Origin of the sequence: Natronomonas aquatica (assembly GCF_024449025.1) — an archaeon.
Classification (GTDB): domain Archaea; phylum Halobacteriota; class Halobacteria; order Halobacteriales; family Haloarculaceae; genus Natronomonas; species Natronomonas aquatica.
The window spans coordinates 49605-105708 of the sequence record NZ_JAHLKM010000005.1; the positions used below are offsets into that span (position 1 = coordinate 49605).

54 protein-coding genes, 4 tRNA genes and 2 pseudogenes (1 of these 60 running past the window's edge) are annotated in these 56104 nt (G+C 63.2%); 26 read left to right on the forward strand and 34 right to left on the reverse strand.

All coding sequences use genetic code 11. The features are described 5' to 3' along the window. The first annotated feature begins 150 nt into the window (after positions 1-150). The gene (gene rimI / locus KM295_RS06050; RefSeq protein ID WP_256029068.1) at positions 151-612 is read left to right on the forward strand and encodes a ribosomal protein S18-alanine N-acetyltransferase; all 462 of its coding nucleotides are present in this window, start codon (positions 151-153) and stop codon (positions 610-612) included. Between the two features lie 7 nt (positions 613-619). On the opposite strand, the gene KM295_RS06055 is transcribed toward rimI, so the two are convergent. Then, positions 620-1204 carry a DUF309 domain-containing protein gene (locus KM295_RS06055; RefSeq protein WP_256029069.1) on the reverse strand — a complete coding sequence of 195 codons (585 nt, stop codon included), beginning with the start codon at positions 1202-1204 and terminating at the stop codon, positions 620-622. Between the two features lie 191 nt (positions 1205-1395). On the opposite strand from KM295_RS06055, the gene KM295_RS06060 reads away from it, so the two are divergent. Together KM295_RS06060 and KM295_RS06065 are read left to right on the forward strand one after the other, a co-directional pair. Further along, positions 1396-2976, forward strand: coding sequence for a hypothetical protein (locus KM295_RS06060; RefSeq protein ID WP_256029070.1), 1581 nt, complete (start codon positions 1396-1398; stop codon positions 2974-2976). Positions 2977-3065: 89 nt separating this feature from the next. Then, positions 3066-3476: an acyl-CoA thioesterase gene (locus tag KM295_RS06065; protein WP_256029071.1), complete on the forward strand. Its 411-nt coding sequence runs from the start codon at positions 3066-3068 to the stop codon at positions 3474-3476. 498 nt (positions 3477-3974) lie between these two features. On the opposite strand, the gene KM295_RS06070 is transcribed toward KM295_RS06065, so the two are convergent. Continuing rightward, positions 3975-4047: transfer RNA gene (locus tag KM295_RS06070), tRNA-Arg, on the reverse strand. A gap of 163 nt (positions 4048-4210) precedes the next feature. Here KM295_RS06070 and KM295_RS06075 point away from each other — a divergent pair. From KM295_RS06075 to KM295_RS06085, 3 genes are read left to right on the forward strand one after another with little or no spacing between them, the layout of a single operon-like run. Next, a complete protein-coding gene (locus KM295_RS06075; protein WP_256029072.1) occupies positions 4211-5614 on the forward strand; it encodes a single-stranded DNA binding protein in 1404 nt (467 codons plus the stop codon). Positions 5615-5664: 50 nt separating this feature from the next. Beyond that, positions 5665-6102 carry a histone gene (locus KM295_RS06080; RefSeq protein WP_256029073.1) on the forward strand — a complete coding sequence of 146 codons (438 nt, stop codon included), beginning with the start codon at positions 5665-5667 and terminating at the stop codon, positions 6100-6102. Then, entirely contained in the window at positions 6099-7109 is a 1011-nt protein-coding gene (locus KM295_RS06085; protein WP_256029074.1) for a histone deacetylase family protein, read from the forward strand. The genes KM295_RS06080 and KM295_RS06085 overlap by 4 nt, the downstream gene beginning before the upstream one ends. A gap of 13 nt (positions 7110-7122) precedes the next feature. On the opposite strand, the gene cca is transcribed toward KM295_RS06085, so the two are convergent. After that, positions 7123-8466, reverse strand: coding sequence for a CCA tRNA nucleotidyltransferase (cca, locus tag KM295_RS06090; protein WP_256029075.1), 1344 nt, complete (start codon positions 8464-8466; stop codon positions 7123-7125). Between the two features lie 136 nt (positions 8467-8602). Here cca and KM295_RS06095 point away from each other — a divergent pair. Then, positions 8603-8675: transfer RNA gene (locus tag KM295_RS06095), tRNA-Asn, on the forward strand. 43 nt (positions 8676-8718) lie between these two features. On the opposite strand, the gene KM295_RS06100 is transcribed toward KM295_RS06095, so the two are convergent. Then, complete coding sequence (locus tag KM295_RS06100; RefSeq protein WP_256029076.1) at positions 8719-9756, reverse strand: matrixin family metalloprotease; 1038 nt, start codon at positions 9754-9756, stop codon at positions 8719-8721. 193 nt (positions 9757-9949) lie between these two features. On the opposite strand from KM295_RS06100, the gene KM295_RS06105 reads away from it, so the two are divergent. Continuing rightward, positions 9950-10053 (forward strand) — tRNA-Ile (locus KM295_RS06105). A 423-nt stretch (positions 10054-10476) separates the two neighbouring features. Here the strand turns inward: KM295_RS06105 and KM295_RS06110 are convergent. Together KM295_RS06110 and KM295_RS06115 are read right to left on the reverse strand one after the other, a co-directional pair. Next, positions 10477-12207 carry a methyl-accepting chemotaxis protein gene (locus KM295_RS06110; protein ID WP_256029077.1) on the reverse strand — a complete coding sequence of 577 codons (1731 nt, stop codon included), beginning with the start codon at positions 12205-12207 and terminating at the stop codon, positions 10477-10479. 270 nt (positions 12208-12477) lie between these two features. Continuing rightward, positions 12478-13230, reverse strand: a complete 753-nt coding sequence (locus tag KM295_RS06115; RefSeq protein WP_256029078.1) for a DICT sensory domain-containing protein — start codon at positions 13228-13230, stop codon at positions 12478-12480. A gap of 230 nt (positions 13231-13460) precedes the next feature. Between KM295_RS06115 and KM295_RS06120 the strand changes: the two genes are divergently transcribed. Further along, positions 13461-15599: a PAS domain S-box protein gene (locus KM295_RS06120; protein ID WP_256029079.1), complete on the forward strand. Its 2139-nt coding sequence runs from the start codon at positions 13461-13463 to the stop codon at positions 15597-15599. 239 nt (positions 15600-15838) lie between these two features. Here the strand turns inward: KM295_RS06120 and KM295_RS06125 are convergent, their stop codons facing one another. Then, the gene (locus KM295_RS06125; protein ID WP_256029171.1) at positions 15839-16078 is read right to left on the reverse strand and encodes a PAS domain-containing protein; all 240 of its coding nucleotides are present in this window, start codon (positions 16076-16078) and stop codon (positions 15839-15841) included. Positions 16079-16168: 90 nt separating this feature from the next. On the opposite strand from KM295_RS06125, the gene KM295_RS06130 reads away from it, so the two are divergent. Then, positions 16169-19333, forward strand: coding sequence for a PAS domain S-box protein (locus KM295_RS06130; RefSeq protein ID WP_256029080.1), 3165 nt, complete (start codon positions 16169-16171; stop codon positions 19331-19333). A 403-nt stretch (positions 19334-19736) separates the two neighbouring features. Here KM295_RS06130 and KM295_RS06135 read toward each other — a convergent pair whose 3' ends face one another. Further along, on the reverse strand, positions 19737-21065 hold the full coding sequence (locus KM295_RS06135; RefSeq protein ID WP_256029081.1) for an RNA-guided endonuclease InsQ/TnpB family protein: 1329 nt from the start codon (positions 21063-21065) through the stop codon (positions 19737-19739). A gap of 301 nt (positions 21066-21366) precedes the next feature. Between KM295_RS06135 and KM295_RS06140 the strand changes: the two genes are divergently transcribed. Further along, a complete protein-coding gene (locus tag KM295_RS06140) occupies positions 21367-22698 on the forward strand; it encodes a nickel pincer cofactor-dependent isomerase, group 22 (protein WP_256029082.1) in 1332 nt (443 codons plus the stop codon). Positions 22699-22758: 60 nt separating this feature from the next. Here KM295_RS06140 and KM295_RS06145 read toward each other — a convergent pair whose 3' ends face one another. Continuing rightward, entirely contained in the window at positions 22759-23916 is a 1158-nt protein-coding gene (locus tag KM295_RS06145) for an MFS transporter (protein WP_256029083.1), read from the reverse strand. A gap of 369 nt (positions 23917-24285) precedes the next feature. Between KM295_RS06145 and thsB the strand changes: the two genes are divergently transcribed. Together thsB and KM295_RS06155 are read left to right on the forward strand one after the other, a co-directional pair. Next, entirely contained in the window at positions 24286-25923 is a 1638-nt protein-coding gene (gene thsB / locus KM295_RS06150; protein WP_418904759.1) for a thermosome subunit beta, read from the forward strand. A gap of 117 nt (positions 25924-26040) precedes the next feature. Next, positions 26041-26526 carry a DUF5797 family protein gene (locus KM295_RS06155; protein ID WP_256029085.1) on the forward strand — a complete coding sequence of 162 codons (486 nt, stop codon included), beginning with the start codon at positions 26041-26043 and terminating at the stop codon, positions 26524-26526. On the opposite strand, the gene KM295_RS06160 is transcribed toward KM295_RS06155, so the two are convergent. The 4 genes from KM295_RS06160 to KM295_RS06175 all read right to left on the reverse strand — a co-directional run bounded on the left by KM295_RS06160 (position 26523) and on the right by KM295_RS06175 (position 28835). Beyond that, positions 26523-27539, reverse strand: a complete 1017-nt coding sequence (locus KM295_RS06160) for a DUF5787 family protein (RefSeq protein ID WP_256029086.1) — start codon at positions 27537-27539, stop codon at positions 26523-26525. The genes KM295_RS06155 and KM295_RS06160 overlap by 4 nt on opposite strands. A gap of 367 nt (positions 27540-27906) precedes the next feature. Next, entirely contained in the window at positions 27907-28329 is a 423-nt protein-coding gene (locus KM295_RS06165; RefSeq protein WP_256029087.1) for an SRPBCC family protein, read from the reverse strand. A gap of 54 nt (positions 28330-28383) precedes the next feature. After that, a complete protein-coding gene (locus KM295_RS06170) occupies positions 28384-28608 on the reverse strand; it encodes a DUF7123 family protein (RefSeq protein WP_256029088.1) in 225 nt (74 codons plus the stop codon). Positions 28609-28646: 38 nt separating this feature from the next. Continuing rightward, positions 28647-28835, reverse strand: coding sequence for a DUF7525 family protein (locus tag KM295_RS06175; protein ID WP_256029089.1), 189 nt, complete (start codon positions 28833-28835; stop codon positions 28647-28649). Positions 28836-28943: 108 nt separating this feature from the next. Here KM295_RS06175 and KM295_RS06180 point away from each other — a divergent pair, with 108 nt between their 5' ends. The 5 genes from KM295_RS06180 (at position 28944) to yciH (ending at position 33166) form a co-directional block, all read left to right on the forward strand. Further along, complete coding sequence (locus KM295_RS06180) at positions 28944-30071, forward strand: DUF373 family protein (RefSeq protein ID WP_256029090.1); 1128 nt, start codon at positions 28944-28946, stop codon at positions 30069-30071. Between the two features lie 429 nt (positions 30072-30500). Then, positions 30501-31229 (forward strand): diphthine--ammonia ligase, encoded by a 729-nt coding sequence (locus tag KM295_RS06185; RefSeq protein WP_256029091.1) that lies wholly within the window; start codon positions 30501-30503, stop codon positions 31227-31229. A gap of 220 nt (positions 31230-31449) precedes the next feature. Continuing rightward, complete coding sequence (locus KM295_RS06190) at positions 31450-32418, forward strand: nucleotidyltransferase family protein (protein ID WP_256029092.1); 969 nt, start codon at positions 31450-31452, stop codon at positions 32416-32418. A gap of 44 nt (positions 32419-32462) precedes the next feature. Beyond that, positions 32463-32753, forward strand: a complete 291-nt coding sequence (locus KM295_RS06195) for a transcriptional regulator (RefSeq protein WP_256029093.1) — start codon at positions 32463-32465, stop codon at positions 32751-32753. 119 nt (positions 32754-32872) lie between these two features. After that, positions 32873-33166 carry a stress response translation initiation inhibitor YciH gene (gene yciH / locus KM295_RS06200; RefSeq protein ID WP_256029094.1) on the forward strand — a complete coding sequence of 98 codons (294 nt, stop codon included), beginning with the start codon at positions 32873-32875 and terminating at the stop codon, positions 33164-33166. A 151-nt stretch (positions 33167-33317) separates the two neighbouring features. On the opposite strand, the gene KM295_RS06205 is transcribed toward yciH, so the two are convergent. The 4 genes from KM295_RS06205 to KM295_RS06220 form a co-directional block, all read right to left on the reverse strand. Beyond that, positions 33318-33677, reverse strand: coding sequence for a rhodanese-like domain-containing protein (locus KM295_RS06205; RefSeq protein ID WP_256029095.1), 360 nt, complete (start codon positions 33675-33677; stop codon positions 33318-33320). 104 nt (positions 33678-33781) lie between these two features. Then, complete coding sequence (locus KM295_RS06210; protein ID WP_256029096.1) at positions 33782-34384, reverse strand: NUDIX hydrolase; 603 nt, start codon at positions 34382-34384, stop codon at positions 33782-33784. Further along, positions 34381-34830 carry a DUF5809 family protein gene (locus tag KM295_RS06215; protein WP_256029097.1) on the reverse strand — a complete coding sequence of 150 codons (450 nt, stop codon included), beginning with the start codon at positions 34828-34830 and terminating at the stop codon, positions 34381-34383. Before KM295_RS06215 ends, KM295_RS06210 begins: the two co-directional genes overlap by 4 nt. Further along, the gene (locus KM295_RS06220; RefSeq protein WP_256029098.1) at positions 34830-35312 is read right to left on the reverse strand and encodes a DUF5810 domain-containing protein; all 483 of its coding nucleotides are present in this window, start codon (positions 35310-35312) and stop codon (positions 34830-34832) included. Before KM295_RS06220 ends, KM295_RS06215 begins: the two co-directional genes overlap by 1 nt. A 209-nt stretch (positions 35313-35521) precedes the next feature. Here KM295_RS06220 and KM295_RS06225 point away from each other — a divergent pair, with 209 nt between their 5' ends. Then, positions 35522-36343, forward strand: coding sequence for an esterase/lipase family protein (locus KM295_RS06225; RefSeq protein ID WP_256029099.1), 822 nt, complete (start codon positions 35522-35524; stop codon positions 36341-36343). A 56-nt stretch (positions 36344-36399) separates the two neighbouring features. Beyond that, positions 36400-36678 carry a DUF6360 family protein gene (locus KM295_RS06230; protein ID WP_256029100.1) on the forward strand — a complete coding sequence of 93 codons (279 nt, stop codon included), beginning with the start codon at positions 36400-36402 and terminating at the stop codon, positions 36676-36678. A 10-nt stretch (positions 36679-36688) separates the two neighbouring features. Here the strand turns inward: KM295_RS06230 and KM295_RS06235 are convergent, their stop codons facing one another. From KM295_RS06235 to KM295_RS06275, 9 genes are all read right to left on the reverse strand, one after another. Beyond that, positions 36689-37012, reverse strand: a complete 324-nt coding sequence (locus KM295_RS06235) for an ASCH domain-containing protein (protein ID WP_256029101.1) — start codon at positions 37010-37012, stop codon at positions 36689-36691. Between the two features lie 25 nt (positions 37013-37037). Then, on the reverse strand, positions 37038-37400 hold the full coding sequence (locus KM295_RS06240) for a DUF5518 domain-containing protein (protein WP_256029102.1): 363 nt from the start codon (positions 37398-37400) through the stop codon (positions 37038-37040). 76 nt (positions 37401-37476) lie between these two features. Continuing rightward, on the reverse strand, positions 37477-38013 hold the full coding sequence (locus KM295_RS06245) for an SWIM zinc finger family protein (RefSeq protein ID WP_256029103.1): 537 nt from the start codon (positions 38011-38013) through the stop codon (positions 37477-37479). Between the two features lie 189 nt (positions 38014-38202). Next, the gene (locus KM295_RS06250) at positions 38203-39276 is read right to left on the reverse strand and encodes a sensor histidine kinase (RefSeq protein WP_256029104.1); all 1074 of its coding nucleotides are present in this window, start codon (positions 39274-39276) and stop codon (positions 38203-38205) included. A 309-nt stretch (positions 39277-39585) separates the two neighbouring features. After that, a tRNA-Ser gene (locus tag KM295_RS06255) sits at positions 39586-39666 on the reverse strand. A gap of 56 nt (positions 39667-39722) precedes the next feature. Then, the gene (locus KM295_RS06260; protein ID WP_256029105.1) at positions 39723-39941 is read right to left on the reverse strand and encodes a DUF7981 family protein; all 219 of its coding nucleotides are present in this window, start codon (positions 39939-39941) and stop codon (positions 39723-39725) included. After that, positions 39938-40321, reverse strand: a complete 384-nt coding sequence (locus KM295_RS06265; protein WP_256029106.1) for a Rid family detoxifying hydrolase — start codon at positions 40319-40321, stop codon at positions 39938-39940. Before KM295_RS06265 ends, KM295_RS06260 begins: the two co-directional genes overlap by 4 nt. A 344-nt stretch (positions 40322-40665) precedes the next feature. Beyond that, positions 40666-41208: a redoxin domain-containing protein gene (locus KM295_RS06270; protein WP_418904755.1), complete on the reverse strand. Its 543-nt coding sequence runs from the start codon at positions 41206-41208 to the stop codon at positions 40666-40668. Continuing rightward, positions 41180-41458: a glutaredoxin family protein gene (locus KM295_RS06275; RefSeq protein ID WP_256029107.1), complete on the reverse strand. Its 279-nt coding sequence runs from the start codon at positions 41456-41458 to the stop codon at positions 41180-41182. Before KM295_RS06275 ends, KM295_RS06270 begins: the two co-directional genes overlap by 29 nt. Before the next feature lie 157 nt (positions 41459-41615). Between KM295_RS06275 and KM295_RS06280 the strand changes: the two genes are divergently transcribed. Beyond that, positions 41616-41813, forward strand: a complete 198-nt coding sequence (locus KM295_RS06280; protein WP_256029108.1) for a DUF7472 family protein — start codon at positions 41616-41618, stop codon at positions 41811-41813. Here KM295_RS06280 and priL read toward each other — a convergent pair. Beyond that, entirely contained in the window at positions 41807-42862 is a 1056-nt protein-coding gene (gene priL, locus KM295_RS06285) for a DNA primase regulatory subunit PriL (protein ID WP_256029109.1), read from the reverse strand. The two genes, KM295_RS06280 and priL, sit on opposite strands and share 7 nt — an antisense overlap. A gap of 97 nt (positions 42863-42959) precedes the next feature. Here priL and KM295_RS06290 point away from each other — a divergent pair, with 97 nt between their 5' ends. Continuing rightward, on the forward strand, positions 42960-43547 hold the full coding sequence (locus tag KM295_RS06290; protein WP_256029110.1) for a DUF7474 family protein: 588 nt from the start codon (positions 42960-42962) through the stop codon (positions 43545-43547). A 50-nt stretch (positions 43548-43597) separates the two neighbouring features. Here KM295_RS06290 and KM295_RS06295 read toward each other — a convergent pair whose 3' ends face one another. The 6 genes and pseudogenes from KM295_RS06295 to KM295_RS06320 form a co-directional block, all read right to left on the reverse strand. After that, positions 43598-45100, reverse strand: a complete 1503-nt coding sequence (locus tag KM295_RS06295) for an amidase (protein WP_256029111.1) — start codon at positions 45098-45100, stop codon at positions 43598-43600. A 104-nt stretch (positions 45101-45204) separates the two neighbouring features. Then, the gene (locus KM295_RS06300) at positions 45205-45594 is read right to left on the reverse strand and encodes a hypothetical protein (protein ID WP_256029112.1); all 390 of its coding nucleotides are present in this window, start codon (positions 45592-45594) and stop codon (positions 45205-45207) included. Between the two features lie 163 nt (positions 45595-45757). Then, positions 45758-46213 (reverse strand): type II toxin-antitoxin system VapC family toxin, encoded by a 456-nt coding sequence (locus KM295_RS06305; RefSeq protein ID WP_256029113.1) that lies wholly within the window; start codon positions 46211-46213, stop codon positions 45758-45760. Beyond that, complete coding sequence (locus KM295_RS06310) at positions 46210-46560, reverse strand: FaeA/PapI family transcriptional regulator (protein WP_256029114.1); 351 nt, start codon at positions 46558-46560, stop codon at positions 46210-46212. The genes KM295_RS06305 and KM295_RS06310 overlap by 4 nt, the downstream gene beginning before the upstream one ends. A gap of 171 nt (positions 46561-46731) precedes the next feature. Continuing rightward, positions 46732-49614 (reverse strand): HVO_2072 family ArtA-dependent S-layer glycoprotein, encoded by a 2883-nt coding sequence (gene csg, locus KM295_RS06315; protein ID WP_256029115.1) that lies wholly within the window; start codon positions 49612-49614, stop codon positions 46732-46734. A 366-nt stretch (positions 49615-49980) separates the two neighbouring features. Then, positions 49981-50118, reverse strand: a pseudogene (locus KM295_RS06320) (YegP family protein); the annotation flags it as partial. A gap of 175 nt (positions 50119-50293) precedes the next feature. On the opposite strand from KM295_RS06320, the gene KM295_RS06325 reads away from it, so the two are divergent. The 3 genes and pseudogenes from KM295_RS06325 to KM295_RS17000 form a co-directional block, all read left to right on the forward strand. After that, positions 50294-51667, forward strand: coding sequence for a hypothetical protein (locus KM295_RS06325; protein WP_256029116.1), 1374 nt, complete (start codon positions 50294-50296; stop codon positions 51665-51667). A gap of 167 nt (positions 51668-51834) precedes the next feature. Next, complete coding sequence (locus KM295_RS06330; protein ID WP_256029117.1) at positions 51835-53469, forward strand: COG1361 S-layer family protein; 1635 nt, start codon at positions 51835-51837, stop codon at positions 53467-53469. 3 nt (positions 53470-53472) lie between these two features. Further along, positions 53473-53754 (forward strand): annotated as a pseudogene (locus KM295_RS17000) (efflux RND transporter permease subunit); the annotation flags it as partial. A gap of 538 nt (positions 53755-54292) precedes the next feature. Here KM295_RS17000 and KM295_RS06340 read toward each other — a convergent pair. After that, positions 54293-55114 carry an undecaprenyl-diphosphate phosphatase gene (locus KM295_RS06340; protein ID WP_256029119.1) on the reverse strand — a complete coding sequence of 274 codons (822 nt, stop codon included), beginning with the start codon at positions 55112-55114 and terminating at the stop codon, positions 54293-54295. A 182-nt stretch (positions 55115-55296) separates the two neighbouring features. Between KM295_RS06340 and KM295_RS06345 the strand changes: the two genes are divergently transcribed. Further along, positions 55297-56104 carry the start of a hypothetical protein gene (locus tag KM295_RS06345; RefSeq protein WP_256029120.1) on the forward strand. It continues 1571 nt past the right edge of the window, so the window shows 808 of its 2379 coding nt (coding positions 1-808); it begins with the start codon at positions 55297-55299; its stop codon lies off the right edge, out of view.

Sequence of the window (56104 nt, forward strand, 5' to 3'; positions counted from 1 at the left end):
GGATGCACCCAAAACAGGGTGCAGTCGACGGTTTGCCCCGATATAATATCAATCTTCCGGCCGAGGGCGTCGGGGGTCCTATCCCGTCGCTGTCACCGAGAGCGTTCCTCGCCGGTAAGCCTATATAAGCGACAGCACAACGGTCGGGTCGTGACGGCCGCCGAACCGCGGACGGACCTCGAGATCAGGGCGGTCACCCGGGCTGACCTCCTCGAAGTCTTCCGCATCGAGAGGCGATCCTTCGACCAGCCGTGGCCCTACGCGGCGTTCGAGCGGTTTCTCGGTTCGACTGGGTTTCTGGTCGCCGAGGACGACGCCGTCGTCGGCTACGTCGTCGCCGACACGGTCGACCGCGACGGTGCCCGGATCGGCCACATAAAGGATCTCGCCGTGGCGCCGTCCCGACGGCGCGAGGGGATCGGTCGGCAGCTCCTCTCGGAGGCGATCGTGGCCCTGGCGACGGTCGGCGTCGCCCGGGCCAGACTCGAGGTCCGGGCGAGCAACCGGGCGGCACAGTCGCTGTACGAAGCGTTCGGGTTCGAGTCCCACCACGTCCGGCCGGGCTATTACGACGACGGCGAGGACGCCTACGTGATGGTCCGGAAGCCGTGAATCCGGGTCAGAACAGTCCCTCGACGTCCGCGTCCCGCATCCGTCGGCGTTCGACGTGTTCGTTCAGGCGCTGTCGGACGATCGGATCGTCCCGTCGGAGGTAATCCAGCGTCAGCGTCACCAGAGGGCTCGTCCCGTTGTCCGCCTCGAGATCGGCGTTGGCGTACTCGACGGCCGCCAGCACGGTCTCGTCGTCCCGCGTCTCCGCGAGCGCCCGGGCGGCCGTCCCGGCGGCGGGAAACCGGAGGTCCCCGACGGTGACGACTTCGCCGTCGATCCGGAGCTCCGGCGGCTCTTCGTGTGTCCCGAGGTCCGGGTCGGCAGCCAGCCGATCGAGCCACGCCGAGAGCGCCCCGGTGTCGACTTCCCCACAGCTGTTCAGATATCCGACGGCGCTCTCGGCCAACCCGGCCGCACCGGACCGGTTTCCGGCCTTCGATTTATAAACGGCGGCGGTCGCCTGGATCAACCCCTGTAGACAGTCCTCGCGCTCGCCGGCCGGGTCCTCGAGCCACCGCTCCTCGAGCGGTTCGTGGGCCGCGAGGTAATGGCCCGCGTTGTAGAGGGCGATCCCGGCACGGATCCGCTCCATACGGACAGATTGGACTCGGACCCGCATAACTCCCCGGCCTCGTGTTCGTATCGGCGACTGTGTCCCGATGTCGGCACAGCGGTGAACAACTATACGTATCCGGACAGTTTACACGAGCGAATGGTACTATCTCGTCTCGCCGCCGGCCGGGACGGTAGAACCGGACCCCGGCGGCGCGAGGGGTGGTGACCGTGGGCCCCGTCAGAGGCTCGAAGCGGATCGTCCATCCCGGCGGGCTCGCGGTCGCACTCGTCGGGTTCGGCATCACCCGGTTCGTAGTCGCCGGGACCGTCCAGAGTCGGGCGATGCTTCCCTTCGTGGTCGCCGTCGTGCCGCTCGTCGTCGGACTCGCGTTTACCATCTACGGGGTGATCCTGGCGATCGGCGATCTCTCGGCGGCGTACATAAACACCGTCGTCCGCTGGACGTTTCTCGGCGTATCGGCGATGGCCGCCGTGCTCGGGCTGACGGCGCTCGGCGCGCCGGGCGACGTCGCCAGCGGGCTGGCGATGCTCCAGGGGTCCCAGCTTCTGGTATCGAACACGCTCCTCGGAGGGGCGGTCGGCGGCGCGCTCACCGGCGACCGCGCGGGACGGAACCGCCGACACCGAAACGAGATCGAACTCCAGGCGGAGCTGGCGCTCATCGCCAACGGCCTCCTCCGGCACGAGGTGCTCAACGCGACGGCGATCATCGACGGCTACGCCTCGCTGTTCGACGAGGACGCGCCGCGGGACTCCGACGTGGCGGCGATCCGGACGGCGACGGACCGGATCGAAACGACGGTCGCCGACGTCGGCGAGGTCGGCCGCCCCCGTGACGAGGACTCGTTCAGAGCGGTCGCGCTCGGACCCCTCCTCGAGGAGGAAACCGACGCGCTCGAAGCGCACTACCCGGCGGCGACGTTCAGCTACACGGCGCCGGAGACGGACGCACAGGTACTCGCCGATCAGCGGCTACGATTGTTAGTCCGCAAGCTCCTCGAGACCGTCGCCGCCCGGAACGAGGAGACGTCGGTCACGGTGGAGGTGACCGTGGAGCCGTACAGCGTTTCGCTCTCGGTCACGGCCGACACCGGGACGGCAGCCGATATCGACGCGTCGACGGAGGACGATCCGGCGGTCGGGTTCGATCGCCGCATCGTCGAGTTGCTGTCGGACTATTATGCGGGCGGTCTCGAGATCCGATCCGCCGCCAGCCCGGCCGAGAGCCCGGTATCGGCGGCGCTCACGCTGCCGCGAGCCACGGGCGAGCGGACCGCCGCCGGACGGTTCGGGGTCGCCAGCCCGGGACTCGGGGGCGCGATCGGGGCGGGCGTCGTCGCCGGCGTCGTGATGGGGATACTGTCGGACGCACTCACCGGATTGCTCCCCATAATCGGCAGCCTGTACGGCGTTTCGGACCCGCTCGTCGGCTGGATCACTCACCTGTTCCACAGCGTGGTCTTTGCGTTACTCTTCGCCGGCGGCTACACGCATCTCCGCGAGGGCCGTCCGAACGGGACGGCACTGACAGGGGGACTGTTCGGCGCCGGGTGGGGGGTCGTCCTGTGGCTCGTCGCTGCCGGCCTCATCATGCCGGTCTGGCTCCGGCTGGTGGGCGTCCAGGCGACCCTGCCGAACCTGACCGCTGTCGGGCTGTTCACACACGCCGTCTGGGGTGTCGTTCTCGGGGGCGGCTACGTGTGGCTACGCCGGCGGCTCGAGGCCAGCAGGCGCTGGGATCGCCTCGAAGAGATGGCCGGACAGCGAGTCGGCCGGGTGCTCGGGTAGTTCCGGCTTCCCGGAAGACGCCCCGTATCGGCCGGGGATCGGTCCCCGTGATCGACGCTGTTTTGTCCGTAGTTGACGAGGGACTATCCATGTCCGAGTACACCTTCGAGACGTCGTTCGATCCGCGGTTCACCGACCTGGACGTGAACGGCCACGTGAACCAGGCCACGTACCTGAGCTATCTCGAACACGCCCGGACGAAGTACTGGGAGGAAGTGATCGGGATCCGCCACGACCGCACGCCGGTCGCGATCGTCCGCCAGGAGATCGAATACAAGGCGCCGATCCTCATCGACCAGGAGGTCACCGTCGCCCAGCGCATCGTCGATCTCGGCCGAACGAGCATGGAGATCGAGTACGAGATCCGCGCCGACGGGGCCGTGGCGGCGACGGCCGAGGTGGTACTGCTGGCGATCGATCGGGAGACCCAGGAAGCGGTCCCGATCCCGCCGGAATGGCGCGAACCGATGGAAGCCCACGAGGGGCTCGGCGGGGAGTGAGTTCGCGTACGATCGGCGTACGGAACGTTCGAAGGGTGTTCAAGACGGGAACGTGCGGCTGACCGAAGGGCGCCCCCGGAACGCGAGCGGCGACGCTTGGGGTACGGATCCCGAAGTTCGGGGATATTGGCCGCGGTCGAGTTCCGAACGGTCGACGGATGGGACTTCAAAACACCGGGAAGGGATGAGATCCCGGTGGGATCGTAACGTTACGTCACACGATGTAACGTTCAAGCTTCCAGGCTGGGGGGTGGGGTACCGTACCGGTGGGTCTGGAAGCTGTCCGTTGTTAAGGTGTATTACTCAAAGATCGTTTGGCATGCTATGCCATGTCATTTATACCGAGGTACTTCGGATTACACCGTCGTTTTTCGCCGTACACGTTCCCGATCGCGGTATGAGGCGTGACATCCTCCACGCCGATCGGCTCGGCTTCGGGAACGGTTTCCAGACTCGGGATCGTGCAATGCAACAGCCGGACGGCGGCGAAAACAATTACGTCCGGACGGAGATTTGAACTCCGGTCCCTGGCTCCGCAAGCCAAGAGGATAGTCCACTACCCTACCCGGACTCCTTTCTCTCTAATCCGGTTCGACGTATAGGGGTTACGGTTCCCCCGACCGAGGGTATTTATCCGAAGCCGGAACCACGACGCGTATGTCACGTCGACACCGACACGAACCGCGCCGACACCGACAACGCTTTTCCGGAGGCGGTGTTTGCTCTCCGTAGCAATGGGCGCCATCGAGGAGATATACGCGGATCTCGACGCCGACGTCTCCGAGGAGGAGTTCCGGGAGGCCGTCGAGGAGAAAATCGAACAGATGGGCGGGCTGGCGGACGAGGAGACCGCCGCGATGCTCATCGCTCACGAACTCGACGGCGGGGAGGTCGAGACGATCGCCGACATCGAACCCGGCCTAGAGGAGGTGAAGTTCCTCGGCAAGGTGACGAGCGTGGGGGAACTTCGGACCTTCGAACGTGACGACGACGGGGAAGGCCACGTGTTGAACCTCGACGTCGCCGACGAGTCCGGGTCGGTCCGGGTCGCGGTGTGGGGCGAGGACGCCGTCGCGGCAGAGGAAGAGATCAAGGCCGGCGACGTCTTCCGTATCAAAGGCCGGCCGAAGGACGGTTACAACGGGATCGAGGTCAGTGCCGATCGGCTCGAACCCGACGATGAGGCCGACATCGAGGTCGAGATCGGCGGCCGCGTCACCGCCGGCTCGCTGTCGATGGGGCAATCGGACGTGACCCTCCGGGGGGTCGTCCTCGATACCGGGTCGGTCCGGACGTTCGATCGGGACGACGGCAGCGAGGGGCGGGTCTCGAACCTGACGCTGGGCGACGAGACCGGGCGGGTTCGCGTCACGCTGTGGGACGATCGGGCCGAGCGGGCCGAACAGCTCACCGCGGGGCAAAGCGTCGAGATCGTCGACGGCTACGTCCGTGAGCGCGACGGCAGCCTCGAGTTGCACGTCGGCGAGCGCAGTGGGATCGACGAACTCGAAGAGTCGGTCGAGTTCGCCCCCGACGCCGACCCCATCGCCGACGTCGAGATCGGCGAGACGGTCGACATCTCGGGGGTCGTCCGGTCGGCGGATCCGAAACGGACCTTCGATCGGGACGACGGCAGCGAGGGACAGGTCCGGAACGTCCGCGTCCAGGACCGGACCGACGACATCCGGGTCGCGCTGTGGGGCGAGAAAGCCGATACGGATCTCGGCCCGGGCGACGAGGTGTTCTGTGCCGACGTCGAGATCCAGGAGGGCTGGCAGGACGACCTCGAGGCCTCCGCCGGCTGGCGCTCGACGGTCGTCGTTCTCGACGGCGCCGAGCCCGATCGTGGCGGCGACTCGGCCGGACTGGATCAGTTCACCGACGGGGCATCCGGAAACGGCGCCGGAACGGAAGCGGCCTCGGGGGACGAAAACGACGGAGGGGAAACCGAGAACACGGCCGGGGGCGAAGTCGAGACGTTCACCGGGACCGTCGTCCAACCGGGGGATCCGGTCATCCTCGACAGCGGCGACGAGACGGTCCACGTCGAGACCGACGCCGACGTCCACCTCGGACAGGAGGTCACCGTCCGGGGCCGACGGGACGGCGAGACGTTCCGCGCCGAGGACGTCTTCTAGTTCGGGACGGCCTCGCAAAGATTAAGGCCGACTCGGCCCCCGTTGGGTGTATGAGCGTCGAGTTACCGTTCGCCCCCGTCGATACGGTTATCCGGCGGAACGCCGGGGAGTTGCGGGTCAGTGCCGGAGCAGCCGAAGAACTCGCCCGCCGGATCCAAACGCGTGGGGCGGCGCTCGCCGCCGGGGCGGCCGAAACGGCGACGGCCGACGGCCGCAAGACGCTGATGGCGGCGGACTTCGACGCCGACACGATCGACAAGGACGAACTCGAGTTGCCGGTCGCCCCCGTCGATCGGATCGCCAGACTCGACATCGACGACCGATACCGGGTGTCGATGGACGCCCGGATCGCGCTCGCGAACGAACTCGAATCGTACGCAGACGCCGTCTCAACCGCTGCCGCGATCCTCGCACGGCACGCGGACCGCCGGACGATCAAGGCGGAGGACATCGAGACGTACTACGAACTCGAACCGTACTTCGAATGAGGTTCGGATATCGCGAGGTCTGCCTGGAACACGATACCGGCCCCCGTCACCCCGAGAACGCCGACCGCCTTCGGGCGATCAGACAGGCGCTCTCGAAGCGACACGGCGTCGCGTATCGCGAGGGCGAACCCGCGAGCAGGGCGGCGATCGAGGCGGTACACGACGCCGACTACGTCGACGACGTCGAGGCGTTCTGTGCCGACGGGGGCGGCACCTGGGATGCCGACACCGTCGCCGTCGAGGAGACGTGGGACGCGGCGCTCGCGGCCGCCGGACTGGCCTGCTGGGCCGTCGAGGCGGCGATCGACGGCGCCGACGGGCGGGCGACCCCCTTCTCGATCGGTCGCCCGCCGGGACACCACGCGGAGATCGACGAGGCGATGGGGTTTTGCTTTTTCAACAACGCCGCGGTCGCGGCCCAGCGAGCGATCGACCGGGCGGATTCGGGCGTCGATCGGGCCGTCGTCTTCGATTGGGACGTCCATCACGGCAACGGGACACAGGACATCTTCTACGACCACGAGGACGTCTACTACGCCTCCATCCACGAACAGGGGCTGTTCCCCGGAACCGGCGACGTCCTCGAAACCGGCGGCCCGAACGCCAGGAAGACGATCCTCAACGCGCCGCTTCCGGGCGGCAGCGGCGACGAGGAGTACGCGGCGTTCGTCGACGACCTCCTCGATCCGGCGATGGAGCGGTTCGATCCCGACATTTTCGTGGTCAGCGCCGGGTTCGACGCCCACCGCAACGACCCGATCTCGCGGATGCGCGTCTCGACGGAGGGGTACGGCCACCTGACGAGCCGGGTTCGGGCGATCGCCGACCGCCACGACGCCCCCCTCGCGTTCGTCCTCGAAGGGGGGTACGGCCTCGATTCGCTGTCCGAGTCGGTCGGGATGGTACACGAAGTGTTCGACGGCCGCGAACCGGTCGCCCCCGACGAGGAGGTCAGTTCGAAAGCCGGACGCGTCCTCAGCGACGTCCGGGACGCCCACGATCTCTGAGACGCATCGACGGTCACGGCTCGGGATCGAAGTACGCCGCGAGTTCGGCGCCGAACTGCCCGGCCAGCGTCGCGATCTCGGCGCCGGCGAGGACCGTATGGCCCTCGGCGAGTTTCGACTCGACGTGCGGTCCGAGCGAGACGTCGAAAAGCTCCGATCGGACGAGTTCGACCGGCGTTCGCACGTCGCGGTCGCGTTCGACGACGTACCGGCCCGATTCGTCGATGAACGGCCCCGTGACGTCCTCGTTCCGGTACGCCCCGTAGAACCCCTCGGCGTGCTCTCTGACGCCGACCGGCGGCCCCTCGTGGCGACTGACGGCCGAGAGCCGCCCCACGGCACACTCGACAAAGAGGACAGCGTCCTCGGCGGCGAAACAGGTGCTCCGGAGCGGGCTGAAGCCGGCCCGATCGAGCGCTCCCTCGATGCCGTCGAGTGATTTCTCGAGTTGCGGGTAGAGCTGGTCGTCGACGACGTCGGGCGCGTCGAACCGGACGGCGACGGGAGCCGTTCCCCGGTCTTCGACCCGCGCGCGAACGTCGGCCGCCGACAGCGGGTCGGGCTCTCTTTGCTCGAAACGCTCCGGACGTGGGTCCGCGAGGAGTTCGCGGGCGTGATGGACGAGGCGGGCGACGTTTCCCGGCGAACAGACCGCGGCGACGTTGCGCTCGGGATCGGTCGGATCGACGACGACGAGCGGATCCTCGAAGGACCGCTCGCCGTGGTCGGCCGGGTCGAGCCGGATCGGCGGGGTCCACTCCGCCGCCGCCTCGAGGAACGGCCGGAAGCCGCCGTGCTCCAACACGAGCAGTTCGGTCAGAAATCCCGAGAACCCCTTCGTCCGGAGATCGCTCCCGTAGGCGCCGATCGCCGAGAGGAACGCCTTCGCGACCCGGACGTCGTCGGCAAAGGGGTCGATCCGTCCCTCCAGATACGCCGTGTGGAACGGCGTCCGGTCGACGGCCGATCGGATCTCGGTCGCGCTCTCGACGGCGTAACACGGCACACAGTCGACCTCGAAGCCGCGGATCTCACCTTTGACGTAGGGGTGTTCGGCGAACTCCTCGTGGCCGTCCGGGAGGACGGCGTAGCCGACCTCGAGGCCGTACCGCTCCAGATCGGTCCGATCGAGATCCGGCGGAAACCGGACGAAGAGATCGATATCGCGGTCGCCGGCGAGCCACGTCCCGCGCGCCGTCGATCCGACGAGTGTCGTGTCGGCCGCAATCGGGAGGTCCGCGATGGCCGCCTCGGCGCGCTCTTCGAGTTCCCCGACGGCCGTCTCGAGGGTGCGAACCTCGGATTCGTCGGGGACGACCCGCTCGCGGACGCCGTCGACGACCGATTCGAGCGACATACCCGCGGTTGCGGCGTCGGTTTATAAAGCGTGTCGGTGCGTCGGGATCGAACGCCGGCGGCTGTGATCGATCCACACGGCGGGCGAGGAAACGAAAGCCATATGTGGCGATTCGAACTACGTTGGGGCGCGGAGGGCCGCCGTAGCTCAGCTGGTAGAGCACCACGCTGTTAACGTGGTTGTCCCAGGTTCGAGACCTGGCGGCGGCGTCCGTTTTTCTGTCGAACTCGGCGACAGAGACGAGGGGTGTCACTACGCCCGATCCGGATCGGCTGCCGTTTCGCCGTCGCTCCCTTCCTGCAGGAGTCCGAGCGCGCGGGCGATCTCCGCCGGAGCGGGAAACGCCACCGACCGAAGGGAATCGGTGATCTCCCGGGCGGCCGCGGCTCGATCGCGGGCCCGTGATACGTTGCCGCCCTCGTATGCGCTCGCGGCCGCGGCCATCCGTTCGGCCCGCGTTATCGCGAGATCGATCCACTCCCGGGATTGATCGAAGTAGAGCCGCAACGTCTCCCGATCGACCGTTTCGGGGCGATCCATCCCGTCGAACCCCTCCTCGAGTTCGGCCGCGGTTTCGATGGAGGCGACGACCGGACGGTATCGTTCGGCCGCCATCCCGAACCCGGCTTCGGCGGCCTGATACTCGTCGTTGTTCCAGTGCTCGATCGCCTGGTTGTACCTGCGGGTGCCGTCGTTCCGACCGTTCCAGGCGTTCTCGATCGATTCGAGTATCTCGCGTCGCCGGGTGTACTCGGGAAGCCGGTCCTCGATGTCGTTCGACATGAGATGCGCCGGCTCGTCGTCGTGGCCGAGACCGAGCGCGTGCCCGAGCTCGTGTTTCACTGTCACACGGACGTCGTCGGTGGGCCGATCGCCCGCGACGACCTCGACGGTGATCGGCCGTTCCGGCCGGTGATCGGCCTCCAGAAGGGGTGCACAGCCGAGGAGTTCCTGTGACGCGTGGTCCCGACAGCCCTGGAGTTCGTCCCGGCTCGCCAGAAAGACGAGCTCGATATCCGGCGATTCCGTGACGATCTCGAAGGCGACCTCGAAGCCGGCGTATTCGGCCGCGTTGGCCGTCCAGTACGTCAGCGCCTCCCTCGTCAACCGCTCGATGTCGTGTCGTCCCCTGCTTCGATCGACGATGGAGACGGTCGTCGTCCCCGAAAGCGGGTGGCCGTCCGCCGCCCGGACGCCCGCCGCACGCTCTTGGATCTCGCGTTCGACTGTCGAACAGCCGGCGAGGGCGACCGCCACGCCCGCGATAGCGTGCCGCCGACTCAGCTCCATACCCCCATTATGGTCGGCAACACTGTATATCTCTCGGCTGCGATTGCTCGCTGAAACCTGCGACTGCTCGCTGAAACGATACCGCTCCGGTTGCGCGCGTACTCGATCTCATCCCCGTCGTCGTGTCGAGGTCGCCGGCCCCGCGGCCACTCCCGGCAGACTAAAGAGGACTGAGCGGATACCCCGAGACGTAGGGCCCTTAGCTCAGTGGTCAGAGCGCTCGGCTCATACTCCCGGTGGCCGACCCCGTCGGGATGGGACACCGAGTGGTCGCCGGTTCGAACCCGGCAGGGCCCATCCAAACACCGAACGATTCTTAGCCGACCTAAACGGTGGATAGAACGCACCTACCGCCAATTTTCTTGTTTCAGCGTGAGTTCGACCGGTCATTTTCATCTGGAGTTCACTTGGCCACCAAACGGGGGGGCGCTGCCTTCCGGGCTTCTGTGATATTCGAAACGGGGATGGAACTAAATCAATTGCCGATTGAGGGTGATCAGTTCTTGTTGTGCACAGCGAAACAGCGGTATTTCTCTGTGAGTTTAGACGGGGCTACCGATTGTTCTGTACACTTATTATTAAACACTAACTCAGCTCTGAGCACTAAGTCAAACTAAGGAAGGATTCACTAATCGGTTCTATCCACCAACATAGCAACTAACCGCCGTCATCATAGGTGTCTAAATTGCCTTGTTGGATCGAGATACTGCGTCCAGGTGATCAGTTCGTCGTTTCCAAGTTTGCGTTCTCGTCAGCGGCGAGTTTGAACACGTCAACTCGGTCGTACAGCTGATCGCTTATTGCGCTGAGTTGCTGTGCGTTCGCGGCCACCTCTTCCATCGCATCAGATTGCTCATCAACACCGTTCGAGATCTGCTGAATCGACGCCGTGATCTCTTCACTCATACCGGCTGTATCTTCCATGACCGTACTGACGACCTCGGCGTTTTCAGCCTGTGACTCGACGGCATCAGTAATCTCCTCAAGTCCTTCGCTCGTTTGATTCGCTCGCTCGTCGATCGTTTGAAGTCGTTCGGTTAGCTCTTCAACCTCATCGGCTCCGTTTTTGACTTTCTCGTTGGCGTCGGTAATACTCTCAACGAGATCCGCCGTCTGCTCTTGTACGTCGGTGATGATACCATCGATCTTGTCGGCCGATTCCTGTGACTCCTCGGCGAGATTCTTGACCTCATCTGCGACAACTGCAAACCCCTCGCCAACATCACCCGCACGGGCAGCTTCGATATTAGCGTTCAGGGCGAGAATATTCGTCTGATCGGCGATGTCGGCGATCATCTCGATGATTTCACCGACTTGCTCCATGCTGTCTTCAAGATGGTCGATCCGCTGTGCGACTGTTGAGGTTGCATCGGTCGCTTCCCGGATCTGGCCAGCTGTCCCTGTCGCATCTTCGACTCCTTTTGAAGCGATACTGGCGACTTCTTCTGACTGAGAGTCGATCTCCTGAATGGTGGCTGTAATCTCTTCAATCGAAGCCGAAAGGTCATCGATGTTCTCGTTAGTCCGCTGGGAATCCTCAGCGAGATCATCAGCTCCGTTGGCCAGTTCGGCCGACGACGCGTCGATCTGTTGAATCGAGGCCGTTATTTCTTCGCTGTTCGCGCTGAGTGTCTCGCTCGTCTTGTTCAATTCCTCAGCGTTTTTCGTCAGCGTCTCTACCATGTCGCGGATATTGTCCGTCGCCCTGTTGAGGTTCTGGTTCAGTTGCGTGAACTCCTCGTAGACCTCAGCGGCTTCGTCATAATCTTCTTCAGGTTGCGGGACAGTCGGATCGATGGTTAGATCGCCCGCTGCGAGCCGAGCAAGTTTGTCTTGTAGGTCATCGAGAACATCCTGCTGGTACTGTTCGAGGAACTGTTTTTTGTTCCGTTGTCGGTTGCGCTCAGTCACGTCCTTCTCGATGAGCATCGCGCCGAGGAACGTCCCGCCGTCGTATAACAGCGTGACAGTCCGCTCTAGTGGCGTCTCCTGTCCGGCGACAAGCATGGTTTCCTCGCGTTGTTGAATGTCCTCGCCGCGTTCGATCGCCTCGGAGACGATGTCGCTGGCCGAGCTGTCGTCAGCCTGTAATGCGTGTGGGACGGTTCCGAGCGCTTCCTGTTCGGTACAATCGTACAGATCCAGTACCTGCTGGTTGATGTGGGTGATCCGGCCGTCGACATCAACTACAACGGTCGGTTCCTGTAACCCATTGAGAATGCTCTGGACGATCGCCTGTGACTCATCCGAGCGGGCTTTTTTACCGTTTCGCCGCGAGGTCTCGGTAGGCGGATTCGTTGTATTAGATCCGGACTGATCTGAGTACGATCCGTTCCCGTTTCTACCAAGTAGTCTGTCGACGATCCCGTCTGATTCATTCGATACGTCGTTCCATTCGACGGTTTCGGCTTGATGGTCGGAGTGCCCGTCCCGCTCGGTTTGTTTGCTCATACCCCACCATCAGAACATTCTTATTAAATGCCTTGCTCGATTACACTTCTCGTTTTTCAATATTGGGAACCCTTTCGGCACTCGACAATTACAATCCAAAATCAGCTTTTTAGTGGCTTATTCGGCCAATCAGTCCCAAATGTGAGACGGACCGGGAACTGCGGTTTGTTCCAGCATAAGTAACAGATATTGGTAAATATGTATAAAGATTGAACAATCTGTTCGGGTCAGTTTTAAGAACATAGTCGTTTCACGATGGATTCCGTGCAATCAGGATTCGGAACGCGGGCGGCTGTTAGTAACGGGTAGATACGTGGCTTCGAGATATTCAAGAACACCATCGATGATCCGTCCATCATATGTCCACGCACCGTAGAAGGTGTCATCGCCGCGCTCTTCGGCGAGGAGAGCACTCTTTTGGGTTTCGTCGCCGCCGCCATCGAAGACAACAAACCAAGTCTGTGCGAGTTCGTCCGAGTCGATCGCATGTACCCGGGCCCTGCCAAGCTCAGGCGGTGCAGTGTCCGGAACTCCATAGGCATGAACCTCAAGGCCGCGGTGAGCGAGGTCTGTGTAGATCGCCTGCTGGTCAGCCAGTATTGAACACCGCTGAAATCCAGCGTGAACCGTTCCACTCCCGACTCGGCGGGCACGATCTTCGATTTCACGGGACGCGTAGAGCATCTGCTCGGTATCGTACGACGTGAACGTCGTTTCCTTGAGGTAGCCGAGGACTGCCTCGTATTCTCCATCCGCGACACCAATCGTTTCGGACCGAGCTGGCGAGTGATCGACGAACTTCCGGAGCGTCTCAATATCGACTCTGCTAAGGACTTCGGTGTTGTTGCTGAGGATAGCGATTGGTGGTTGTCGTGACGCTGTCTGACTCATCGAGACATTCACATTCTGTGCGGCAAAGTAGGTGGTGAGACGCTCAGCAAGCGGGTCGGATGAATCGATATTGAATAATACGAGTTCTTTTTCGAGTTGTCTGATCTGCTCGATGCCATCCTGAAGGCTCATCACAATATGCTACGATGAGGGGGGGTATTAATAGTCGGCCTTTGATGTATTTACTCTGCTTATCCAAACTGCTGTGAAGCCAAAATATATGCTCGCTTATCCGTAGAGATTGTTAATGTCGTCACTTTCAGCGTTTGAACGTCACTCTCCGACCGCTAACTATTCAATAGGTTAAATTACAAGCCCTTTGTGTACCATACTATTTTTTATTTGAACACTATTATTGGAGTATGAGTGATGCGGCAAACGCGATCCCAATTCTTCACGTGGATGATGAGCCGGATTTTGCTGATATGGTAGCGACGTTTCTGGAGCGTGAAGATGATCGCTTTCACGTTGAAACGGAAACGAGCGCTAGCGCCGGGCTAGATCGTCTCTCTGAGGCGCAGTTCGATTGTATCATTACCGATTACGATATGTCCGGGCAGAATGGCATCGAGTTTCTCGAAGCCGTCCGGGAAGACCATCCAGATCTCCCCGTTATCCTGTTCACCGGAAAAGGAAACGAAGAGGTCGCTAGTAATGCGATCTCCGCAGGTGTTACGGACTACCTACAGAAGGGAACCGGAACCGACCAGTATACCGTTCTCACAAATCGAGTTCAGAACGCTGTTGAACAGAGAAAAGCCAAACAAGAACGCAACCGCCAACTAGAAGCGATTGAAACCGCGCAAGAAGGTATCGCCATCCTTGATGAGGACGGCCACTATCTCTATGTCAACCAGCGGTTCGCCGGTATCTTCGGGTACGATCCCGAGGGGTTTGTCGGCGAACACTGGGAACTCGCCTATCGAGACGAGGACATCCCCGAAGTCCGAGAGGAAATTCTTCCAGAAGTCGAACGAGAGGGGTACTGGCGCGACGAAACGATTCATCCCAGGGCGGATGGCGGTACAGTAACCGTCGACCATACACTTGCGCTGACCGACCGGGGAGAACTCGTCTGTACAGTACGGGATATTTCTGATGAAAAAGAACGCGAACAGGCGCTTCAAGAAAAAACAGCTAGGCTAGAAGCTCTTTTCGAAAACTCGCCGGATATGATCAATATCCACGATATAGACGGCAATATCCTCAATCCAAACCCTCGGTTGTGTGAAAAAACCGGCTATGACTCCGTAGAACTCACCGATATGAAAGTCTGGGATCTAGACCAGGCTATCGATCCCGATAAAATACGCACACTCTGGGAAAATATGGAAGTCGGGGATCGTCATCGGTTAGAAGGACGTTATCAACACCAAGATGTCTCAACATTCCCCGTCGAAGTGCACATTAGACGTATTCAGCTGTGTGGGGGAGATCGGTTTGTCGCAATCGCTCGGGACATCACCGAGCGCAAAGAGTACGAACACGAACTCCGGGAGAAGCGCGTTTTTGTCGAGCAGTGTCTCGACGCACTTAACGACGTGTTCTACGTGTTCGGTCCTGACCGTGATATTCTACGGTGGAATGACCGCCTCTCAGAGGTCACAGGGTACTCCGAAGAAAAGATTGCAGAGATGAAACCAGCGGATTTCTTCCCGGATGACCACGCTCCACGAATCGCCCAAGCGGTCGAAGACGTTCTGGAAACTGGCCAGGCGACGGTTCAAGCGGACTTTCTCACGAACGACGGCGAACGAATCCCCCACGAGTTCACGGGGTTTCGACTGACTGACTCTGAGGAGAATGTGTTGGGGTTTGTGGGTATCGGACGGGATCTACGGCAGCGTCAAGAGTACGAACAGCAGTTCCAACAGCGCAACGAACGGTTAGAGGAGTTTGCCAGTATCGTCAGCCACGACCTTCGGAATCCGTTGACCGTAGCTGAGGGACGCCTTGAGTTGGCACAAAACGAGTGTGACAGCCCACATCTGGAGGCCGTTGCTGATGCCCACAGTCGGATCAAGGAATTGATAGAAGAACTGCTGACGCTGGCCCGCGAGGGAACAATCGCGTTGGACCCGGAAGCAGTCTCGCTTGCGGACCTCGCACAGGCGAGTTGGCGGACTGTTGCGACCGAGGAATCCACGCTCTCTATCGATGAAGAAGCGACGATCTGGGCGGACGAGAGCCGACTTAGACAGTTGCTTGAGAACCTGTTTCACAACGCAGTCGAACACGGAGGTGGGAACGTAACAGTCAGGGTGAGGTCCCTCGACGAGGGCGGTGGATTCTATATCGCGGATGATGGTCCAGGAGTCCCGGAAGCCGAGCGTACATCCATCTTCGAAAGCGGAGTCACGACCGGCGAGGACGGTATCGGTGCGGGGTTAAGCATCGTCAAGCGGGTAGCTGAGGCACACGGCTGGGAGATCAACGTAACTGACAGCGATTCTGGGGGAGCCAAATTCGAAATTGCTGGCGTTGAGGGGGGATCCGAATAGGGCCCATCCAAACACCGAACGATTCTTAGCTGACCTAATCGGTGGATAGAATCATTCTACCACCGTTTTTCTCGTTTCAGCGTGGATTCGACCGGTCATTTTCATCTGGAGTTCACTTGGCCACCAAACGGGGGGCGCTGCCTTCCGGGCTTCTGTGATATTCGACGCGGCGCTGGTACATAATTAATGGCCCATTGAGGATGAGGAATCGCAAGCCAGCAAGCCCCAGATATGAATTATCATAAAATCGCCACGAACTGTGTGATGTTCCCGCGCGTGTTCGTGACTGGGATGACCTTCTGGTTGACCTCGTAGAGTTCGCCTTGTTTGGTCTGATTTGTCAGTTCGGCTTCCCACACGTCGCCGGCCGTGATTTGCTCCCACAGGTCTGCATAAAACGCATCGTCTTGTTCCCCGGATTTGAGCATGCGTGGATTGCGCCCGTTCGCTCCGGACGCCGTATACCCATATTTTTCAATCGAAGTCTATATGAGTGCAAAAATTTTACATGTATTATCACTCCTAGTACCCAAATATGGACTGTTATTTCGGAAGGGGGAACAGTCCACTTGGGCCTCGTACTCCTCTTCGTATCGATCGCCATCGGATGCTTCGTCGCTGCCGTTTACGGATCGCGGCTTCAAGGACGGGATACGCAACTCGGGCTCAGAGCCGTGTTGGTAACGAACGGACTGTGGCTGACCTTCCAAGCACTTGGACTGTTTACCACAAATGAGAGCCTCAGTGCCGCACTGTATATCGGCGGCCTGATCTGGGGCCTCACTGGGGTCGGCGCATGGGTGTACTTCATCTCCGCCTACACCGGTCGATCGTATCACCGAGATCGACGCTACCGTAGACTCGCGGTCGGTGTCTACCTTGGCCTCGTCACGGTCAAACTCACCAATCCGTTGTACGGCCTCTACGTTCAGACACAAATCCAGCCGGCTCCATACCCGCATCTCGTCGTCGAACCGCAACTGTTCTATTGGATCTCGTTCACGCTCACCTACACACTCGTAGCGATCAGTTTCTACTGGCTGCTCAACGCTTTCCGCGGTTCCTCGCAGCCGACCGCGGGGCTCAGCGCGCTCGCAGTGCTTTCGCTGGTTCCGGTCATTCCACGGGCAGCCTTCACGGTACTTCCAGCCGGGGCCTTCCCGCCTGTCTTGTTAGGGGTGAGTTTCGAGCCGATCGGTGTCGCCGGCTTCACGCTTGCAATGTTGGTATTCGTCGAGGACACGTTTCGGCGAGTCGAACGCTCTGCTCGATCAGAGGTCTTCGAGAAGGCTGATGATGCCATGTTCGTGTACGATCCCAACGGAGAACTCGTCGAAACCAACAGACAGGCCGACAGCCTACAGTCGAATATCGGCATCAGGTGTCCAACCATCGAGGCGTTCGAACAAACGTTCAAACCTGCCGATGAAGACGATGAGTCGAGCGTCGTCTCTATCGAAACCGACGGATCGACCCGGTACTTCGACATTACAATTAATCCGATGGGAATTGGGACCGAGAACGTCGGAACGGTCGCCGGCGTTCGGGATGTCACGGAGCGCAGGGAACGGAAACGCGATCTTGAATTGAAACAGCGAGCTATGGATGAGGCGACGGTCGGGATCACGATCAGCGATCCGGACACCGAGGATAACCCGCTGGTGTATGTGAACGACGGCTTCGTCGAACAGACCGGCTACAGCCGCCAAGAGGTACTTGGACGGAACTGTCGGTTCCTGCAAGGCGACGATAGGGACCAAGCCGAGCTTGACGACCTGCGGGAAGCAATCGCGGCCGAAGAGCCGATAACCGTCGAATTGCGCAACTACCGCAAGGACGGCGAACAGTTCTGGAATCGTCTCTCGGTGACACCAGTCTACGACGAGGCCGACGACTTGACCTACTACATCGGTATCCAGCAGGACGTGACCGAGCAGAAAGAAAAGGAGCGCGAATTGCGAGCGGAACAGGAACGGTTTGAGCTGCTCACCGAGAGCGTCGAAGAGTACGCTTTCATCGTCGTCGATGAAGACGGCGACATCCGGACGTGGAATGAGGGTGCAACGAACCTCTTTGGCTACAAAGCCGAGACCGCCCTCGGGATGCCGATGGCTCACCTTCACCCTGAAGCTGACCGCCAGTCAGGGCTCCCAACCCGGGTGCTCCAGCAAGCCCGGATTGCCGGCGAAAGCAGTGATGAGGGCCGGCGCGTCCGTGCCGACGGCTCAGAGTTCTACGCCGACGTTCGCTACGCAGCCCTCGAAACCGACGACGGCGAGTTTCGGGGCCACGCGGCGATTGTTCGGGACATGACCGAAGAGCGACAACAACGTCGTAGAACCGAGCGGTTCGTTGAGGAATCCGACGACGTCGTCTCGATACTCGATGCGGACGGAACTTTTGATTATATCAGCGGTTCCGCCGATCACGTGCTCGGTCACGATTCCGACGCTCTACTCGAAGAGAGCCTCTTTGATTACCTACATCCCAGCGACCGGAAGCGGGTCATGGAAGCGTTCTTTGACTGCGTCGAAGATATAGAAGGCGACATCGAGATCGAAGGCCGGTTTGAATCCGGCAGTAGCGAGTGGTTAAACGTCAATATCAGGTGCCGCAATATGCGTGCCGATGATCCGATCGACGGGATACTCCTGTATCTCCGTGACGTGACCGACAGCAAAGAGCGCACCCGGCGGCTGGAAGCGATTTTCAACGGCACGTTCCAGTTCACGGGGTTGTTAGAGCCCGACTCGACGGTGATCGAGGTCAACGACGCCGCGCTCGAATTCGGCGGGTTCGAGCGCGAGAACGTTGTCGGAGAGCCGTTCTACGAAGCACCATGGTGGACACACTCCGAAGAAGTCAATAACCGTATCCAGGACGCACTTGCGCGTGCAGCCGAAGGCGAGTTCGTTCGCTATGAGACAGATGTCAAGGGTGCAGAGGGACTTGCGACGATCGATTTTTCTGTCAAGCCAGTGACTGACGAGGACGGCGATGTGACGCTGCTCATCGTGGAAGGGCGCGACATCACAGCCCAACGACAACAAGGGCAACACCTGAATGTAATGCAGCGCGTGATGCGGCACAACATGCGAAACGATCTGAGCAAAGTCCGAGGATGGGCTGAGTTACTCGCCGAGGAGTCCGATCCCGACGAACGGGCTCGCCAATTCGAGACGATCGAACGCATTTTGAAAAAGTGGGGGAGTATGACGGAGAACATAGAGCGAATCCAGGGCGCGATACAGTCCCAGCGAGACGAGCAGACTACCGTCGACGCGTCGGGACTCGTAGAGAAAGTAACAGAATCAAGCAAGGAAACGTTCCCAGAAGCTGAAATTGAGGCAGAAATCGCTGATATAGAGTCTGCACCGGTTCCAGCGGTGCTCGGTGAAGCGCTGCGGGAGTTGATCGAGAACGCCATCGAAGCGACCCCGAACGACGACTGCCGCGTTGAGGTTCGGCTCTCTCGGCCGGACAATAATTGGGTTTATGTTGACGTGGTCGATAACGGCTCCGGGATGCCCGAGATGGAAGCCGACGTGCTCGAAAACGGTGAAGAGACGCCGCTCAATCACGGGAAAGGGCTCGGTGTGTGGATGATACGGATGCTCGTCAAACAGGCCGGCGGTGATGTCTCTGTTGATGCGACCCCGGATGGGACGACGGTCAGTCTCATGATACCAGTCAGAGACGAAACTGCTACCAACACGCACTCAACGACGTACTGAAGGTGACCCTGGAAATGGGTACTTTACCATGGGATCACAGCGAGAACGAGTCCCGATGGCCAGGCCATGCCCGGACTAGGGGCCATACGAGAGATTGCCGTAGATCATGCGTACATGACGCTGTAACCCTCAGAAGGTGGGGACAGCATGCACAACAGCTTGGAAATTCGAGATCGGTGTCACGTCCAGACATATGTCACTCGATAACAAACACTCTTGGTTAAATCTCCTATTTTTCGACGTTCCAGAGCCTGTATACCCAAATTTGTCTTTTTGAACTAGTTCCATCGATCGTTTCTGGCTGGAGCTCACCTGAAATGGAATTTTCGCTCTACACCGCCCGGGAGAGACAAGTTGACATCCTCCTGCGCCTGAAGACGCAGGAATCCCAAGCGTGGGGATATTAAGGTCTACAGTCCACCACCTCTGTCTGCGGTTGGAATCCGCAGGAGAGGTCATACAGGTAGACTGCTGGCTGTGCCAACCAGCCGGTACACCTATCCCCGGACAACTGCCCGGAAGACTCGGAGTTACTTTCATCGACGCTGTTTATATCGAGACGGATGTTCTCCGCCCCATTCACATCCGCGTTGAACGCATCATTGTGTTCGTCGCACACGTACAGACCACGTTCAACCCGCTGATTCTCATCTGTTTTCCCGCACACGCAACACGTCTTACTGGTATTCCGTTCGTCCACTTCGTTCACTTCGATACCTTCCACTTTCGCCTTGTACGTGAAAATCGAGGTGAAGCGGTCGAACGCCCAGCCGTGCAAGTCGAGGTTGCCGTGCCGACCCCAGTTTTTCGCCTCGCCATCGCCGTCTTCACGCACTCTTTCCAAGTCACCAATATTGATTCGACCAACCTGTTTCTCAACACACCGCTCAACGATGTGCTTGGCGAGACTGTGGAAAAAGTGGGTGCGGCGGTCACTCCATTTCGCATGGAGTCGCGTTGCTCGCTTGCCGCCTGAGTCGTCGCACTTGGCGATTTCTTTCGGGAAGTAGTACCCGTCTTGTTTCAGACGGTTGCCCGGATACAAGTCGGCTTCTTCCGTGCTGTAGGCAACAGCGGCGAAATTGCAGATGCCGAGGTCGATGCCAGCGGTTTCATCACCGGGAGCGTCTGGGGTTTCAATCTCGTCTTTGCAGACGATGTGAAGCTCCCACTGGCCTTTCGCACGGTTGTAGACGGCACGCACCTGTTGGACGTTCTCAACAGTCGCGTCAGGCCGGGTTTCGTATTCGACCAGCATATACTCCCACGCTTTCGGGTGTTCTTTGTGGTTTGCGCCTTTGCTGAGGCGAATCTTGTTGTGTTTCTGGTCGTGCTTGAACCCGTTCTGTTTCCACGTCACCGTGCTACGGGGGTGTTCTTCGTGAACACGATTGCCGTCTTGGTCGTAGTAGTTGCGTTTGCGGTAGCCCGGCGGGTTCGCACGGTCATCGGACTTGCGTTTCTGATACCACGAGTGAAAGCTTTCAGCAAGCTCCTCAAGAACTCGCTGACTGGACTGGCTATGCAGTCCGTTGTATTTTGGATGTGTCTTCAGCTCGCGTTTCAAGTCTTTATGATCGGGGATCTCGCCGGTTTCGTCCCAGACGTTGCGGGCGTGGTAGTTGGCGACGTTCCAGAGTTTGCTGGCACTCCACCCATGCCGGTCGAGCGACTCTGCAACCTGTGAGTAGTTGCAGATTTTCGCTTGGTGGGTGCGGTGAACTTTCAGCATCGCGTGGAACGCCTCTATAAGTGCTTATAACAACCTAAATTGTAAAGGTTGTGGTTGGAGTTGAATATCCAGACGTGGTGTAGCCGGTGGGTTGACCATTGGAGTATCGGCTTCATCACCCGCCTGTTCGGTCCTCGGTTCCGACTTGCGGTCGGAACACTCGTCCCTCACGGGAAGGCGGGTGTATTCACCTCGAATCTCTATAATCTCCGTCGATTTGTAATTGGTGAACGGACAAATGTTATCACACCGTATTGGACAGGCGCGGAAGGTTTTTTGATGGTCGTGTCCCCTCTCGAACATGGACGACCTTGAGACGACGACCACAGATCTAGTGATCCCCGACGAACGCGTTTACGGGACCTGCGGGACGACCGAGTTCCCCCGGGTCGGCGTGATCGAACAGGACTGGGAGACGAACCCCATCCCGGAGGACCGCCTCGCGGCCGAAGCGAGCGCGGCAGTCGCGGAACTCGCCCTCGAAGACGTCCCGGCCGGCGGCGAGGTCGCCGTCGGCGCCGGCTCGCGCGGCATCGCGAACGTCCCGGAGATCGTTCGCGGCGTCGTGGAGGGTCTTTCCGACCGCGGCTACGAGCCGTTCGTCTTCCCGGCGATGGGGAGCCACGGCGGCGCGACCGCCGAGGGCCAACGCGAGAAGCTCGCCGCGCTCGGCGTCACCGAGGCGGCTGTGGGGTGTGAAGTCCGCGCGACGATGGAGACGGAGATCGTCGGCGAAACCGACGATCACGGGATCGCCGTCCACGCCGACGCCAACGCCGCCGCGGCGGACGCGATCGTGCCGGTCAACCGCGTGAAGCCGCACACGGACTTCGACGGCGACGTCGAGAGCGGTCTCTCGAAGATGCTCGTTATCGGCATGGGCAAACAGCGGGGCGCCCAGATGGCCCACCGCTGGGCGCTGGACTGGAGCTTCCGCAACATGCTTCCGGAGATCGCCTCGTTGATCATCGATCGACTTCCGGTGGTCGGCGGCGTCGCCGTCGTCGAGGACCTCCACGACGACACCACGATCATCGAGGGCGTCCCGCCGGAGGGCTTCCTCTCGCGGGAGGCCGAGCTGCTCGAGATCGCCTACGAACAGCTCCCTACGCTCCCGTTCGATGACCTCGACGTGCTCGTGCTCGACCGCATGGGCAAGGACATAAGCGGTCCCGGGATGGATCCGAACGTGCTCCAGCGGCGCCCCTACGAGCCGGAGCCGATCCTCGAGCATCCGCGATACACGCGCGTATATACCCGGTCTCTCACCCAACCCTCACACGGTAACGCCATCGGGCTCGGACTCGCGGACCTCGTCCACGCCGACCTGATCGAGGAAATGGAACCGGAGAAGGCGTTCACGAACGCCGTGACCGCGAGCGCGCTTCGGGGGATCCGCACCCCGACGGCCGTCGAGAACGACCGGGCCGGCCTCACCGTCTGTCTGTCCACGATCGGCGTGAACGAACCCGAGAGCGTCCGGCTCGTCCGAGCGCGCGACACGATGCGTCTCGGCACTCTCGTCGCGAGCGAGGCGCTCGTCGAGGAGGCGCGCGAGCGAGAGGACCTTCGCGTCGTCGCCGAACCCGAGCCGATCGACTTCGAAGACGACGATTTCCTCGCGTTCCCGTGAGAGCGTGCCAGCGGCGTCATGGCAGCATCCGTGGGCGTTTCGTCGCCTCCACAGATGGATTCACGACGGCAGCCGCCCGGCCCGTTCGAGGCCGGCAAATACGGAAAGCACCACGAGGAGAAACACCGCGGCCGCAGTGAAGACCGCATCGTAGCCGTAGCCGCGTTCGATCAGGCTGCCGAGAACCGACGAGCCGACCGACTGTGAGAGCATCCAGGTGGAGCTGAACACGGCGTATGCGCTCCCGCGGGCCGAATCCGGCAGCGCGCTCAGGATGTAGGTGTCGGTCGCCGGGAACATGGCATGGATGACGAACCCGATGACGGCGGACATCACGGCGAGTGCCAGAAAGCCCTCGGCCGCGATCAAAAGCAGGAGGCTTCCGGCGAAGGAGCCACCGATGGCGAGCAGAAACGGGACCGACGGCAGCCGGTCGGTGAGTTCGCCGCCGAGGAAAAACGCGGGGACGCCGGCCGCGAAGACGATCGTCAGCATCGTCGAGGCCTCCGCCGGCGAAAGGCCGCGGGACTGCATGTACAGATCATAGAAATTGAACACGCCCTGCCAGACGAACACGACAGCCCCGGACAGCCCCAGCGCGGCGAGGATGATCCGCCACTCCGAGCGCGCGCCCGCTACCAGTGACCGGTCTCCCTCGCCTGCGGCGGGCATTTCGGTCCGTCGGGCCTGGATGGCGGTATAGACGGTTACCACGGCGGCGCCGGCGGCGATCGTCCACAGCGCGTACCGCCAATCGACCCAAAGCGAGACGGCGACGAGCGGCGCAGCCGCCACGGCCGCGATCTGGTTCGCGGTCCCGTGAATCCCCATGACGCGACCGATCCGATCCGGGAACAGCTCGCTCAAAAGCGGCTGTGCCGAGACGAAATAGACGCCGGAGGCGGTACCCATGAAGAACGCCCCGAGCATGAGCTGTCGGACGGTCGTCGCCGCGCCGGCAGCGGCGGCCGACACCACGAGGATAGCTCCCGAAACGAAGACGAGATAGTGCCGCGGGACGCGCGTGAGCAACCACCCGGCCGGGAGTCGCAGGGACGCGCTGCCAACCCACGCGAGCGTCGCGATGAGGCCCGCGGTCGCCTCGCCGATGCCGAACTCGGCGATGAACACGTCCAAAAGCGGCGCGAAAACGATCCTGGCGAGATTGAGGAAGAAGACGAGACCACACAACGACCCGAGCAGGCGACGGCGGCTCACACCGAGGATTCGAGCGTGAGAGGTTCAAGTTATCGGAGTCTCGCGGCGGAGCGATATCCCTCGTTGATACGTCACGAAACGGCGAACCCGGGTACATCGAGCGACGAGCATGGACTGCCCGAACGGTTCGGTCGTGGCGTCCCACGAGAATATATAAAACCCGGAGCACGACGGTGCCGGACCGAAGCTATCGGACCGCCCCATCACCCAAGATAACTAATACCACAGTTCCGCCGTTCGTCGATTCTCTCGGGTCCACAGCGGTCGGTCGGGCTCGCGCTCGTCGCGCGTATTAGATACATTTATATAGAACTACCGACAATCATTTGGACGACTATGAGCCAACAGCAGCGAATGGGAGGTCAGCCGATGATCATCCTCGGCGAAGATTCCCAGCGAATGAAGGACCGCGACGCCCAGTCGCACAACATCTCGGCAGCGAAGGCGGTCGCCGAGTCGGTACGATCGACCCTCGGCCCCAAAGGGATGGACAAGATGCTCGTCTCCTCGATGGGCAGCATCACAGTCACGAACGACGGTGTCACCATCCTCGAGGAGATGGACATCGACAACCCGACCGCCGAGATGATCGTTCAGGTCGCCGAGACACAGGAAGACGAGGCGGGCGACGGCACCACGACGGCCGTCTCGATAGCCGGTGAACTCCTGAAGAACGCCGAGGACCTCCTGGATCAGGACATCCACCCGACGGCGATGATCAAGGGGTTCCACCTCGCGAGCGAGCGGGCCCGCGAGGAAGTCGACAACGTCGCCCACGAGATCGATCCCGAGGACACCGAACTCCTCAAGCAGGTCGCCGAGACATCGATGACCGGCAAGGGCGCCGAACTCGAAAAGGAGGCGCTCGCGGAACTCGTCGTCAACGCGGTCCAGGCTGTGACCGTCGAGACCGACGACGGCGAGCAGATCGTCGACCTCGAGTACGTCCACACCGAGACCCAGACGGGCCGCTCGGCCAGCGAGTCCGAACTGTTCGACGGCGCGGTCGTCAGCAAGAACCCGCCCCACGACGACATGCCGCTGGACGTCGAGGACGCAAGCGTGTTGCTCACCGACGAGCCGATCGAGGTCGAGGAGACCGACGCCAACGCGAACCTCCAGCTCGACAGCCCTGATCAGCTTCAGGACTTTCTCGACAAGGAGGAAGAACAGCTCCGGAACAAGGTCGAGACGATCGCCGACGCCGGCGCGGACGTCGTGCTCTGTCAGAAGGGAATCGACGACCTCGCCGAGCACTTCTTCGCGAAGGAGGACATCCTCGCCATCTCGCGGGTCAACTCGAGCGATATGTCGTTCCTGCGTGAGGTACTCGAAGCCGAGATCATCTCGGATATCGACGCGCTCGAGCCGTCCGATCTCGGCTCGGCGAACGTCGAGTACGGCGACGAAGCGCTGTTCTACATCGAAGGCACCGGCGAGGAGAGCCACGGCGTGACGCTTCTGCTCCGCGGGTCGACCGACCACGTCGTCGACGAACTCGAGCGGGGGATCGGCGACGCGCTCGACGTCGTCGCCCAGACCGTCTCCGACGGCCGCGTGCTCGCCGGCGGCGGGGCGGTCGAGGTCGAGGTCGCACGCCGTGTCCGCGAGTACGCCGACAGCGTCTCCGGGCGCGAGCAGCTGGCCGTCGAATCGTTCGCCGACGCCCTGGAACTCGTCCCGCGCGTCCTCGCGGAGAACGCGGGACTGGACTCGATCGACACGCTTGTCGATCTGCGCGCCGCACACGACGACGGCCACGAGACGGCCGGGCTCAACGTCTTCACGGGCGAGGTAGTCGACACCTTCGAGGCCGGCGTCGTCGAGTCCGCCCACGCGAAACAGCAGGCGATCTCCTCTGCGACCGAGGCTGCGAACCTCGTACTCAAGATCGACGACATCATCGCCGCGGGCGATCTCTCGACCGAGGGCGAAGAGGACGAGGGCGGCGCCGGCGGCATGGGCGGTATGGGCGGTATGGGCGGCGGCATGGGCGGCATGATGTGATCAATAGGACACTCTAAAGGAAACAGCGAGAGTTCCACTCCGTTCGTGTCCCTCCCTCCCGACCGCTCGACGCGGAGACGACCCTTTTTGTACCGGACCGCACCTACACCTCCAGTAATGACACTCTCCGAGGAGGCACGCGATCGGCTCGCCGACATCGTTTCGTTGCAACCGACGAAGAACGGCGAGCTACAGGACCGGTGGGACCTCGACAGCGGCAGCAAGGTCCACAGCTACCTCGAATCCGAACTCAAGGAGTACTACTACCGCGACGAGAACAGCCTCATCCGGGCGACCCCCGAGGCGGCCGAACTCCTCGGGCTCGACACCGACGACGACATCGTCCGGGTTCCGCGGCTCCAAGCGCGGATTCTCGACGTTCTGGCCGGGCCCGACGGGGAACCCCAAAGCATCGTCGCCACGCTTCACGCGCTCGAAGCCGAAGGCGAGACGACAGACGTCGACGCCGTCCGCTCGGGTCTCCGAAGCCTCGAGGACAAGGGCCTCGTTTCGGTCGTCGAAAGGACAGTCCCGACGTTCCGGCTGGCGGTCGATCGAAACGATATCGAGATCGAAGTCCTCGAGGAAGGCGGGACCGCCTAGCGACGCCGGCTCCGTTTCCGTTCGAGCAGCCGTTTCGCGGCCTTGCCCGGGCCGCCCTCGATCGGCCACCCCCGGTCGCGCCAGCCGGGCGGTTCCGGCTCGAAGTCCCGACAGTCTCCCGAACATTCGGCGGCCGTCTGCTCGCGGCCTTTCGGCTCACACCACGGGAACGGCCCGGCCGGATCCCGGAGTTCGAACCCACGACAGTCCGGCCGCATCGTCCCGACGTACGAGCGCCAGCCGCGTTCGTAGGCCCGTTCGGCGATCTCGAGGCGCTTGCGCCGCTTCCAGTCGGGGTCGGCGTACTCGAACCGCGCGGCCGAGCGGTCGGCCGCCCCGCCGGCGGGACGGTCGAGGATCCGCGTTCCCGGGCCGGTCGTATCGAGCGTCCGGGGGCGCCAGATCGGCTCGACCCTCGGTCCGTCCTCGGGATCCGAAACCGAAAGTACCCCGACCTCGACCGGCATCGCCTCGAGCAGCGCCGGCTCGATCCGATCGTCCGTCGTCGACGTCGCCAGCCACACCTCGTCGGCGAGCCCGAGGGCGACGTCGTGTTCGAGCTGTTCGGCGAGGACGCGGGCCGCGGCGGCGTCGAGGTCGGGTTTGTTCTCGATCGCGACGATCCGATCGACCCACCCGGGATACCGGTACCGGCGCCGGATCTCGATTCGGTTTCCCGACCGTCTGGTTTCGAGGAAGCCGCGGTCCTCGGCCCGGTGGACCGCCTCCCGGACGTATCGCCACGGGTAGCCGGGCTCGGGGAGCGCCTCGCGGTAGTAGGCCCACGACGCGGGGGCGTTGCGGGCGACGTGTAGCAGGTCCGAACCGAGCCGCTCGTCGCCGAACGGGGCGCGGTCGGTGAGGCCGGTCGGAGTCGTCTCGACGACGACGGTGTCCCACCGCCGGTGTTTCGTCCCGAGCTGTCTTGCGACGACGGTAGCGCGTTCGCCGTCGGAGGGCCAGTTCCGTTCGGCCCACGCACAGACCCGCAGTTCGAAGCCGAACTCCTTCACGGGGGCTCTGAGGGGTCCAGCAACGTAAGCAGTTCGTCCGGACAGCACCTATCGGTGAAAAGAAACACGAACAGGAACTGGAACGGGACGGGTACGGGAGTGTGCGTCGGGCACCGGGCGGACCCGACGCGGGTGGGCGGGCGTGCGGCGGGCGTCCGAATCCGTCTTGCCATCGCGACGAGAAAAGCGTCGCTCTGGCGACTCGACGTAGCGGCCGATAACGTATAAACCCTCGTTTGACGTGTCGGACGAGACGACGGACAGGGGCCGAACTACCGAGGGCCGCCGAGCGCTTTCAGCGCCGACCGATCACCAGCGCGGTGTCGATCGAGCCCGAGGCCGATATCGAACTGTGCGAGTACGGACGTCACGCGTCGAGTTCGTCTCTGATCGTCGCCTCGAGGTTCGCCATCTCGCCGTCGAGTTTCCGTTCGAAGTAGCGCTCGACGCCGGGGAGCCGGCCGTCGACGGTGAACCGGTTCGTGATGTGGGTCCCCCCGTTCGTCGATTCGAGAACGTGTTCGCCCTGAACGTTCATCGCTTTCGAGCGGCCGACGAACCGCACGTAAGCCGGAGGGTCGATCTCGACGTCCTCGGTTTCGACGCGGATCGTCCGGTTGAGCCCAGGGATCGGCAAGGAGACGTGCCAGACGGCGGTTCGCTCGCCCGTCGTTTCGAACGTATCGACGACACTTATCGAGCGGGCCCGTTGCTCCGGATCTGAAATAACGGCCCACACCTCCTCGGGGGGGGCTGCGATCTCGAACACGCGTTCGACGCGGGCGGTCATACTACCCAATCGGGAAGGACGAATAAAAGCGCGACCGTTCCGATCGCGGTTCGGTTACTCCGGAGTGACACGCCACGTCGTCGAGCGGGCACGCGACCACTTCTCGATGTCGACGTCCTCGGAGTGTTCGGCGAGCCGGGGGAGCCGAGCGCCGACCTGCTTTGCCGTGAGGTCGATCGCGTCCGCGATGTTTTTCGACCGGAAGTACCGCTCACCACCCTTGGCCCGTTCGCGGAGGTACGAGAGGATACGCTCGTCCTCGTCGCTCAATTCACTCATACCGGTGTTTGGGCCGCGAACGGCTTAAGACCGTTCCTTCAGGAATACGCGTGGTAGGCGGCGACCGAAAGCCCCCCGGCAAGCATCGCGACGGCAAAGGAGATTCCCGAAGCGGTCTGGTCGCCGGTGAAGCCGAACGTCGCGAGCCCGACGGCGCCGAGGACGGCGATGACGCCGAACAGAACTGGAAAGCCGACCCCCTTGTCGGTCGAATCTGTCGTTTCCATAGCCGGAGCTACGGCACCACGAACATAAATCCCGGCGGTTCGACCGACGGACCGAACGGTTCCATGGATGCCTGAAGCTTTTTTAACGCCCAACTGAAAGATCGGAGCGTGAGTACGCTGGTCGTGTACGTCGACCGGGACGGCGGGATCGGATACGACGGCCCCGTCGTCGGATGGGAGGCCGTCCAGGCGCTCGTCACCGACGTCGGCCTCGAGGATCCCGAAGACAGCCGCGTCAACTGTCTTCTGGAGACGCTTCACGTCACGCGCGATCTCCGGGACGACGGCGAGAAAGCAGTCGTCGCGGTCGTCTCGGGGGGCGGCGACAGTGTCGACAGCGACCGCGCCATCGCCCGACAGACGGATCGGCTGGTCGCCGAACACGACGTCGACGCCGCGATCGTCGTGACCGACTCCGCCAGCGACGAGCGGCTCGTCCCGATCATCGAGAGCCGGATCAGGGTCGACGGCGTCGACCGGGTCGTCGTCCGGCAGTCCCACGACATCGAATCGACGTACTACCTGCTGAAGCAGTTCCTCGGCGACGAGGAACTCCGGGGGACGGTGCTGGTACCGATCGGGGCCGCACTGTTGGCGTTCCCGATGCTTCTGTTGCTCGCCGACAACGTCGCCGTCGCCCTCTCGGCGATCGCCGGCGTCATCGGCCTGTTCCTCCTGTATAAGGGGTTCGGGATCGACGACGCCGTCTCGGCGCTCCCGGTCCGGATCAGGGACGCGTTCTACTCGGGACAGGTCTCGCTCGTCACCTACGTCGTCGGCGCCGGGCTGGCGCTCATCGGGGTCTTCGCCGGCGGAATCAGCGCCGCCGGGACCGGTGGTGACGGCGATTTACTGGTGGTGCTCCGGTTTCTCTTCGTTAGCGTTCCGTGGTTCGCGACGGCAGCGATGGCCGCGGCGACGGGGCGGCTCATCGACGAGTTGCTCGCCGAGGAACAGGTCTCGAGCGCGCTGATGAACCTTCCGTTCGGTCTCGTCGCGATCGGACTGGTGATCAGAGGATTCACCGGGTACTTCCTCGAGCGTGCCGGCGTGTTCGACTCCGTCACCGTCCCGGCGTTCGAAGTCGGGCCGATCGCCGTGGAGGGGTTCGTCGTCTCGATTTGGGGGCGGCTCGCCTTCTACGTGGCCGCGGGCGTACTCGTCAGCCTCCTCGGCGTGTTCTTTACTTCGCAGATGGCCGACGACGAGAGACCCCTCGAAGAGGTGCCGGATTGACATCCTCTCGGCCCTGAAGGGCGAAGATTCCCACGGCACTGCGCCGCTGGTTTGGAATGTTTACGGTTTGTAGACGCCTCGAGAGACGGCTACTGGCTGTGCCAACCAGCCGTTACTCCTATCCCGGTATGGGATTCAGAGATACTTTTCCTGCCTGCATCCCGAAATCCACAACAGAAAGGGATGCTTTCTGCGTGGAATCAACGAATCCCGATAGTGTCCAATTAGATGGGCGGACAGGCCGCCTCGGTTATCTATCAGTACGGTAATTACTTGCTTAAAACATCCGTTCAGAACGGAGAGCGTAGCGTGTAGAGGGGTTGTCGGATTCATCCCCGCGCTGAAGCGCGAGGCTTTCTCCTCGAACTTCCGTAATCCGCCCGCCGGTGAACCGACGCCCCTTTGATCGTGTGACGGTTACGGACCCGCATGGAACCCTGGGTGAGCCTCTTCTCAGGTGGCAAGGACTCCTCGTGGGCGCTGTACCGGGCGCTACAGCGTGGAGCACCCGTCAAGCGGCTGGTGACGGTTCACCCGGCGGGGGAGTCGTTCATGTACCACGTGCCGGCGACGGAGCTGGCGGGACTGGCCGCCGAAAGCATCGGCATTCCGCTCGTCAACGTCCGGCCGACGGACTTCGAGGCGGATGCCGGACCGGACGAACTCGCCGGCGAGCGCGGCGATCGGGAGCTCGAACCGCTTGAGGACGCGCTCGTGGCGCTGGCCAGGAAACTGGGCTCGATCGGCGGGATAACGGCCGGCGCCGTCGAGAGCAGCTACCAGACCGACCGGATCGAGGGACTGTGCGATCGGCTCGGGGCCGAACTCTTCGCGCCGCTTTGGCAGAAAGAACCGCGTGATCTGATCGATTCGATGCTCGGGGCCGGATTCGAGATCACGGTCGTCCGTGTCGCAGCGCGCGGACTCGACGAGTCGTGGCTCGGTCGGACGCTCGATACCGAGGCCGTCGCCGAACTGGAGCGGCTCAACGACGAATATGGCGTCCACATCCTCGGGGAAGGTGGGGAGTTCGAGACGCTCGTCACCGACGGCCCGCACATGGAACGGCCGATCGAACTCGACGGGGAGCCGGCGTTCGACGGCGTCCGCGGGACGTTCCGTATCACCGACGCACGGCTCGGGGGCGTCGACACGTAGGTCGGTGTCGGGCGGACAACGGACAGGCGGCGCGCTCGATCCGACGACCCGTGCGCCGCGCTCGCGGGAAAGCCGCTCGCATCGAGGGGTGCCCACACCTCGCAACCGCCTCGGCGGGCCGTCGCCGTGCTCAGGTCACACCGTCGGTGCTTCCGTCGTAATATATAAAATCGAGGCCGTACGGAAAGAGACTTATCCGTAGCGGCGGTCGGGTCGGGACATGAAGGCAGTCGTCCTCGCCGGCGGGTACGCGACGCGTCTGTGGCCGGTCACGAAACACCGTCCCAAGATGCTGTTACCGATCGGCGAGACGACAGTCATCGACCGCATCTTCGAGGCGCTGGAACGCGACGACCGGATCGAGACAGTGTACGTCTCGACGAACGAGCGGTTCGCCCAGGAGTTCGAGGCCCACCTCGCGGGGACCGACTTCGAAAAGCCAACGCTGTCCGTCGAGGAGACGAGCGAGGAAACCGAGAAGTTCGGCGTCGTCGGCGCGCTCGGCCAGCTAGTCGACCGGGAGGGGATCGACGACGACCTGCTCGTCGTCGCCGGCGACAACCTCATGGGCTTCGATCTCCCGGAGTTCCTCGATTACTTCGAGTCGAAGGGGACGACGACGCTTGCGGCCTACGACGTCGGGGACCGCGAGAAGGCCAAATCCTACGGGTTGGTCGAACTCGACGACGATCGCGTGGTCGATTTCCAGGAGAAACCCGAGGAACCGAACAGCACCCTCGTCTCGATCGCCTGCTATGGGTTTCCGCGGGAGTCGCTCCGGTTCGACGAGTACCTCTCGGACGGGAACAACCCCGACGAACCGGGATGGTTCCTCCAGTGGCTCCAGAGCAGAGAGCCCGTCCACGCCTTCGTTTTCGAGGATCCGTGGTTCGACATCGGCACCCCCGAGTCGTATCTGGAGGCGATCGAGTGGGAACTCGACGGCGACAGCGTCATCGCCGAGTCCGCGACCGTCGAGCGCTCGACGATCGGCGAGAACGTCCACGTGATGGCCGGCGCCGAGATCGTCGACGCGACGCTCGATCGGTCCCTGGTCTTCGAGGACGCCGTCGTCAGGGGCTGTGAGATCCACGATACGATCATCGACGAGGAGACCAGAATCGAGGACGTCAACCTCGCGGGCGCGCTGATCGGGGCCCACACCCGGCTGACGAACGGGGAGAAGTAGTCCACCACCAGTACCGTTTTGCTTTCGCCAGTCGAACGACAGGTATGGAGGGTACAGAGCGGACCACCCGACAACGGATCGCCGAGACGCTCCGGGAGGAGCCCGCCGCAGCCGGGAAGATCGCCGGAGAGTTCGGCGTAACGGCCGGGGCAGCGCTCTCCCACGTCGAACACATCGCCGAATCGCTCGATGGAACCGACGAAGAGCTGTTGGTTTCCCCGCCGGAGTGTCGGGACTGTGGGTTCACCGGCTTCGACGATCTGATCAATCGGCCCTCCCGGTGTCCGGAGTGCAAAAGCGAAAGCGTCGCGGAGCCGGCGTTTACAATCCGGTGAGCGACCGCTTCCGGACGGCTGGGAGGGCTGAAAGCTGTCTCGGGACCCTTCGGGACCGGAAAACCTGATACTGAGTCCCGATAGTGTTTAATACGGCCGTCGTGTAACCCCGGATTGTAATGTCGGAAGTCTGCTCGACGTGTGGACTCCCTGAGGAACTCTGCGTCTGTGAGGACGTCGCCAAAGAATCCCAGGAGATCAACATCCGCATCGACGAGCGCCGATACGGGAAAGAGGTAACGGTCATCGAAGGGTTCGATCCACGGGACGTCGATCTCGATTCGCTGTCGTCGGACCTGAAATCAAAGTTCGCCTGCGGTGGCACTGTCGAAGACGGCGCCATCGAACTCCAGGGAAACCACCTCGGTCGGATCGAGGAGTTCCTCCAACAGAAGGGGTTCAACGTCGCTTGAGATCCCTCTAATCCATCCGCTCCGTTTCGCGGTCCGGTCCGTAGACTCCCTTTTCGAGCGTCTGCTCGGAACGGCCGGATGACGCCCGACCCGGGCCGGTTCGAAAATCCCTTTTTCGGCGCCGTCTCAGAGCGTCCGATCGACTCCCGATCTAGAAGGGCGCGTCCGGCGCGTCAGGATCCTCGGGAGCGTTCCCGCCGTCGGTCGCCAGTTCGTGCGGCCATCTCTCGATACCCGTCTCGAGCGATTCGACCCGGCCCTCGAACCCCTCGAAGGAGTCGATGAGCCGTGCCGCCTGGACGCTCGCCTGACCGTGGGGGCAGACGGTCACGACGCGGTCGTCCCCCTCGAGTTCGTCGATCCGCTCGGTCAACTCGGCGAAGGGGACGTTCTCGCTGCCGGGGATGTGTCCCCGGCGGAACTGCCCCGGCGACCGGATATCGACGATCCGGATCGGTTCGTCCGCCTGGAGTAGTTCCCACAGTTCGTCGGCCGAGATTTCGCCGTCCATATGCCCCGATACGCGACAACGAACTTAAACCGCCGGGTCGGCGTTCGGGGGAACCGAAACTGCAACTGGAACCGGAACTGAAACTGCAACTGGAACCGAACGGTTCAGATGAGACCCGCCTCGCGGGCCAGGAGGACCCCCTCGAGCGTGGCGTCGTTGGCGGCTTCGCTACGCGCCACCTCCAGGGCGTTCTCGACCGGGACCGCCACGACGTCGAGGAACTCGCTCCCGTCGAGTTTCCGCTCGCCGCGGGTGAAGCCGTCGGCGGCGACGATCCCGCGGCGGTGTCTGAGAACGCCGGTCGAACACCAGAAGGACTCGAGCAGTTCCGCCGAGTCGGGGACGAGCCCGACCTCCTCTTCGAGTTCGCGCGCGCCGGCCTCGGCGAACGTCTCGCCGTCCTCGACGATCCCGGCCGGCAGTTCGTGACAGAGCTCGCGGATCGTCGGCCGGAACTGTTCGACCATGACGAGCGAACGCCCTAGTGACGCCGCCGGCTCCTCGACCACCCCCAGTTCGGCTGGCTCCTCGACGACCGCGACGACGACCGCGGCGGCGGGTAGTTCGGCCCAGTAGTACCGTTTCGTCCGCCCGTCCGGAAGTTCGACGAGGTCGTAGCCACCGGTGTACCAGCCAGTCTCGTACTCGGCGATAGATTCGACGACCGACCACTCGTGGTCGGCCGGGCTCGGATCGGCGTCGGTCACGGCGCGTCCCCCGTCAGCCGATCGCGGTAGAGCCGGTTGAACGCCATCCGGCGGACGGTCCCGACGGCCGCCTCCGGTTCGTTCTCGAAGGTGGCCGCGACGGCCGCCCCGGCGGGCGCCGATGCGTGCCAGGCGACGTTCCCGACCGCGTCGCTGCCGGCGACGTGAACGTCGGCCCCGTAGTCCTCGCGCCAGGAGTCGAAGGCTGCCCTGTCGGCGACCCGGACTGCGAGCGTCTCGGCGAAGAGCGCCTGCCTGGCCGTCTCGACGACGTCGGCGTCGACGCGACGGTCGTACTCCTCGCGGTCGAACTCCATCGCCTTCGCGACCGCCCGGACCACGACCTGTGCCGTCGATCCGACCGCCTCGTACCGGCGCTCGGCGTCTGCCCACGAGGCGGGGTCGAACGTTCCGTGGGTCTCCCCGGTGTGAGGTTCGTCCGTCATCACTCCGGGGACCCCTTCTCGTTCTCGTCTTCGTCCCCGTCGTCGAGCATCCGGCGTGTCATCTCTCTGGCCTCTTGGAGGATCCGTTCGGTCTCGCCGTCCGTCGGCGCCGAACTCCCGGGCACGTCCGGGGCGCCCTCGTGGGCGTGTGTGTGACCGTGGTGTGTATGCCCGTGTGTGCCCTCGTGTCCGTCCTCCTCGAACAGAGCGCCCGACCGCTCGGCGGGCGGGTCCTCTGTCTCGGTCTCTGATTCGATCCCGCCGACGGTGTCCTCGAACAGCTGTGGAAAGTCGGTGGCCTCGACGTCCTCGGAGACGGTCGCCGCGAGTTCCCGTTCGCCCATGTCGGTCCACTCCGGGGCGTGTTCTTCGAGCCACGCCTCGTGGTCGTCATCGCCGAGCATCGCGGTGAACGCGAGGTGGTTGGCGAGGTGACCCGCGTCGGCCTGGGGATCCGAACAGACGGGGCAGGCGTATCCCATACCCGACGTGGGAGGGCCAGCGTCAAAACGCCTGCGTCCGGGCGGAGCGAAACGGCGGCGAGTGGACCCACCGCGGGCACACGTCGGGCCGGCGTCGGCGGATCAAACCGGATTCCGGCAAGGAGGGATTTAAGTAACCCGGGGCAGTGGGGTATGGTACTGTGTCAGTCGGTACGCCAACACAAGGACTCACGGTACCGTGGGCGATTTTGCGACATCTCCGGCAGCTACGGGACGCGAGGCGACAGGACGGCTGTATCGTCGATTGCGAGTTCGACCGAACCGACGACAGCCGGCTCCCGTGGTCGGCCGACGGCGCCTACGGCGGGTGGGGCGGACACGAGTACCACGGTACCGAGGGCGAAAGCGACCGGACGCCGGTCGTCTTCGTCCACGGCAACCAGCGCGACGCCTGCGATTGGGTCCAGCACGCGTCGTTTTTCCTCCAGCGCGGCTACACCGGCGACGACCTGTGGGCGATCACGTTCGACGACGGGACGCCGGGCCACGAGGCGATGGCCGAAGGGCTCGATGACTTCGTCGGCAGAGTCCGCGAGCACACGGGCGCGGAGACGGTCGCCGTGGTCGGCCACAGCCTCGGCGTCACCGGGCTTCGCTACTGGCTCGTCAGCCGGAACCGTCTCGAGTGGGTCGACACGTTCGTCGGGCTGGCGGGCGCAAACCACGGGACCGTCCTCTGTTCGTGGTGTGCCGACACGGGGATCGACGGCGGTCCCTACAGCAGCAGCGAGTTCCTCCGGGCCGACTACGGGACGATCCCGGATCATCCGCTGTCGGTCCTGAACGCGAACGAGACCCCGGGTGACATCGAGTACTACACGCTCCGGGGGACCGACGACACGCTCTTTTGGCGCTGCCGGGACAGCCCCGTACTCGATGGGGCGACGAACGTCCTCCTCGAGACGGACCACGACGGCGTCCGGGCCGATCAGACGGCCCTGGAGTACATCTACCGGTGGATCTCCGGCAGCCACCCCTACAACGTCCAACACCAGGTCGCCGGGCCGTAGGACCGGGGATCCCGAGCGGGCGTCACGTTTACCAGCCGCGACGGCCAGACCAGTGTATGGCCGACCGGATCATGAAAGTCAACGCGTACACGACGCTCGATCTCCTCGAGGGCGAAGCCGAGGGTCACGGGTTCACCGAGGAGGCCTACGCGGTTCTGAACGTCACAAGCCCCAGGGAGAACCCCGATCACGTCTCGCTACAACTGGAACTCGACAACACCGAAATCGAGGAACTGAAGCCACACGCCGACACCGTCCGGCTCTCGGCGACTGAGGCGCGAACACTGGCCGAAGACCTCGAAAAGCACGCCGAGAAGGTCGAGGAAACCGGCTGACGGCCGGGCGTCAATCCGTCCGTTCGAACCGATACGTGCGAATCTCGCTCGTCGGGTCCCACTCGAAGTTCCCCGGGTGAACCTTTTCCATCCGCGCTTTGTACGCTTCCAGCGACGGCGACCCCTCGCGGCGCGCGTCGGCGTCGGTCAGATCGCCGAGTGTCCGCGTCTCGACGTCGGTTACCCCGAATCGCGTCCCCTCGAGGACGAACGTGTCGCCCGCCTCGGCGTAGCGGTTTCCGGCCCCGCGGCTGAGCTGTGTTATTTCCCCCTCGAGGACGGCTTCCTTGACCCGGTCGTTCGGCAACAGTGCGTCGGAATCGATCTCCGTCATACCCACCGGTAGGGGCGCCGGGGCCTTAATCGGACAGGATGCCGCCGATCGCGCCGCCGATCGCGCTGTCGAGCGCCAAAAGCAGCGCGACGATCACACCGATAAGAAAGACCCCGAGGCCGCCGAAGAGCCCGAGCGGCCCCCCGACGGTGACGCCGACAAGCGAGACGGCGATCGCGATCAGCAGGGCGACGGCGAGGCCGCCCAGCGCGCCAGAAAGGAGTCCGTGCCACGCTCCGCGCCCGAGGCCGCCGCCAGCGAGATAGCCGGCGGCGAAGCCACCAACGAGCCCGGCCGCGGCGTGGCCGATCCCGGGGAGCGCGAAGGCGAAGACGCTCGCGACGACGCCGACGAGAAACCCGACGAGGACCGCTTTCCAGTCAGTCATACCAAATGTACGGCGAACGGCTGTAAATCGCTGGTGGTCGACCGTCCGGCGGATCGAAAACGGGACCGGGGACCGACTACTCGATCAGCATCTCCTCGCGCGCCGCGAGCCGCGATCGTGGGAAGGCGTATCGCGGCCGCTCGGAGATGTCGGCGTTTCGATCGCCGCTGAACGGGTAGACGACCTCGACGACCGGATCCGTCGACGGGTAGCCGTCGTTTTTCGGGTACTCGGCGACCGTACAGTCGGCGGTTCCGACGTATCGTTCGGCCGCCGTCTCGTCGGTCTGCCGGTAGACGACGACGACGTCGCCGGTCTCTTTGTCCGTCGCGAGATCGCCGCGCTCGAACCGACAGTCCGAACAGACCGGGAGGCCGGTCTCGGGGACGAAGGACGGCAGCCCGCAGACGGTACACTCGCCGCGTCGACGGCCGGGCGGCGGTACGCGCCGGTCGGTCACCTCGATGGCAACTCGGCGGAGGTGCTTGCAACGTTCGCCACGGATCTCGTGGTCGGGACAGCTACAGTCCCCGTCCGGCAGGTTCACGAGATACCTCGCCCCGGAGTGACTCGCGACGGCGTAGCGGCCGCCGCCGAGGGGCGTGACCGCCATCGGCTCCGTCCAAGCGCGGGCGGCCCGATCCTCGAGCCGCCGCGTGTCGGGAGCCAGGGGTCGCAGTCGAGTGTCCGATGACGCGGGTGGGTTTATCGGGTGCGTCATAAGCGCTATATCTACGTGTTCGAGCCTTATGAGGCGTTCGACGGCCGATCCGGCTTCGGGTCGGAAAAAACGGACGGGCGGTCACACCGTCGGTTCGACGCCGGTGACCTCGAAGCGGGCCCCGCCGTCCGCACTGTCGGTCGCGGTGATCTCCCAGCCGTGAGCGTCGACGATGGTCCCGACGATACGGAGTCCGACCCCGGGTTTCTCTGCGGCCGTCGGGTAGCCGGATTCGAACACGTCCCCGAGTTCGGGCTCCGGGAGGCCGGGGCCGTCGTCTTCGACGTAGAATCCAGCGTCGTCTTCGAGTACGCCGACGCGGACCGTCGCGTCGGGTCCGGCGTGTTCGACGGCGTTGCGAAAGAGGGTATCGAACAGTTGCTGGAGGCTGGATCTATCAGCGTCGATCGTCCGCGTTCCTTCGACGTGGAGGGTCGAATCGGACGCTTCGATCGTCTCCCAAGACGTATCGGCGACGGAGGCCAGCTCGACCGGTTCCGTGTCACCGATCTCCTGGCCCGCCCGGGCGAGAGCCAGCGTGTCTTCGACGATCGTATCCATCCGGTCGTGCGCCGTCGCGATGGTGGCGATATGCGGGCTGTCACACTCCTCGCGAAGGAGTTCGAGATGACCCTTGGCGGTGTGTAACGGGTTTTTCAGATCGTGCGAGACGATACTGGCGAACTCGTCGAGTTGATCCCGCTCCCGTTCGATCTGCCGTCGTCGCTGTCGGATCCGTTCGGCCTCCCGACCCCGTAGGACCGCTCGTGCCTGAAGGACCCCGATCGCCAATCCGACGCTTCCCCCGATGGCGGCGCTCCATCGAACCGTCCCGACGACGAGAAACGCCGACACCGGCTGTACCCGCGTATTGATCACAGAGATCAACAGAACGGTCACGACGACGCCGGCGATCCACCAGCGGCCGACCTGATCGTACCGGTCGGGCGGCAGTTCGCTTTCGGCGAGCCAGTACCCGCCGTAGATCAGGCCGACGACGAACGGGACGGAGGTGACAACGCCGACGGGGAATGCACTGTAGGACGGCCCGGACGTGGTTGTAACCACCCACACCTCGACGAGGAGCGTCAGACCGAGGCAAACACCCGTCACCGAAACGGCGGACGGCCACCAGCCTGTGGGGATCGTCTTCATCGGCTGCTCACCGATCCCAAGTAATGCCCGGAAAACAAAGAGCCGTTCCCCTGTATCACCTACACCCACCGTCAACGGCGGGGTTTGTCGGTGGACTCCCGGTCTGTGGGCTTGGACAGCGAACGCTGATCGTCGGAGTCACAGAAGCGCCGGGACAGGGATTTGAACTCGATGCGAGACGGTCGCTCACTCCGTTCGCGCTGCGACTCGCGTAGTTCAGATCCCTTGGACGAGACTCCGACTCGCAGATTCCCTCGCGACGCTCCGCTGTCGCTACGCACCGCTCGAGGGATTGCTCGTCGGAAAATACGCCGGGACAGGGATTTGAACCCTGGATCCCTGAGGGAACACGCTTTCCAGGCGTGCGCCTTACCACTCGGCCATCCCGGCTCGTACGAACCTACCGGGGTCGGCCGTTTAAACGCTTCGCGTTCCACGCCACCGCGTTATTGCCTCCCGTCCACCTCCCGTTCGACCCCTCCGAGACGGCGCTCGAAGTAGTCGCTCGCGATCACCGTCGTCGCGAACACGAGGCCCGTCACGCCGGCGATCGGACCGAGGCCGAGGAAGGGCCCGCCGGCGAGGAGATACGCGCCGTGGAGGACGAGAAACGCGAGCGCGCCGATCGCACCCCACAACAGTGCCGCCCGTCCCCGCGGGGTCACGGCCGGATCGCGACCGCCTCGATCTCGACGGCCATCCCGAGCGGGAGCGCGCCGGCCTGGATCGCCGACCGCGCGGGCGGGTCCGAATCGAAGTAGCCGGCGTAGACCTCGTTCATCGCCTCGAAGTCGTCGATATCGGCCAGAAAGACCGTCGTCTTGAGGACGTGTTCCAGCCCCGTCCCGGCCGCCTCGAGGACGGCTTCGAGGTTCTCGAGGGCGCGCTCGGTCTGGACCTCGATCGGCTCGGCGTCGAGCGGCTCCCCCTCGGGCGTCAGCGCGATCTGGCCGGCGGTGAAGACGAGATCGCCCTCGGTCGTCGCCTGGCTGTAGGCGCCCGCGGCGGGCGCGGCGTCGTCGGTCCGGATGGTCTCTTTGCCCATGGGCGGTCTGGGAGGGGCACCCTGAAAGGGGTTACTCCGGACGGCCCCGGCGAGGGATGGGTTGAAGACGCCCCCGGGCGTTGGTTCGTCGATGCCAACGACCCGAAACGACGGCGTCCGGATCGTCTACGACGTCACGCTCTCCTCGGGGACCGACGTCGTTGCTTTCGTCGAAGGCTGGAGCTACGGCCGCTAGATATAGGCCAGCTCGGCTACGATCTGCGGGCCCGGCTCGAAGGACTCGACTGTGAGTTCGGGGTCTACAAGCGACTGCAGGCGTTTCCCGAGGGCGTAGCGTCGTAAGCCAGAGTCACGTCGGGTGCTCAGGCCGGGAGAGACCTCGATCACCGGCGGGGCAGTTCGGACTCGATGGCGTCGTAGGGGGGCGACTCGGGCCAGACGTCGGCGACCCAGGCGTACTCGACGGTCAGCTCCCCGTCGACGAGAAAGACCGCGGGACGGGGCTCCGTGATCCCCGCCATGCCGTCGAGGTCGTGGACGATATCGTACCGTTGTGCGACGCCGTTGGCCGGATCCGAGTACAGCGGGTACTCGAGGCCCTGGCGTTCGATAAACCGCCGGTGGTCGAACGGCTGGGAGATCCCAACCCCGACCACGCCGAGGTCGTCGCCGCCCCATCCGCGCTCTCGGATCTCGTTCCACCAGTACAGCGACTTCCCGCCCCAATTAAGCGGGTAAAACACCAGCAACGCCGCGCCGGCGTCGGCGGCGAACTCGGAGAAAGCGACGTCCTCCCAGTACTCCTCGGTGACGAGCGGGCGGGTGAAATCCGGCGCCTCCTCGCCCTCTGTGGGGTGATCCGAGGGCGGAAACTCCGGGACGTCGAAGGAGGCCATCTCAGTCACCCGCCCCGCCGTATGTCGCATCGAGATACTCGATTATCCGGCCGCTCTCGGCCATCGTCACCCCGCGGTCGGGGTCGATCAACACGGGAACCGAGCGCGTACCCGCCTCGCGGGCGACGGCGTCCCGCTGGCTGTGTTCGCCCGCAACGAAGCGGGAGGTATACGGGAGCCCGTATCGGTCGAGCCGTCGGGCGATCCGCTCGCAGTACGGACAGCCGTGCAACCGATACAGCGTCAGCGTCGCCGAGGTATCGTGATCGACAGCAGTCATGCTCGTTCGTTTTCGTCCGTTTTGCTTAAACGTTCGTCCGATCCGGCCCCATTTCCATGGGGGGTGTCCTCCGCGCACGGTTACCCCACCCGTACGCCGCCATCGCTCGGAACACGCCTTCGAAGCGTTTTTCTCCCACACCATCCCACTCGTGGGTATGGATCAGGACGCCGCCGTCGAAGCCGCCGTCGCGTTCGTCGGTGTCGGGACGCTCGCCGCCATCATCCTCTGGATCGGGGCGACCTACACCGACGGCGCGCTGACCGAGGCGGGCGGGCTCGCGCTGGTGGGCGCGGTCACCTTTTTTATCGTCTTCATGTCGGCGATCGGGCTGGGACTCTCGCGGCGTTATTGACGCCAGTCTGTGATCCGATCCTCCGGCGTCCGCCGGAGCCGTGTTTCGTAGTACGACAGCGGGTGCCGGATCGTCTCACAGAGGTCGTCCTTGTCGACGCAGTCACCGTACTCGTCCATCACGGCACAGGAGGGCGGGGCGGCGACGGTCGTCTCCTCGTCGCGGAGCCGGGCGATCTGCCCTTGGACCATCTCGGCGGCCCCCTCCGACAGCGAGCAGAGGTCTATCACCTCGCTTTCGTCCAGCCCCGTCGCGAGCAGAAAGGAGACGAGCGAAAACAGGGAGTGATCGGAAAGCGTCTCCCCGTCTCTGATTCGTGACAGGAGCGCACGCATACACGGGGGGAAAAGCCCCGGGGCGACCGCCTCGAAGGACAAGGGCGGATCGAGCTCGGCGATCGCGCGCCTGATCGAGGCCAGTTCCGTCGAAAGCGGTTCGGCGATGCCCTCCGGAACCGAGAGTGGCAATCCTTCGGCGACTTTCCCCGCGACGGCTTCCCGGAGCAGGGTGTAGAGTTCAGGTCGTGAGACGCGAACCGTCCCGTCCGAGAGGGGGCGTCCGGCGAGCCGCCACTCGGTGCCGTCGAGGCCGGCGGCGAGTTCGAGATACGCCGTCACGTCGAGAGCGAAGCGGCCGTCGCCGACCGGATCGACGCCGCCAGAGAGATCGAAGTCGGCGAGCAGTTCCTCGAGCGTGAGCCGGTCGCCGGCGGCGCTTTTCAACTCGAGGTCGGCCTCGAAGTCCTCGACGAAGCGTTCGCGGGCGGTCGTCGCCTCCGCGGCGGCGTATTTCTCGGTCGCACCCGGCACATCGAGCAGCGAGACGAGTACCCGGGCGATCGGGTACGAGAGCAACTCGGCGCGCGTACTCCAGAGCCGCGGCTCCTCAGGGGCGGTCGTCCCCTCTAAGAGCGCCCGCCGGACCCGCTCGTGGCCGCGTTCGACCGCCGGGCCGTTCTCCGCGACGAGTTCGGCCAGATCGACGTCGGCGGCCCCGACGGCAGCCCGCGAGGCGTCCAAAAACGGATACCGGGCGTGGAGCCGCTCCATACCCACCGGTATCGCGTCGGGGCCGATAAACGCACCGACCCGCGAGGTCCCGACGCGAGCGATACGCCTTTGGGGGGCGGCGACCTCACGGTCAAGCGTGCGTCTCAGGTACCGCTGTCCCGGCTGTCGGACGACGAGTAACCTCCACGATCCGGGCTGTGAGTTCGAGGGGACCGACCGCCGCCACATCGAGAAGGCCTACACCGACATCGTCGCGGCGCTCTCGATCCGGACGTACCCCGACGAGGACGCCCTGCGCGAGACCGTCGACGGTCGGTGGAGCGGGCTCCACACCGCTGTCCTCCGACGGCTGAAGGGCGACCGGCGGGTCGTCGAGGAGGAGGGCCGACTCAGGCTGCTCGGTCCGGAAGCCTACCGGGAGCGCGTCTCGCGGCCGACGTTCGAGCCGTTACAGACCATCTACGAGAAGGGCAGCGTCCCCGGCGCCCACGATCACTCGGTGTTCGCGATGGTCGCCTTCTACGAGATGGTCGGGCTTTCCTGGGAGGAGGCCCGCGAGAACACGGTCGAGTGGCTCGAGACGTCGGGAACGTGGGATCGGGGCGGCTTCGAGGAGTCCTCGCCGGAGGAACTCGTCGACTCGAAAAAGCACGTCTACGATCAGGGCTACGGCTGGAAGCAGGCCGCCACGGAGGCGAAGGCGGTCATCGATCGGCGGGTGTGACTGCGAACCTCGTACGGCCATCCGAAGAGTCCGCCCAGCCGACGGATCGATCACTCAAGCGATCCGAACCGCTCGGGCGGCCGACGCCCCCCGACCGTCCGTTCGACGGCGGATGCGATCTCGAGGAGGCGCCGTTCCTCGAACGCCCGGCCCAGCAGTTCGACGCCGACCGGGAGGCCGTCGTCGGTGAACCCGGCCGGGACGACGACGGCCGGCAGGCCGGTGTGGGCGGCCAACTCGCAGTTCATCTCCACGAAGGGCTGGTGGTCGGGGATTTCGACCGGCGGCACCGTCGACGGCGGGTACAGCAAGGCGTCGAGGTTGTCGGAGACCAGCCGTGCGAGCGTGTCGTCTCTGAGTTCCTCCCGCCGACGGAGCCGGGCGAGATACTCGGCGTCGTCCTCCAGCGAGTCCGGGTCGATATCGAGCGCGCCCGAGGCCTCGATCCGGGATTCGACCGCGGGGGCGATCTCGCCGCTCGCGACGACCCCGGCGAGAGCACTGTACGGCGCCGCGTCTCTTTCCGAGAGGTACCGACCGAGATCGCGGGCGAACTCGTGGGCGACCACCCGTGCGCTCTCGAGGCGATCGGGATCGACGACATCGACGGGATCGACGATCGTCGCACCGGCGGCCGACATCGTCTCGATGGCGTCCTCGAGGACCGCTGTCACCCGCTCGGCGTCGGCAGCGTGCGCGTCGTTGTGGGCGCCGAAGAACTGTCGGGCGACGCCGATACGTGCCCCGTTGAGACTGGATTCCCCGAGCCCGGCGGCGTACCCCTCCGAGGGCACCCGTCCGACTCCTCTGGCCGTCACCGGGTCCTCGGGGTCGTATCCAGCCATCGCCTCGAGCAGCCGGGCGGCATCCTCCACGGTGCGGGCGATGGGTCCGGCGGTATCTTGAGTTTCGCTCAGCGGGACGATCCCCCGCCGGCTCACCAGCCCCCTGGTCGGGCGGACGCCGACGAGAGCGTTAAACGCGGGCGGCGAGCGGACGGACGAGCAGGTATCGCTGCCGGTGCCGACTGCGCCGAGGTTCGCCGCGATCGCCGCGGCGGTGCCGCCACTGGACCCCGAGGGCCGCCGTCCGAGGTCGTAGGCGTTCCGCGTCTCGCCCCCGAGGGAGCTGATCGTATCGATGCCGAATGACAGCTCCTGTAGGTTGGCCTTCGCGAGGACGATACCGCCGGCATCCCGGAGCTGTTCGACGACGGCGGCGTCCCGCGACGGCGTCGAGCCCGCAAGCGCCGTCGACCCGGCCGTGGTCGGCATGTCGTGAGTATCGTGGTTGTCCTTGAGGACGATCGGCACGCCGTGCAGCGGGCCGACGAAACCCTCGGTCTCGAAGCGGGTGTCGAGCCGTCGGGCACGCGCTACCGCGTCGTCGTTCACCGTCAGGATCGCGTTCAGGTCGTCGTCGTACTCGTCGATCCGGGAGAGGTAGGCCTCGACGAGTGCCTCGGCCGTGGCGCGTCCCTCGGTCATGGCCGCGTGGATCTCGGTGACGGTCGTCTCAATCGGATCGAACGGGATCGATGCCGGCTGTGTCATGGATGTATCGGATCGTCTGAGTACTCTCGGGGCGGCCCCCTCAAACTACCGGGTGGGCGATGAGTGGCCACGAACGGGCCGTGGACAGATATTCAAAAGGATGATCAGGCGGTCGGCTCCCAGCGGTACCGGACCGTCCGGTCGCCGTCGAACCGCGGGCCGGGGCCACAGCGCCGGAAGGCGGCTCTTTCGGCGGCCGTCTTCGCCGCGTCGTCGGACTCCATCGCGAGCAGTTCGACCTCCATGTCCTCCCGGTCGGCGAAGCGTCGCGGCTCCGCCAGCAGCCGTTCACAGAGTTCGGCGTCCCCCTCGAGTTGGGTCACGTGGACCGTCGAGTCCACGGCGTCGTAGCTGACGAACCCCGTGACGGTCCCGTCCGCCTCGGCGACCCGGACCGTCCGGTCGTGAACGAGGTTCCGCATCACGTCGGCCGGTGCGCCGGTCAGCGCCGCCAGCCGCTCGGCGTCGGCCTCGACGGCGTCCCGTACGTTCATATCACGGGCTAACGCGCTCGGGGACATTAACGTTTGGCGGCGGACGCCGAGTCCGGATCGCTCGGGAGAGCGCGTTCAGCATCGGAGATAGGGCCAGTATCGAATTCCGTGGCTGAACGGCCGATCTAACCGACACAACTCCCCCCGAAGCTACGACCGGTATTCAGGACGTTGTCGGTACGTCGCCAGTATCCACCGGGACCCGTGTCATCCCGAGTGTCCGAAAGTCCTCCTCGAATGCAAAGATGTGATCGATATCGAACTGCTCGCCGAAGACGCTGTTGAGGTGGTCGATGAACGAAATCTGCTGATCGTCGTACTGGGCGAACTGTTCCGCTGTCCGGTCGAAGATAGGCTTCGTCACGTCGAGGATATTGAACGTCGAAGACGCTCGAATCGTCGTGAGCGCGTCGACGGCCTCACGATGGCCGACCCCGTACAACAGTACAGTGGCTGTCTCCGAGAGCACGTATCGACTTGTGAAGATCGGACCATAGGCCAGATCGCCGTCTCGAATACCATCCAGCACGGCGTTTGCAGCCGTGTGATGCTCGTCATCCGTGTCGAACAACGCCACGAACGCGTTCGTGTCGACGAACAGCGGCTGGGGATGTGTCACGCTTCTTTGCCGTACAGCATCTCATCGACCTGTTCTGAGAGGCTCTCCTCGCCCGAGGCAAACGATGGCCGATCTGTGAAAATCGGATCGTCAGGGAGGACTGGATCCGGATCCACAGCATCGAGTCGCCAATAGACGACGCGTCCCGCTGTTTTCCGCCGGCCAACCCGTCCTTGATCGTGAAGGGTCTCTAGCTTTCGCCGCGCTGTATCACTCGAACAGCCAGTCGCAGACGCGATATCGCTCGAGGTGACCACGGGTCCGGCGACGGTTTTGAACACCTCGAGAACCTCCGAGAGTGACACCGTCTCGGTGTACTGCCCCCGTTCGTCACGATTGCGACTCATACATGGCGGTAGCGCCGACGGCGACAAATCCCTTACGGTGTTCCCCTCATGGTAATCGCGCATGGGAAACAGCGGGGCTTCTTCGCTGAATTGGGTGGCACGTCAAAAAATGGAACCGCGAAACCGCACCGAACCGCAAACCGCGAAACCGGTCAGAAACCGGTCGTCGCGTTAGTTGTTCCGGCGAGCGGCCAACAGCGCGGCACCGAGCAACGCGATCAGCGCGACGATCGCGCCGAATCCGGGCTGCTCCTCGGTGTCCCCGCCGTCTTCACCGTCTTCGCCGTCCATGCCGTCTTCGCCGTCTTCACCGTCTTCGCCGTCCGTGCCGTCTTCACCGTCTTCGCCGTCCGTGCCGTCTTCACCGTCTTCACCGTCTTCACCGTCTTCACCGTCTTCGCCGTCTTCACCGTCTTCACCGTCTTCACCGTCTTCGAGTGCGCCTTCTTCGACGATTTCGATCTCCGTTCGATCGGTGTTGTCGCCGTCGTCGGCTTCGATCGTGTACTCGCCGGGCTCGACGTTCTCGAGGCTCATCTCGACGGTCCACATACCGTCAGTGCCCCATTCGTCGGTGCTTTCGAGAGTCACCGAATCGCCTTCCTCGTCGAGTAGCTCGACAGTGATCGTGTTGTCGTCGGGCTGACGATTAGTTACACCCTCAACTGTCAGGTCACTGCCGGTCTCGGCCTGATCGGCCAAGTCTTCGACAGTCGTCAGTCCACCGCTCAGCCGGAACTGATCGTTCACGATCAGATCGTCACTGCCAGTGTCTTCGACCGTATTCGCCACGATCCGCGAGCGGATCTGATCGCCGCTACTGGCACTCTGGGCGTACTGGTCCTCAATAACGGTCGCCAGCTCGTAGGTATTGCCACTGGCCGACAGCGACCCGTTGTCACCGTACTGACCATCACGGCCTTCCGAGATGATGTGTGCCGTCACGGTGCCCTGGCTTAGGTCGCCAATATCGATGTCTTCCTGCTCGAACGTCTCGTCTGAATCCACCGAGATGGACTCAGCGACTGCCTGTCCGCGCTCGCTGACGAACGCTACCGTAATATCGTCCTGGCCGGGCGCCGCGCCTGCCACGTCGATCTGGTTATCATCGTCCGCGATCTGCCCGTTGTACGTGATGAACGAGCCATTCAGTTCGGTATCGGTCACCACGATCGACGAGGTGCTTGAGGTGCCGCTGTTGAACTCAGAGGTCGATAGCGTATCATCGGGGCCTCCCGAGTTGCTGTCGCCCTGGTCGGCATCCTCAGCGTCAATAACGCCAAGCCGATAGGTACCAGGCAGTGACAGAATTCCGTTACCGAGATCGTCACTTGTATCGGATAGCTGAATGTCGGTCTCCTCGAAGGTGTCGTCAGCATCGACTTCGACGGTCCGACTGCCGTCGATCGTGACTACCTCGAAGTCGTTGTTGTTTCGAGCGTAGATCGCCACTTCATCGATACCCTCGCTGGTGGTCCCGTTGACGTCAGTTTCGCTACCGACGATGTAGGCACCGGACGGCTCGGCGAGTTCGACATCGCCTTCGCCGACCTCGAAGTCTACATCGTCAACAGCTGTGTTAGCTGTGACGTCCGTATCGGTGTGCGAGCCATCGGTGATGCCTGTGCCTGCCCCGTAGAGATCGACGCTGATCGAGGAGTCATCGAGGAACTGCGTTTCGATCGATCCGAGTCCGTCACCGCCGTCGATCTCGGTTACTGCGTATGCGTAGCTGACATCGTTGATGTTGTCGCTGGAACCAACGCTGGTGTTTGCGGTTTCAGAGGTCGCGTTGAACACACCGGTCTCGCTGAAGTCATCAACATCTCGGAAGATGTTACTGGCGTTCTGCGCGCTAATTCCACTACGGAAGTCACCTTCTTCGATGACGACAACGTGGAAGTTGCCCTCATTGCTGTTTTCGATCGCGTAGCCATTATTCGAACCCTGAGTGACCTCGTCATTATCGACGTTGATTTCAGCGTTCGTCTGTGAAGAGATCGTCACCGTCGTTGACTGGGACGCATCACCGAAGGCCAAGTCATCTGCACCCGCGACCGTGAAGGTGTACTCACCGGCGTCAACGGCGCCCGGATCGATACTGATCTCGCCGCCGCTCTCTGTTCTTGTCGTCGCGTCGCTGGTGATTTCCGACGTGACGTCGGTTCCGCTTTCGTCCTCGACGGTCAGTTCAACTTCCTCAGAGTCGGCGAAGTTGAAATCAACGACAACCGTTCCCGTCTGGCCGGTCTGAAGGATGCCATCGCTGACGTCTTCACCGTTCCCGTTTTCAACGTCAAAGCTGCTGATGCGAGGCTCTTGGACGGTAACGTTGAGGTCTGCGGCCGTACTGGCATAGGTGCCAGTAGGCTGATCCTGCGGAATCGGCGTTTGAAGGGTCTCGCCTTCACTGGAACCGGCGGTCCGCTCAAGATTCGTTTCGGTTGCCTCGCTGCCGCCAGGGTTGAAGATAGTGATGTCATCCTCCCCCTGATACAGCGTTGCACCGTCGCTCACGTTCCCAGTGTCGTCAGCCACTGAGTAGGCAAAGCGGCCTTCGTAGGTGGGCGACGCCGAAAGCGTATCCCGGGTGTTCGCATCGTTGTTCAGATCAGCACTAATCGCATTAGTGCCGATAGTCTGGAAATTAGCATTATCGACCGTTATCGTGATATTACCATTACCATCAGTGAAGTCGGTAGCGGAGGAAAGGCTGATGTCTAATTCACCGTCAGTCGTTCCTTTGGTAATACTGCTGGTAAGGTCACTACCGCCATCGTCCTGAACGGTGACATCACCCGTTTCAACGTTGCTGAAGTCAATTTTCGGTGATCCAGTTGCCGTGATGTTTACGTTATTCACATCGTTCGCGCTGGAAGGATAATCGGCCTGGATCCGAACGGTCGACGTGCCGTCACCATCTGCGCTTATTGTAACTGAGTCATTCGACGCCGCGGCCACACTGCCAGTGAAGGCAATGCCGGCCCCGACGATGGACGTTACCATCAACGCAGCCAGGAAGACTGCGCGAAATCGTTGTGTTGTGTCTGTCATGGTTTGGTTTGGTTTGTTCCGTTTGCGACAGTCGTTTTCCGAGCGGGTTACCGACGCACGTTCGTCGTCACCAACACCACGTCAGATCGCTTGTGGGTCGGATCCGGTCTCGGATACTTGTCTTGCCACACGGGTAGGGGTACATCATAGTGGAACCATCGGGACTGTTAAATACTTTGTTGTATCAGTGACCGGAGATCGGCTGAAACGCCCGAAATAGAGTATGTTAAAGAATGACAAAGTCGGCGTCGAGGACGATAGACCGATAAAAAGCAGCGTCGATCAACTGATAATCGACACGTGCGCTGAAGAAAATCAGGTGGAGTGATGTCCGGAAATTCCGGGACGAAAACGGACAGAAAAAAGCTACCCCACGTCTTCCTCGTTGGCACCGGCTGCGTTGCGCTTGACGCTGTTTATCGCGTCCCCGGCGCCGAACCGGGAAGCATACCCCTTCCCCGAGGAGGCGACGACGTTCCGGTTGCGGTGCCGAAGCCGCCAGCGGTACTCGCCAGCCCTGTGCTTGAAGCGTTCGAACCGAGCGTGACTGTGTTATCCCCTCGAGTGCGGCCATCATCGCGACCGGGGCGATCGTCGCCAGCGCTTCGCCGATGTCAGGGCTCAGCGGGGTCGAATAAATATATATTTCCAGTCCTCGAAGGCGTAGCACCCATCTCGTATGTCGGAGTCAGCGCTCTCCGAGGACACCCGAGCCGGCCCGGACGGTGTCGACGGAGGCTCGACGCTCGTCACCATCGAGGACCTGTTTTCGGACCTCTCCGAACTGACGGCCGATGACTCCAGCGCCGAAACCCGAAGCGAGATACGGGATATCGCACACCTGCTCGCGGAGGCCCACGAGCGGGGGTTGATCGAACCGAGCGCCCCTGACCTCCGGGTTCGCGATGCCGCGGAAGCGTTCGTCGGGAGCGTGATCTTCGCCTCCCCGCTGCTCGTCGAGGACGGCATCGTCGATATCGCCGATCACCTCTTCGGGACGACCCCCTATGGCGTTCCGGTCTTCCTGATTGCGAACACGTGTTTCGTGGTCCTGATGACGTACGCGCTGATCGAGTGGACCGGCCGGGACAAAGGGGAAGCGCGAATGCTCCTCGGCGTCGTTCCGGTCCGTCTCGTGATGACGCTCGTCGTCTCGTTTCTCGTCGCGACGGTACTGATGACGGTCTGGGGACGCGTCGGCGGGTGGCAATCGCCCATCGAGGCGATCGCCCGTATCAACGTCCTCTGGACCGTCGGGACGCTGGGGGCGGCCCTCGGCGATATCCTCTCGGAAGGCGATCCCGCCGTCGTGACGAGAGCGGGTGAATCGGCGCGATCCGATCGACGGCCCGCACCCGAAATCGTCGACAGGATCGCCACCACCGACAGCGAGACCGGATCGGCCTCGGCGCTGTCCGATAGCGAACTCGTCGACGCGATCCACGGGGAGTTCGACGACCTCGAGTCGGTCGTCGACGACTCCGCCGATCGGCGGGAAATAAACCGGATCCGGAACCAGACGATCCAGGCGGCGTTCGACGATGAGATCCAGAAATACACGTCCCGGGACATCGCGGAGGCGTTCGTCGGCAGCATCTTCTTTTCGAGCCCGTTTCTCGTCGAGGACGGCGTCTTCGACGTCGCGGCGTTCTTTCTCTCGTTTCGGATCGGATATTTCCCGGTGTATTTCCTCCTCAACACGGCGTTCGTCCCCGTGATGATTCTGGCGCTCGTCTACTGGGCGGGGCCGAAGGACGTCCGGATGTCGCGGCCGATATTCGGCGTGATCCCCCGTCGGCTGGTCGGGACCGCCGCCGTCTCCTTTCTGACTGCGGCGGCGCTGATGGCGATGTGGGGGCGAGTCGGCGGCTGGGCGGATCCCGTTATCGCGCTGGCCCGTATCAGCGTGGTCTGGACCGTCGCCTCGTTCGGCGCGGCCCTCGGGGACATCTTCCCCGGCGAGAGCTCCGGGACGGACATCAACGACGACCTGGCGGCGATCGCCAGACTGGCCGTCGAGGGCGGGTCGATCGACCGCTCCCGGGAGCGATAACACGACCGCTCGACCACGGAGCGAGAGGCCAACACATCTCACTCGAGGGCGCCGGGCGCTGGGCGAAACCGACGGCTTAATACGTCGCCCAGCCGACTTATCAACCGGTTAGTTTCGAACGATGAGCCGCCCTCGAACGCGTCCCCGTCGGTCGAGTACATAGATTAATGCCCACCTCCGCCCCCAGCCGATCGCTTCGCGTCGGAATCGCCCTTCTCGTCGTCGTTTCGGCCCTCGTCGCCGGGACAGGTGGCGCGATCGCACAGAGCCAAGAGTCCGGGCAGGTGATCGGCGAGCCACAGATTTCCTTCGGGACCCAGACCGGCGAGGTGGCCGCCGGCACGGCGACCGATCTCACCATCACCATCAGAAACCGGGCACGGCTCCAGAAGGGCGGGCCCGAACAGCACGAAGAACGGGTCACGACCGCCCGGGCGATGACGGTGGAGTTCGAGGACGGGAACGTCCCGATCGACGTCGACACCGGAGAGATCTCGGTCGGCAACGTGCCGACCGGGGCGACCTCGAGTACAGTCCCGATCACGATAGAGGAAGGCACCGATCCGGGCAGCTACGAGATCCCCGTCGAATACGAGTACCAGTACACCCGGATCGCCGACTACGACCAGTTCGGCGTCGATTACAGTGATCGGACGCGGACGCGCGAGGGGAGTATTACGGTCGAGGTGACCGAGGACGCCCGCTTCGTGGTCGTCGACACCGACGCGACCGCACAGATCGGCGACGAAAACGACGTCTCGCTGACGCTCCGGAACACCGGGGCGGATCCCGCCCGAGACGCGAGCGTCGACGCCGAATCACAGAGCGACGCGTTGACTTTCGATTCCGACGGGAGTTCCTCGACGGGGTTCGTCGGCGACTGGCCGGCCGGCGAGACCCGCACCGTCAACTACAGCGTGACGCTCTCCGACGACGCCGCCCTGCGCGGATACGCCCTCGGTCTCAACGTCGACTACACCGACACGGACGGCATCGCCCGGACGTCCGAACCCATCACGACCGGCGTGCAGACGATCGAAGCACAGTCCTTCGCGATCGATGATATCGGCTCGTCGCTCCGCGTCGGCGAGGACGGCGACGTCAGGGGAACCGTCACCAACACCGGGCCCCAGCCCGCCGACAACGTCGTCGTTCGTTACGCCGACGATTCGACCACCGTGACGCCGAGAGAGGACTCGGTCGCGGTCGGGACGCTGGAGGCCGGCGAATCGGCGGACTTCCGGCTGCCGTTGGATGTGAGCACCGACGCCGAAAGCGGGTCGAAGTCGTTCGATTTCGCCGTGCAGTACCGCAACCAGGACGACGACCAGCGGACCTACACGAAACTCGACGTGCTGGCTGACGTCGCCCCCCAACGCGACCAGTTCGACGTCGAACTCGAAGACCGGACGATCGAACCCGGCGGCTCGCGGACGATCTCGGTGACGGTAACGAACAACCTCGACGAAACGGCAACCGACGTCGAGGGGCGCCTCTTCGCCGACGACCCGCTCGACACTGGGTCGACCGACACGGGCTACGTCGAATCGATCGAGCCCGGCGAGACGGCCACGATGACCTTCGAGTTGACGGTCGCGGACTCGGCGACGCCACGGAAGACCTATCCGGTCTCTTTGGACTTCCGGTACGACGACGAGGACGGCAACAGCCAGCTCTCCGATACGGTCCGGGTCCCCATCGAAACCACGGAGGCCGCTGAGGGCGGGCTCCCGGTGGTACCGATCGTCGTCGTGGTCGTCATCGTCGCCGTCGGGGTTGGCCTGTGGTACCGGCGGCAGTGATCGATAGCCGGCTCCCGGATCGAAGCGGCGACGAGACGCCTCAACGGAGCGATCGTCGACAGCCCGCGGCAGATCGTCGTCTTTCTCGTGCTCACCGTCCTGTTCGCGGGCGGGGTCAGATTCATCAGCATCGAGACCGATTCCACCGATTCGTTCACCGAGGATCTGCTCGAACAGCAGGCCATCGACGCGGTGAACGAGGAGTTCGAGCCGCCGTTTGAGCCAGACAGCGAATCGACACAACTCATTCATACGGGCGATAACGGTCTCACGAAGGGAGCGCTCGCTATCATGCCAGTTCTCAAGGACTTCGGCCTGCTGATAGCGCTGAGTGTCGCATACTCCTTCGGAATGGCCGTGACTCGCGTTGCTGGCCGCAGTACTGCTGTGGGCTCGCTACGAGGAAGCTGACCTGTTCGCGAATCTGATCATCACGCCGCTGTGGTATCTGGGGTTCAGCTTCCTCTTCGGGATGACGGTGCTTGCTGAGGTGACGTATTACGTCGGGTGCAAAAGCCGAGGCAGGGCCAACGACCTAGTGGTCGGATACGACCTGAGCGGCTAACGAAAAACGTCCTCAAAAAGTACGTCCGATAAGGGGCTGGTGTCGGTACCGTCACAGCGAGTTCACTACCGGGAATGGCCGGCGCGGCGGTCTGTGTCGTCCTCGGAGCCGTGGTACTGTGGGATGAGATGACCGAGCGTGGACGGAACGCAGAGAGATACGGGCCGTTGAGCTACTGGTCGCCGTTTCCGAACCGCCGCCACGGCCGGAAGACGCCGAGACAAGCCGAGCCGCAGAACCGAGCCCGCCAACGGACGGTCACAGGACAGCGAGGCCACCGACGACGGCGAGCCCGCCCAAACCGAGACAGACCTGCCAGAAGGGGACCCGTTCGACGAACCGCATCAACGCGTCGATTGTGACGAACCCGACGACGGCGCTGACGGCGAGCGCGACGGCGGCCGCAGCAGGTGAGATCCCGGGCAGCCCGTCACCGCTGAGGACGACGAGGAGCGCCGCGCCGAGACTCGCCGGGATCGACAACAAAAACGAAAGCCGCAACGATGTCGTGCCGCTGTAGCCACGAAGCAAAAGGACGCTGACGGTCGTCCCCGATCGAGAGATACCGGGGAGGATCGTCACGCCCTGCAGCCCGCCAACCAACAGCGTATCCGAAAGCGTCGGCGTCTCCTTCGGGTCGATATCGATGGCCTCGCTGGCCCGCTGGAGCAGCCCCGTGCTGATCAACAGCCCCCCAATAACGGCGATAAACAGCCCGCTGGCGAGCCCGGAGACGGCCGCCCGGAGCGTGAGATACAGCGGGATCCCCACGACCCCGGTCGCCGCACTCGCCAGCCCGATGAACGTGATCTCGGCGTTATCCTCGCTGTAGGCGGTCCACGGCCGCCATCCGGGGAGGTGTTCGAGTGCCGTTTTGATATCCGCCCGGTAGTACGTGGCCGCGGACAGAATCGTCCCGAGCTGGACGAACAACGCGAGATCGACGGCGACGGCGGGGTCGATATCGGACACGAGCGTCACGGCGATCGAGACGTTGCCCTGACTGGAGATCGGCAACCACTCAAGGACGCCCTGAACGAACCCGATGAGGATCGCAAACAGTAGTTCGGCGCGATTCACGTACTGGTGGCTGTACGGGGGCAGGTAAAAACGACGGCGGTTTCAGTGTCAGCGTCTGTCGCGGTGGCGTCAGCTTCTGCAAGCAGCACCGCAGCGACCACCGGAAGCGAGGAGCGCAGTAGGGAGGGAAGGTGGGGCAGCGAACAAAAAATAAAAGACCGCTCCAGCCACGCACACTAACAATGCCGACGCCCGAAGAAGTAAACGAGCGAACCCGTGGATTTCTTCGGGACCACCCGGACGCTCACTCGGCAGTTGAAAAGCTTCTCGAACGCGAGGAGACGAAATCGTTGACCTTCGACGATGTCGAGCTTGATTCGGGACGCTTTGGCGAGCTTGTCTCTCGGGGGATCGTCGAACAGACCGACGGTGGAGGGTATCGGCTGCGACATCCCGAGGCGATCGAGGCGGCGTTAGCCGGCGAGTCGATCGAATCCGAGACCGGCCCGTCGGTGAACGTCCAGCGGCTCCGGTCGGCGTTGATTGAGTTTGCTTCGCTTCGTGAACTCGGCGGCCTCCTCGGTGTACTCGTACTCGTGGCCGGTGCTCGACTGCTGGCCTACGACGATGTCTTTCGAGACGGGCACGTCGTCTCGCCGGGGAACGACCCGTACTATTATCGGTACTGGCAGGAACAGTTACTCGCCCGCTCCGACGGCGTGGCTGACGTTGAAGTGCTCGCTGATATCGGGGGCGCTGCAACCGGTCGCCCACTGACTCATACACTTAATTGGTGGCTTGCTGAACTCCTCGGCGGAACCCCCGAGGCGGCCGCGACAGTCGCGGCCTGGCTGCCCGTTATCGGGGCCGTCGCTCTCGGCTGTGTGGTGTATGTACTGGCAAAGCTACTCACCGGGGACAGTCGTGTCGGGATGCTTGCGGTCGCTTTTTTGGGATTAGCACCGGTACACGTCGTGTACACGCACGCCGGGTTTTTAGAACACCGTCTTCACCAATATTTCTGGCTGGGCGTGCTTGTGTTGGCGTTGA

What these genes read in the sequence shown, in the direction of transcription:
- KM295_RS06055 (WP_256029069.1), bottom strand. Translation starts at nt 1,204, where the DNA reads ATGGAGCGGATCCGTGCCGGGATCGCCCTCTACAACGCGGGCCATTAC.
- KM295_RS06065 (WP_256029071.1), top strand. Translation starts at nt 3,066, where the DNA reads ATGTCCGAGTACACCTTCGAGACGTCGTTCGATCCGCGGTTCACCGAC.
- KM295_RS06075 (WP_256029072.1), top strand. Translation starts at nt 4,211, where the DNA reads ATGGGCGCCATCGAGGAGATATACGCGGATCTCGACGCCGACGTCTCC.
- KM295_RS06080 (WP_256029073.1), top strand. Translation starts at nt 5,665, where the DNA reads ATGAGCGTCGAGTTACCGTTCGCCCCCGTCGATACGGTTATCCGGCGG.
- KM295_RS06085 (WP_256029074.1), top strand. Translation starts at nt 6,099, where the DNA reads ATGAGGTTCGGATATCGCGAGGTCTGCCTGGAACACGATACCGGCCCC.
- cca (WP_256029075.1), bottom strand. Translation starts at nt 8,466, where the DNA reads ATGTCGCTCGAATCGGTCGTCGACGGCGTCCGCGAGCGGGTCGTCCCC.
- KM295_RS06100 (WP_256029076.1), bottom strand. Translation starts at nt 9,756, where the DNA reads ATGGAGCTGAGTCGGCGGCACGCTATCGCGGGCGTGGCGGTCGCCCTC.
- KM295_RS06110 (WP_256029077.1), bottom strand. Translation starts at nt 12,207, where the DNA reads ATGAGCAAACAAACCGAGCGGGACGGGCACTCCGACCATCAAGCCGAA.
- KM295_RS06115 (WP_256029078.1), bottom strand. Translation starts at nt 13,230, where the DNA reads ATGAGCCTTCAGGATGGCATCGAGCAGATCAGACAACTCGAAAAAGAA.
- KM295_RS06120 (WP_256029079.1), top strand. Translation starts at nt 13,461, where the DNA reads ATGAGTGATGCGGCAAACGCGATCCCAATTCTTCACGTGGATGATGAG.
- KM295_RS06135 (WP_256029081.1), bottom strand. Translation starts at nt 21,065, where the DNA reads ATGCTGAAAGTTCACCGCACCCACCAAGCGAAAATCTGCAACTACTCA.
- KM295_RS06140 (WP_256029082.1), top strand. Translation starts at nt 21,367, where the DNA reads ATGGACGACCTTGAGACGACGACCACAGATCTAGTGATCCCCGACGAA.
- thsB (WP_418904759.1), top strand. Translation starts at nt 24,286, where the DNA reads ATGATCATCCTCGGCGAAGATTCCCAGCGAATGAAGGACCGCGACGCC.
- KM295_RS06155 (WP_256029085.1), top strand. Translation starts at nt 26,041, where the DNA reads ATGACACTCTCCGAGGAGGCACGCGATCGGCTCGCCGACATCGTTTCG.
- KM295_RS06165 (WP_256029087.1), bottom strand. Translation starts at nt 28,329, where the DNA reads ATGACCGCCCGCGTCGAACGCGTGTTCGAGATCGCAGCCCCCCCCGAG.
- KM295_RS06170 (WP_256029088.1), bottom strand. Translation starts at nt 28,608, where the DNA reads ATGAGTGAATTGAGCGACGAGGACGAGCGTATCCTCTCGTACCTCCGC.
- KM295_RS06175 (WP_256029089.1), bottom strand. Translation starts at nt 28,835, where the DNA reads ATGGAAACGACAGATTCGACCGACAAGGGGGTCGGCTTTCCAGTTCTG.
- KM295_RS06185 (WP_256029091.1), top strand. Translation starts at nt 30,501, where the DNA reads ATGGAACCCTGGGTGAGCCTCTTCTCAGGTGGCAAGGACTCCTCGTGG.
- KM295_RS06190 (WP_256029092.1), top strand. Translation starts at nt 31,450, where the DNA reads ATGAAGGCAGTCGTCCTCGCCGGCGGGTACGCGACGCGTCTGTGGCCG.
- KM295_RS06195 (WP_256029093.1), top strand. Translation starts at nt 32,463, where the DNA reads ATGGAGGGTACAGAGCGGACCACCCGACAACGGATCGCCGAGACGCTC.
- yciH (WP_256029094.1), top strand. Translation starts at nt 32,873, where the DNA reads ATGTCGGAAGTCTGCTCGACGTGTGGACTCCCTGAGGAACTCTGCGTC.
- KM295_RS06205 (WP_256029095.1), bottom strand. Translation starts at nt 33,677, where the DNA reads ATGGACGGCGAAATCTCGGCCGACGAACTGTGGGAACTACTCCAGGCG.
- KM295_RS06215 (WP_256029097.1), bottom strand. Translation starts at nt 34,830, where the DNA reads ATGACGGACGAACCTCACACCGGGGAGACCCACGGAACGTTCGACCCC.
- KM295_RS06220 (WP_256029098.1), bottom strand. Translation starts at nt 35,312, where the DNA reads ATGGGATACGCCTGCCCCGTCTGTTCGGATCCCCAGGCCGACGCGGGT.
- KM295_RS06230 (WP_256029100.1), top strand. Translation starts at nt 36,400, where the DNA reads ATGGCCGACCGGATCATGAAAGTCAACGCGTACACGACGCTCGATCTC.
- KM295_RS06235 (WP_256029101.1), bottom strand. Translation starts at nt 37,012, where the DNA reads ATGACGGAGATCGATTCCGACGCACTGTTGCCGAACGACCGGGTCAAG.
- KM295_RS06240 (WP_256029102.1), bottom strand. Translation starts at nt 37,400, where the DNA reads ATGACTGACTGGAAAGCGGTCCTCGTCGGGTTTCTCGTCGGCGTCGTC.
- KM295_RS06245 (WP_256029103.1), bottom strand. Translation starts at nt 38,013, where the DNA reads ATGGCGGTCACGCCCCTCGGCGGCGGCCGCTACGCCGTCGCGAGTCAC.
- KM295_RS06250 (WP_256029104.1), bottom strand. Translation starts at nt 39,276, where the DNA reads ATGAAGACGATCCCCACAGGCTGGTGGCCGTCCGCCGTTTCGGTGACG.
- KM295_RS06265 (WP_256029106.1), bottom strand. Translation starts at nt 40,321, where the DNA reads ATGGGCAAAGAGACCATCCGGACCGACGACGCCGCGCCCGCCGCGGGC.
- KM295_RS06270 (WP_418904755.1), bottom strand. Translation starts at nt 41,208, where the DNA reads ATGCGACATACGGCGGGGCGGGTGACTGAGATGGCCTCCTTCGACGTC.
- KM295_RS06275 (WP_256029107.1), bottom strand. Translation starts at nt 41,458, where the DNA reads ATGACTGCTGTCGATCACGATACCTCGGCGACGCTGACGCTGTATCGG.
- KM295_RS06280 (WP_256029108.1), top strand. Translation starts at nt 41,616, where the DNA reads ATGGATCAGGACGCCGCCGTCGAAGCCGCCGTCGCGTTCGTCGGTGTC.
- priL (WP_256029109.1), bottom strand. Translation starts at nt 42,862, where the DNA reads ATGGAGCGGCTCCACGCCCGGTATCCGTTTTTGGACGCCTCGCGGGCT.
- KM295_RS06295 (WP_256029111.1), bottom strand. Translation starts at nt 45,100, where the DNA reads ATGACACAGCCGGCATCGATCCCGTTCGATCCGATTGAGACGACCGTC.
- KM295_RS06300 (WP_256029112.1), bottom strand. Translation starts at nt 45,594, where the DNA reads ATGAACGTACGGGACGCCGTCGAGGCCGACGCCGAGCGGCTGGCGGCG.
- KM295_RS06310 (WP_256029114.1), bottom strand. Translation starts at nt 46,560, where the DNA reads ATGAGTCGCAATCGTGACGAACGGGGGCAGTACACCGAGACGGTGTCA.
- csg (WP_256029115.1), bottom strand. Translation starts at nt 49,614, where the DNA reads ATGACAGACACAACACAACGATTTCGCGCAGTCTTCCTGGCTGCGTTG.
- KM295_RS06325 (WP_256029116.1), top strand. Translation starts at nt 50,294, where the DNA reads ATGTCGGAGTCAGCGCTCTCCGAGGACACCCGAGCCGGCCCGGACGGT.
- KM295_RS06330 (WP_256029117.1), top strand. Translation starts at nt 51,835, where the DNA reads ATGCCCACCTCCGCCCCCAGCCGATCGCTTCGCGTCGGAATCGCCCTT.